The organism is Streptomyces sp. NPDC094143 (assembly GCF_040303825.1).
In the GTDB taxonomy this organism is placed as follows: Bacteria; Actinomycetota; Actinomycetes; order Streptomycetales; family Streptomycetaceae; genus Streptomyces.
In genome coordinates this window covers 108,945-163,631 of sequence record NZ_JBEOTZ010000007.1, presented here as the reverse complement: position 1 = coordinate 163,631, position 54,687 = coordinate 108,945, and the positions used below count along the sequence as shown (strand labels likewise).

Annotated in this window: 55 protein-coding genes, 2 pseudogenes and 1 riboswitch (1 of these 58 cut by a window edge); of the genes and pseudogenes, 31 read left to right on the top strand and 26 right to left on the bottom strand. The window is 71.5% G+C overall.

From position 1 onward, the window contains the following. Positions 1 to 875 carry the 5' portion of a hypothetical protein gene (locus tag ABTZ58_RS12255; RefSeq protein ID WP_351354134.1) on the bottom strand. It extends 121 nt beyond the left edge of the window, so 875 of the gene's 996 nt are visible here — the first part of the coding sequence; its start codon is at positions 873 to 875; the stop codon falls past the left edge of the window. A 152-nt stretch (positions 876 to 1,027) separates the two neighbouring features. Here ABTZ58_RS12255 and ABTZ58_RS12250 point away from each other — a divergent pair, with 152 nt between their 5' ends. The 3 genes from ABTZ58_RS12250 to ABTZ58_RS12240 all read left to right on the top strand — a co-directional run bounded on the left by ABTZ58_RS12250 (position 1,028) and on the right by ABTZ58_RS12240 (position 4,154). Then, entirely contained in the window at positions 1,028 to 3,565 is a 2,538-nt protein-coding gene (locus ABTZ58_RS12250; protein WP_351354131.1) for a helicase-associated domain-containing protein, read from the top strand. 166 nt (positions 3,566 to 3,731) lie between these two features. Further along, on the top strand, positions 3,732 to 3,863 hold the full coding sequence (locus ABTZ58_RS12245; protein WP_257784341.1) for a hypothetical protein: 132 nt from the start codon (positions 3,732 to 3,734) through the stop codon (positions 3,861 to 3,863). A 108-nt stretch (positions 3,864 to 3,971) separates the two neighbouring features. Then, complete coding sequence (locus ABTZ58_RS12240; RefSeq protein ID WP_351354128.1) at positions 3,972 to 4,154, top strand: hypothetical protein; 183 nt, start codon at positions 3,972 to 3,974, stop codon at positions 4,152 to 4,154. Here ABTZ58_RS12240 and istB read toward each other — a convergent pair. Further along, positions 4,132 to 5,364, bottom strand: a complete 1,233-nt coding sequence (istB, locus tag ABTZ58_RS12235) for an IS21-like element helper ATPase IstB (RefSeq protein ID WP_351354125.1) — start codon at positions 5,362 to 5,364, stop codon at positions 4,132 to 4,134. The genes ABTZ58_RS12240 and istB overlap by 23 nt on opposite strands. 163 nt (positions 5,365 to 5,527) lie before the next feature. Here istB and ABTZ58_RS12230 point away from each other — a divergent pair, with 163 nt between their 5' ends. Next, positions 5,528 to 7,171 carry a DNA repair helicase XPB gene (locus tag ABTZ58_RS12230; protein ID WP_351354122.1) on the top strand — a complete coding sequence of 548 codons (1,644 nt, stop codon included), beginning with the start codon at positions 5,528 to 5,530 and terminating at the stop codon, positions 7,169 to 7,171. 16 nt (positions 7,172 to 7,187) lie between these two features. Here ABTZ58_RS12230 and ABTZ58_RS12225 read toward each other — a convergent pair whose 3' ends face one another. Next, entirely contained in the window at positions 7,188 to 7,376 is a 189-nt protein-coding gene (locus ABTZ58_RS12225) for a hypothetical protein (RefSeq protein WP_351354119.1), read from the bottom strand. Positions 7,377 to 7,646: 270 nt separating this feature from the next. On the opposite strand from ABTZ58_RS12225, the gene ABTZ58_RS12220 reads away from it, so the two are divergent. Further along, the gene (locus ABTZ58_RS12220) at positions 7,647 to 9,686 is read left to right on the top strand and encodes a HelD family protein (protein WP_351354116.1); all 2,040 of its coding nucleotides are present in this window, start codon (positions 7,647 to 7,649) and stop codon (positions 9,684 to 9,686) included. Positions 9,687 to 9,700: 14 nt separating this feature from the next. On the opposite strand, the gene ABTZ58_RS12215 is transcribed toward ABTZ58_RS12220, so the two are convergent. Next, a complete protein-coding gene (locus tag ABTZ58_RS12215; RefSeq protein ID WP_351354113.1) occupies positions 9,701 to 10,393 on the bottom strand; it encodes a copper homeostasis protein CutC in 693 nt (230 codons plus the stop codon). 109 nt (positions 10,394 to 10,502) lie between these two features. Further along, the gene (locus ABTZ58_RS12210) at positions 10,503 to 11,183 is read right to left on the bottom strand and encodes a maleylpyruvate isomerase family mycothiol-dependent enzyme (protein WP_351354110.1); all 681 of its coding nucleotides are present in this window, start codon (positions 11,181 to 11,183) and stop codon (positions 10,503 to 10,505) included. A 47-nt stretch (positions 11,184 to 11,230) separates the two neighbouring features. On the opposite strand from ABTZ58_RS12210, the gene ABTZ58_RS12205 reads away from it, so the two are divergent. Both ABTZ58_RS12205 and ABTZ58_RS12200 read left to right on the top strand, forming a co-directional pair. After that, positions 11,231 to 11,893: an HD domain-containing protein gene (locus ABTZ58_RS12205; protein WP_351354107.1), complete on the top strand. Its 663-nt coding sequence runs from the start codon at positions 11,231 to 11,233 to the stop codon at positions 11,891 to 11,893. Positions 11,894 to 11,903: 10 nt separating this feature from the next. After that, positions 11,904 to 12,983 carry a GNAT family N-acetyltransferase gene (locus ABTZ58_RS12200; RefSeq protein ID WP_351354104.1) on the top strand — a complete coding sequence of 360 codons (1,080 nt, stop codon included), beginning with the start codon at positions 11,904 to 11,906 and terminating at the stop codon, positions 12,981 to 12,983. On the opposite strand, the gene ABTZ58_RS12195 is transcribed toward ABTZ58_RS12200, so the two are convergent. Then, entirely contained in the window at positions 12,953 to 13,240 is a 288-nt protein-coding gene (locus ABTZ58_RS12195) for a DUF4031 domain-containing protein (protein WP_351354101.1), read from the bottom strand. The two genes, ABTZ58_RS12200 and ABTZ58_RS12195, sit on opposite strands and share 31 nt — an antisense overlap. A 7-nt stretch (positions 13,241 to 13,247) precedes the next feature. Further along, positions 13,248 to 13,631, bottom strand: coding sequence for a DUF8819 family protein (locus ABTZ58_RS12190; RefSeq protein WP_351354098.1), 384 nt, complete (start codon positions 13,629 to 13,631; stop codon positions 13,248 to 13,250). Between the two features lie 55 nt (positions 13,632 to 13,686). Here ABTZ58_RS12190 and ABTZ58_RS12185 point away from each other — a divergent pair, with 55 nt between their 5' ends. Then, entirely contained in the window at positions 13,687 to 14,622 is a 936-nt protein-coding gene (locus tag ABTZ58_RS12185) for a MurR/RpiR family transcriptional regulator (RefSeq protein ID WP_351354095.1), read from the top strand. A gap of 46 nt (positions 14,623 to 14,668) precedes the next feature. Further along, on the top strand, positions 14,669 to 15,604 hold the full coding sequence (gene murQ, locus ABTZ58_RS12180) for an N-acetylmuramic acid 6-phosphate etherase (protein WP_351354092.1): 936 nt from the start codon (positions 14,669 to 14,671) through the stop codon (positions 15,602 to 15,604). An 8-nt stretch (positions 15,605 to 15,612) separates the two neighbouring features. On the opposite strand, the gene ABTZ58_RS12175 is transcribed toward murQ, so the two are convergent. Together ABTZ58_RS12175 and ABTZ58_RS12170 are read right to left on the bottom strand one after the other, a co-directional pair. Further along, positions 15,613 to 16,122 (bottom strand): DUF6624 domain-containing protein, encoded by a 510-nt coding sequence (locus ABTZ58_RS12175; protein WP_351354089.1) that lies wholly within the window; start codon positions 16,120 to 16,122, stop codon positions 15,613 to 15,615. Positions 16,123 to 16,292: 170 nt separating this feature from the next. Continuing rightward, positions 16,293 to 16,484 (bottom strand): annotated as a pseudogene (locus ABTZ58_RS12170) (hypothetical protein); the annotation flags it as partial. 114 nt (positions 16,485 to 16,598) lie between these two features. Here ABTZ58_RS12170 and ABTZ58_RS12165 point away from each other — a divergent pair. The 4 genes from ABTZ58_RS12165 (at position 16,599) to ABTZ58_RS12150 (ending at position 19,259) form a co-directional block, all read left to right on the top strand. Further along, positions 16,599 to 17,438: a helix-turn-helix domain-containing protein gene (locus ABTZ58_RS12165; RefSeq protein WP_351354086.1), complete on the top strand. Its 840-nt coding sequence runs from the start codon at positions 16,599 to 16,601 to the stop codon at positions 17,436 to 17,438. After that, a complete protein-coding gene (locus tag ABTZ58_RS12160; protein WP_309096062.1) occupies positions 17,422 to 17,619 on the top strand; it encodes a DUF397 domain-containing protein in 198 nt (65 codons plus the stop codon). The genes ABTZ58_RS12165 and ABTZ58_RS12160 overlap by 17 nt, the downstream gene beginning before the upstream one ends. 247 nt (positions 17,620 to 17,866) lie before the next feature. Beyond that, positions 17,867 to 18,742 carry a hypothetical protein gene (locus ABTZ58_RS12155; protein ID WP_351354082.1) on the top strand — a complete coding sequence of 292 codons (876 nt, stop codon included), beginning with the start codon at positions 17,867 to 17,869 and terminating at the stop codon, positions 18,740 to 18,742. Further along, on the top strand, positions 18,690 to 19,259 hold the full coding sequence (locus ABTZ58_RS12150; protein WP_351354079.1) for a hypothetical protein: 570 nt from the start codon (positions 18,690 to 18,692) through the stop codon (positions 19,257 to 19,259). The genes ABTZ58_RS12155 and ABTZ58_RS12150 overlap by 53 nt, the downstream gene beginning before the upstream one ends. Before the next feature lie 4 nt (positions 19,260 to 19,263). Here ABTZ58_RS12150 and ABTZ58_RS12145 read toward each other — a convergent pair whose 3' ends face one another. The 6 genes from ABTZ58_RS12145 to thrC form a co-directional block, all read right to left on the bottom strand. Beyond that, positions 19,264 to 20,820, bottom strand: a complete 1,557-nt coding sequence (locus ABTZ58_RS12145; RefSeq protein WP_351354076.1) for a carboxylesterase/lipase family protein — start codon at positions 20,818 to 20,820, stop codon at positions 19,264 to 19,266. Positions 20,821 to 20,914: 94 nt separating this feature from the next. Then, the gene (locus ABTZ58_RS12140; protein WP_502996054.1) at positions 20,915 to 22,072 is read right to left on the bottom strand and encodes an NADH:flavin oxidoreductase; all 1,158 of its coding nucleotides are present in this window, start codon (positions 22,070 to 22,072) and stop codon (positions 20,915 to 20,917) included. 156 nt (positions 22,073 to 22,228) lie between these two features. Beyond that, positions 22,229 to 23,851, bottom strand: coding sequence for a chaperonin GroEL (gene groL, locus ABTZ58_RS12135; RefSeq protein ID WP_351354070.1), 1,623 nt, complete (start codon positions 23,849 to 23,851; stop codon positions 22,229 to 22,231). Between the two features lie 389 nt (positions 23,852 to 24,240). Beyond that, complete coding sequence (locus ABTZ58_RS12130; RefSeq protein WP_010035953.1) at positions 24,241 to 24,444, bottom strand: cold-shock protein; 204 nt, start codon at positions 24,442 to 24,444, stop codon at positions 24,241 to 24,243. 457 nt (positions 24,445 to 24,901) lie between these two features. Beyond that, positions 24,902 to 25,177 carry a ubiquitin-like small modifier protein 1 gene (locus ABTZ58_RS12125; protein ID WP_010035955.1) on the bottom strand — a complete coding sequence of 92 codons (276 nt, stop codon included), beginning with the start codon at positions 25,175 to 25,177 and terminating at the stop codon, positions 24,902 to 24,904. Positions 25,178 to 25,307: 130 nt separating this feature from the next. Then, a complete protein-coding gene (gene thrC / locus ABTZ58_RS12120; RefSeq protein WP_351354066.1) occupies positions 25,308 to 26,594 on the bottom strand; it encodes a threonine synthase in 1,287 nt (428 codons plus the stop codon). A gap of 18 nt (positions 26,595 to 26,612) precedes the next feature. Continuing rightward, a riboswitch (SAM riboswitch) is annotated at positions 26,613 to 26,768 on the bottom strand. 156 nt (positions 26,769 to 26,924) lie between these two features. Between thrC and ABTZ58_RS12115 the strand changes: the two genes are divergently transcribed. The 3 genes from ABTZ58_RS12115 (at position 26,925) to otsB (ending at position 30,170) form a co-directional block, all read left to right on the top strand. Beyond that, complete coding sequence (locus ABTZ58_RS12115) at positions 26,925 to 27,869, top strand: glucosyl-3-phosphoglycerate synthase (RefSeq protein WP_351354063.1); 945 nt, start codon at positions 26,925 to 26,927, stop codon at positions 27,867 to 27,869. A 73-nt stretch (positions 27,870 to 27,942) separates the two neighbouring features. Then, positions 27,943 to 29,331 carry an alpha,alpha-trehalose-phosphate synthase (UDP-forming) gene (locus tag ABTZ58_RS12110; RefSeq protein WP_351354060.1) on the top strand — a complete coding sequence of 463 codons (1,389 nt, stop codon included), beginning with the start codon at positions 27,943 to 27,945 and terminating at the stop codon, positions 29,329 to 29,331. An 8-nt stretch (positions 29,332 to 29,339) separates the two neighbouring features. After that, positions 29,340 to 30,170 (top strand): trehalose-phosphatase, encoded by an 831-nt coding sequence (otsB, locus tag ABTZ58_RS12105; protein WP_351354057.1) that lies wholly within the window; start codon positions 29,340 to 29,342, stop codon positions 30,168 to 30,170. Between the two features lie 16 nt (positions 30,171 to 30,186). Here the strand turns inward: otsB and ABTZ58_RS12100 are convergent, their stop codons facing one another. Together ABTZ58_RS12100 and ABTZ58_RS12095 are read right to left on the bottom strand one after the other, a co-directional pair. Beyond that, positions 30,187 to 30,432, bottom strand: a complete 246-nt coding sequence (locus ABTZ58_RS12100) for a DUF3263 domain-containing protein (protein ID WP_309097252.1) — start codon at positions 30,430 to 30,432, stop codon at positions 30,187 to 30,189. A 35-nt stretch (positions 30,433 to 30,467) separates the two neighbouring features. Beyond that, on the bottom strand, positions 30,468 to 31,721 hold the full coding sequence (locus ABTZ58_RS12095; RefSeq protein WP_351354053.1) for an ABC transporter substrate-binding protein: 1,254 nt from the start codon (positions 31,719 to 31,721) through the stop codon (positions 30,468 to 30,470). A 154-nt stretch (positions 31,722 to 31,875) separates the two neighbouring features. Between ABTZ58_RS12095 and ABTZ58_RS12090 the strand changes: the two genes are divergently transcribed. The 3 genes and pseudogenes from ABTZ58_RS12090 to ABTZ58_RS12080 all read left to right on the top strand — a co-directional run bounded on the left by ABTZ58_RS12090 (position 31,876) and on the right by ABTZ58_RS12080 (position 35,010). Continuing rightward, positions 31,876 to 32,817 (top strand): ROK family protein, encoded by a 942-nt coding sequence (locus ABTZ58_RS12090; protein WP_351354050.1) that lies wholly within the window; start codon positions 31,876 to 31,878, stop codon positions 32,815 to 32,817. Next, positions 32,817 to 34,028: an N-acetylglucosamine-6-phosphate deacetylase gene (gene nagA, locus ABTZ58_RS12085; RefSeq protein WP_351354047.1), complete on the top strand. Its 1,212-nt coding sequence runs from the start codon at positions 32,817 to 32,819 to the stop codon at positions 34,026 to 34,028. Before ABTZ58_RS12090 ends, nagA begins: the two co-directional genes overlap by 1 nt. 120 nt (positions 34,029 to 34,148) lie before the next feature. Then, positions 34,149 to 35,010, top strand: a pseudogene (locus ABTZ58_RS12080) (1-phosphofructokinase family hexose kinase). A gap of 4 nt (positions 35,011 to 35,014) precedes the next feature. Here the strand turns inward: ABTZ58_RS12080 and ABTZ58_RS12075 are convergent. Both ABTZ58_RS12075 and cdgB read right to left on the bottom strand, forming a co-directional pair. After that, positions 35,015 to 35,965, bottom strand: a complete 951-nt coding sequence (locus ABTZ58_RS12075) for a carbohydrate-binding protein (protein WP_351354044.1) — start codon at positions 35,963 to 35,965, stop codon at positions 35,015 to 35,017. A gap of 118 nt (positions 35,966 to 36,083) precedes the next feature. Further along, the gene (gene cdgB, locus ABTZ58_RS12070; protein ID WP_351354041.1) at positions 36,084 to 37,742 is read right to left on the bottom strand and encodes a diguanylate cyclase CdgB; all 1,659 of its coding nucleotides are present in this window, start codon (positions 37,740 to 37,742) and stop codon (positions 36,084 to 36,086) included. Between the two features lie 333 nt (positions 37,743 to 38,075). Between cdgB and ABTZ58_RS12065 the strand changes: the two genes are divergently transcribed. Beyond that, positions 38,076 to 38,660: a flavin reductase family protein gene (locus ABTZ58_RS12065; protein WP_351354038.1), complete on the top strand. Its 585-nt coding sequence runs from the start codon at positions 38,076 to 38,078 to the stop codon at positions 38,658 to 38,660. A gap of 43 nt (positions 38,661 to 38,703) precedes the next feature. Further along, positions 38,704 to 39,171, top strand: a complete 468-nt coding sequence (locus tag ABTZ58_RS12060) for a GNAT family N-acetyltransferase (RefSeq protein ID WP_351354035.1) — start codon at positions 38,704 to 38,706, stop codon at positions 39,169 to 39,171. Positions 39,172 to 39,183: 12 nt separating this feature from the next. On the opposite strand, the gene arfB is transcribed toward ABTZ58_RS12060, so the two are convergent. Then, complete coding sequence (arfB, locus tag ABTZ58_RS12055; protein ID WP_351354032.1) at positions 39,184 to 39,621, bottom strand: alternative ribosome rescue aminoacyl-tRNA hydrolase ArfB; 438 nt, start codon at positions 39,619 to 39,621, stop codon at positions 39,184 to 39,186. Positions 39,622 to 39,780: 159 nt separating this feature from the next. On the opposite strand from arfB, the gene ABTZ58_RS12050 reads away from it, so the two are divergent. Next, positions 39,781 to 40,356, top strand: coding sequence for a TerD family protein (locus ABTZ58_RS12050; RefSeq protein WP_309097939.1), 576 nt, complete (start codon positions 39,781 to 39,783; stop codon positions 40,354 to 40,356). Between the two features lie 146 nt (positions 40,357 to 40,502). Here ABTZ58_RS12050 and ABTZ58_RS12045 read toward each other — a convergent pair whose 3' ends face one another. Beyond that, positions 40,503 to 41,954, bottom strand: coding sequence for a M1 family metallopeptidase (locus tag ABTZ58_RS12045; protein ID WP_502996053.1), 1,452 nt, complete (start codon positions 41,952 to 41,954; stop codon positions 40,503 to 40,505). Here ABTZ58_RS12045 and ABTZ58_RS12040 point away from each other — a divergent pair. Next, the gene (locus tag ABTZ58_RS12040) at positions 41,944 to 42,444 is read left to right on the top strand and encodes a hypothetical protein (protein ID WP_351354028.1); all 501 of its coding nucleotides are present in this window, start codon (positions 41,944 to 41,946) and stop codon (positions 42,442 to 42,444) included. The two genes, ABTZ58_RS12045 and ABTZ58_RS12040, sit on opposite strands and share 11 nt — an antisense overlap. 30 nt (positions 42,445 to 42,474) lie before the next feature. Here the strand turns inward: ABTZ58_RS12040 and ABTZ58_RS12035 are convergent, their stop codons facing one another. After that, entirely contained in the window at positions 42,475 to 43,152 is a 678-nt protein-coding gene (locus ABTZ58_RS12035) for a pentapeptide repeat-containing protein (protein WP_351354025.1), read from the bottom strand. A gap of 142 nt (positions 43,153 to 43,294) precedes the next feature. On the opposite strand from ABTZ58_RS12035, the gene ABTZ58_RS12030 reads away from it, so the two are divergent. From ABTZ58_RS12030 to ABTZ58_RS12015, 4 genes are all read left to right on the top strand, one after another. Beyond that, on the top strand, positions 43,295 to 44,455 hold the full coding sequence (locus ABTZ58_RS12030; protein WP_351354022.1) for an FAD-dependent oxidoreductase: 1,161 nt from the start codon (positions 43,295 to 43,297) through the stop codon (positions 44,453 to 44,455). Between the two features lie 60 nt (positions 44,456 to 44,515). Beyond that, positions 44,516 to 45,499: a zinc-binding dehydrogenase gene (locus ABTZ58_RS12025; protein WP_351354019.1), complete on the top strand. Its 984-nt coding sequence runs from the start codon at positions 44,516 to 44,518 to the stop codon at positions 45,497 to 45,499. A 76-nt stretch (positions 45,500 to 45,575) separates the two neighbouring features. Continuing rightward, positions 45,576 to 46,496, top strand: coding sequence for an aminoglycoside phosphotransferase family protein (locus tag ABTZ58_RS12020; protein WP_502996052.1), 921 nt, complete (start codon positions 45,576 to 45,578; stop codon positions 46,494 to 46,496). A gap of 679 nt (positions 46,497 to 47,175) precedes the next feature. Continuing rightward, positions 47,176 to 48,678 carry a coiled-coil domain-containing protein gene (locus ABTZ58_RS12015; protein WP_351354012.1) on the top strand — a complete coding sequence of 501 codons (1,503 nt, stop codon included), beginning with the start codon at positions 47,176 to 47,178 and terminating at the stop codon, positions 48,676 to 48,678. A 42-nt stretch (positions 48,679 to 48,720) separates the two neighbouring features. Here the strand turns inward: ABTZ58_RS12015 and ABTZ58_RS12010 are convergent, their stop codons facing one another. Next, entirely contained in the window at positions 48,721 to 49,869 is a 1,149-nt protein-coding gene (locus ABTZ58_RS12010; protein ID WP_351354009.1) for a restriction endonuclease, read from the bottom strand. Between the two features lie 488 nt (positions 49,870 to 50,357). Here ABTZ58_RS12010 and ABTZ58_RS12005 point away from each other — a divergent pair, with 488 nt between their 5' ends. Both ABTZ58_RS12005 and ABTZ58_RS12000 read left to right on the top strand, forming a co-directional pair. Beyond that, positions 50,358 to 50,645 (top strand): hypothetical protein, encoded by a 288-nt coding sequence (locus ABTZ58_RS12005; RefSeq protein ID WP_351354006.1) that lies wholly within the window; start codon positions 50,358 to 50,360, stop codon positions 50,643 to 50,645. Between the two features lie 13 nt (positions 50,646 to 50,658). After that, entirely contained in the window at positions 50,659 to 50,871 is a 213-nt protein-coding gene (locus ABTZ58_RS12000; protein ID WP_351354003.1) for a hypothetical protein, read from the top strand. Positions 50,872 to 51,103: 232 nt separating this feature from the next. Here the strand turns inward: ABTZ58_RS12000 and ABTZ58_RS11995 are convergent, their stop codons facing one another. Beyond that, positions 51,104 to 51,868, bottom strand: coding sequence for a hypothetical protein (locus tag ABTZ58_RS11995; RefSeq protein ID WP_351354000.1), 765 nt, complete (start codon positions 51,866 to 51,868; stop codon positions 51,104 to 51,106). Between the two features lie 95 nt (positions 51,869 to 51,963). Here ABTZ58_RS11995 and ABTZ58_RS11990 point away from each other — a divergent pair, with 95 nt between their 5' ends. Together ABTZ58_RS11990 and ABTZ58_RS11985 are read left to right on the top strand one after the other, a co-directional pair. Then, positions 51,964 to 52,425, top strand: coding sequence for a GntR family transcriptional regulator (locus ABTZ58_RS11990; RefSeq protein WP_351353997.1), 462 nt, complete (start codon positions 51,964 to 51,966; stop codon positions 52,423 to 52,425). A gap of 1 nt (position 52,426) precedes the next feature. Then, positions 52,427 to 52,993, top strand: a complete 567-nt coding sequence (locus tag ABTZ58_RS11985) for an HD domain-containing protein (RefSeq protein WP_351353994.1) — start codon at positions 52,427 to 52,429, stop codon at positions 52,991 to 52,993. Here ABTZ58_RS11985 and ABTZ58_RS11980 read toward each other — a convergent pair. Both ABTZ58_RS11980 and ABTZ58_RS11975 read right to left on the bottom strand, forming a co-directional pair. Further along, positions 52,981 to 53,454 (bottom strand): NUDIX domain-containing protein, encoded by a 474-nt coding sequence (locus ABTZ58_RS11980; RefSeq protein WP_351353991.1) that lies wholly within the window; start codon positions 53,452 to 53,454, stop codon positions 52,981 to 52,983. The genes ABTZ58_RS11985 and ABTZ58_RS11980 overlap by 13 nt on opposite strands. A gap of 2 nt (positions 53,455 to 53,456) precedes the next feature. Then, positions 53,457 to 54,215 (bottom strand): XRE family transcriptional regulator, encoded by a 759-nt coding sequence (locus ABTZ58_RS11975; RefSeq protein ID WP_351353988.1) that lies wholly within the window; start codon positions 54,213 to 54,215, stop codon positions 53,457 to 53,459. Positions 54,216 to 54,687 lie beyond the last annotated feature (472 nt).

Genomic DNA, 54,687 nt, shown 5'->3' with positions numbered 1-54,687 from the left:
CCCCAGCGGCCGTCCATCCTGCCCCAGAGCCACACCAGGCCCGCGGCCACGGCCGTGCTCGGCAGGATCACCACCGCCCACTTCGTCTCCGCCGGGGTCAGGCGGCGCGAGGCGTAGGCGATGAGCCAGCCGAGGAGGAGCACGAACCAGTTGCCGAGGACGGCGCCCGCGACGAGCAGGGCGGCGGCGCCCAGGAGGAGCGGATTGCTCCAGCTTCCGGCGGCGGGCAGGCCCGGGAGCCGACGGCGGCCCTTCCGCCCGGCCTCCGCCACCGGTTCGGCCGCCTCGACTGCGGAGGCGGGCTCCGTCCCCGCCGGCTCCGCCGTCCGCTGCGGCGGCGGTTTCAGCAGGTCGGGCAGCTCCACCCCGCCCACGAAGCCCGGTACCTCGTCCCCCACGCCGAAGGGGCTGCTGTCCACCCGCCACCAGTCCGGCCGGACCGCGCTGTCCCCGAGCTCGTGCCCGGCGGCCAGGTGCGGTGGCGCCGGGCCGTCGGAGCGCGCGGGCCGGGCCTCCTCGACGGGCCCCGCCGGGCGGGGACGCGGCACGACACGCCGTACGACCCCCCTGGGCCGCTCCCGGCCCCGCGGTGCGCGGTCGGGCTGCACGGGAACGGCGGCGGGGGCGGCGGCGCCCTGCGGCTCACGCCCGTCCGCCGCTGCCGCCACCACCTCGTCGGGGCTGCCCAGGCGGGTCAGGATGCGCCGGACGGCGGCCGGCGAGTCGACGGTGGCCCTGGCGCGGCGCCGGTCGATCTCGTTGCGCAGGTCCGCGACCAGGCGCATGCGGGTGGCCGACGACAACTGCCGCTGCTGGGCCACGTCGCCGACGCGGCTCAGATACTCGTAAACGACCTGGTCGCTCTCAATCCCCACGAAGTCCCCTCCGGGGCGGGTGCGTTGCGTGACGCCGTCGCCCGACGGTACCCCGAGGAGCGGTGACGCTTCCAAAAGGCCGTGGGGCGTCCGGGTGCGAGGCGGCGCACAGTCGGCCCGGCCGCCGGAGGCGACCCGCTACCGTGGACCGGATGAGCACCGAGGACAGGCCTGTGGCCCCCCGCTCCCTCGCGGAAGCGCTCCGCGCGCGGGGCGACGCCGCGCTGGCCGCGCTCCTGCGCAGCCGACCGGATCTCATCACGCCGGTGCCCGCCGACCTCACCCAGCTCGCGACCCGGGCCGGCACGCGCGCCTCGGTCGTGCGGGCCCTGGAGCGACTCGACCGGTTCACCCTGCAGACGGCGGAGGCACTGGCCGTGGCGGCGGACCCGGCGACCTACGACGAGCTGCTCGCCCTCATGGCGGGCGACGCGGCCGACCCGGCCGTCGTGGCCGCACTGCCGCGCGCCGTGCACGTGCTGCGCGAGCAGGCCCTGGTGTGGGGCGGCGACGACCGGCTGCGGCTGGTCCGCACCGCCCGTGAGTTGCTGGCGCCCTCGCCGCAGCACCCCTCGCCGACGGGGCTCGGCCCCACCGTGCGGGAAGCCACCGCCGGGATGTCCCCGGGGCGGATCCAGGAGATCGTCACGACGGCCGGGCTGCCCTCCACGCACGACTCCGTCTCCGCGGTGACCGCCCTGACCGGCCTGTTCGGCGACCGCGAACGGATGGCGGCGCTGCTCGCGAAGGCCCCGGCCGACTCCCTGGAGGTACTGGAGCGGCTGGTGTGGGGGCCGCCGTACGGGCACGTCACGGCCGATCCGGCGCCCCGGCTGCGCTGGCTGCTGGACCGCGGGCTGCTGCTGCCGACGGCGCCCGGGACGGTCGTCCTGCCGCGCGAGGTGGCCCTGCATCTGCGCCGGGGCCTGGCGCACCGGACGCCCGAGCCGGTGCCGCCGGTGGTGGAGGCGGCCGCGGCGCACCGTCCACAGGTTGTGGACAGCACGGCGGCCGGGCAGGCGTACACCGCGCTCGCGACCGTCGAGGAGTTGCTGAAGGACTGGGACGAGGGCGGGCCTGCGGTGCTGCGGGCCGGGGGCCTGAGCGTGCGGGACCTGAAGCGGACCGCCGTCGCCCTGGACGTGCCGGAGCCGGTCGCCGCGTTCTGGGTGGAGCTGGCGTACGCGGCGGGCCTGATCGCCTCCGACGGGGAGGCCGACGAGCGGTTCGCGGCGACCCCGGCCTACGACGAGTGGCGCGAGCAGCCCCCCGCCGAGCGCTGGTCCCGCCTGGTCACGGCGTGGCTGGCGGCTACCCGGACGGCCGGCCTGGCCGGCGGGCGGGACGCGAAGGACCGGACGCTGTCCGCGCTCGGCCCGGGCCTCGACCGGTCGGCCGCGCCGGAGGTACGCCACCGGGTGCTGGCGCTGCTGGCCGCGCTGCCGGAGGGTGCCGCGCCGGACCCCGAGTCGGTGCTGGCCCGGCTGCGCTGGGAGCGCCCCCTGCGCGGCGCCCGGCCCGAGGACGACCTGCGCGGCCGGCTCGCCCGCTGGACGCTGTCCGAGGCGGAGCTGCTCGGCGTCACCGGCCGGGGCGCGCTGTCGGCCCACGGCCGGGCCCTGCTGGGGGCGCCCCCGGCTCCCGCGAAGGGCCCGGTGCCGGAGCCCTCGGGCCCGGGCGACAAGCTGCCCGTCCACCACCACCGCACCGCCCCGCTCACGCCCCTGTCCTTCCCCGAGCAGGCCGTCGCCTCGGCCGCGGCGGCCCGGCTGCTCGCGCCCCTGCTGCCCGAGCCGCTGGACCACGTGCTGCTCCAGGCCGACCTCACGGCGGTGGCGCCCGGGCCCCTGGAGCGGCCGCTGGCCGACATGCTGGGCGTGCTGGCGGACGTCGAGTCCAAGGGCGGGGCCACGGTCTACCGGTTCACGCCCGGGTCGGTGCGGCGCGCCCTCGACGCCGGGCAGACCGCTTCCGACCTGCACGCCTTCCTCGCGGCGCACTCCCGTACGCCGGTGCCGCAGCCGCTGTCGTACCTCATCGACGACGTGGCCCGCCGGCACGGGCAGCTGCGCGTGGGCGCGGCCTCGGCGTACGTGCGCTGCGACGACGACGCGATGCTGGGCGAGATCCTCGCCGACAAGCGGGCGGCCGGCCTGGGGCTGCGCCGGCTCGCCCCGACCGTGCTGGCCGCGCGGGCCGACCCGGCGGGGCTCCTGGAGGGGTTGCGGGCGATGGGGTTCGCGCCGGCCGCCGAATCCGCCGAGGGCGACGTGCTGATCACCCGCGCGCTGGCCCGCCGCACCCCGCCGCGCTCCGCGCCCGAGCCGGTCCCGGACGGCCCGCCCGTGCCCGACGACACCCTCCTCGCGGCGGCGCTGCGGGCCATCCGCGCGGGCGACCTCGCCTCCACCACGCCGCGCAAGCCCGGCACGGCCCCGGCCGCCGACGGGGCGCTGCCGCGCACGGACTCCGCCGAGACCCTCGCCACCATGCAGGCCGCCGTGCTCACCGGCGAGGCCCTGTGGATCGGCTACGTCAACGCCGAGGGCACCGCCAGCCAGCGGGTCATCGCCCCGATCCGCGTGGAGGGCGGTTTCGTCACGGCGTACGACCACACCGCGGACGAGGTCCGCACGTATCCGCTGCACCGGATCACCGGGGTCGCGGAGCTGGCGGACGACGCGGGCTGACGGCCCGCCGGGCCTCTCACCCGTTCGGGTGCATGCCGGCGTTCATGCACGCCACGCCGGGGATGTCCCACGCTCGGGCGACGTTGCCGGGCGCGCCGCATCACGCCGGGTGCCCGGGGGCAGCCACAGGGTGTCCCTGTGAGCGCTGTCGAAAGGAACTCCCAGCATGCGCGTTGTTCGTCGAGTCGCCGCCGTCCTGGCCACCGCCGCCCTGATGACGTTCGGGGGGCTGGCCACTCCGGCCTCCGCGGTCAGTATCGATGTCGCCGGCCTCGTCCTGGAGACGCCGCAGATCTGACCGGCTCCCGCGCCCGTCGGGCCGGTCCCCGCGTCCGGGGGCCGGCCCGCGGACGCGGTCTCCTCGGAAGGCCCTGTTCCGTCGTCTCCAGAAAGGCCCTGTCGTCCGATGCGTGAGAAACTGCCCGCCGTCGCCCTCACCGCCTTCGCCCTCGTGGGCGTGCTCGCGCCCTCCGCCGCGGCCGCCGGCGCGTTGCCCCTGCCGCTGCCGGCCGCCGAGCCGCTGGTCACCGAGGGAGTCACCATCGAGGGCCCGCTGGTCCAGAACGTCACTCTTCCCACGCTGCGCTAGCGCGCCGGGTCCGGTAGCTCTCGCCGTCCAGCCGCACGATCTCGGCGTGGTGGGCGAGCCGGTCGGTCATCGCCGGGGCGGACGCGCCGAAGACCTCGTTCCAGCGGCCGAGGGGGCGGTCGCTGGTGACGATCAGGGAGGCGCGCTCGTAGCGGTGGGCGACCAGCCGGAACAACAGCCCGGCGGTGTCCGGGTCGAAGGGCGTGTAGCCGACCTCGTCGACGATCAGGAGGGGGAGTCCGTCGAGCGCGGCCAGCTCCGCGTCGAGCCGGCCCGCGGCCCGGGCGTCGGTCAGCCGGGCGGCCCACTCGGCCGCGGTCGCGAACAGCACCCGGTGCCCGGCCTGGCAGGCCCGCACGCCGAGGGCGACGGCCAGGTGGGTCTTGCCGGTGCCGGGCGGGCCGACGAACACCACGTTGCGCCGGGCCGTGACGAACTCGGCCTTGCCGAGCCGGGCCACGGTCTCCCGGTCGAAGCCCCGCGGGTGCCGCTCGTCGAAGTCCTCGAGGAGCTTGCGGGCCGGGAAGCCGGCGGCGCGGATCCGGGCCTCCGCCTCGCCGTCCGGGTCGGGCTGCCGGGGCACGGACGGCGTGGCCGCCGCGGTCTCGGGCCGGGGCTCGGGGGCGGGCTCGCTCCGGGTGCGTTCCACGGGCGGCCGGTCCGCGTGCCCGCGATCGGCGTGCGCGGCCATCGGCCCGGACATGTAGGCCAGGATCGCCGCCGAGAAGATGAACGCCATGTGGATCACCGTCCCCCACAGCAGGGCGTGCTGCGAGGTGTGGTGGACGTCCACGAACATCTGCAGCAGGTGCACCGAGGAGATGCCCACGATCGCCGTGGCGAGCTTGACCTTCAGCACGTTGGAGTTGACGTGCGAGAGCCACTCGGGCTGGTCGCGGTGGCCCTGGAGACCGATGCGGGAGACGAACGTCTCGTAGCCGCCGACGATGACCATGATCAGCAGGTTGGCGATCATGACGACGTCGACCAGCTTCAGGACGGCGAGCATGACGTACGTCTCGGTGGCGTGCCCGCTCACGCACATGAGGATTAAGGTCCACAGCTCCTTGAAGAACTTGTAGACGTAGACGCCCTGGGCGGCCACGAGCCCGAAGTACAGCGGGGCCTGGAGCCAGCGGGTGGCGAACAGGGCGTATCCGAGCGTGGTGGTCGGCGGATTCTGCACCCCGCCATTCTTCGGGACCGCCATGGAAAAAGTGAATTCACACCACACTTTGGGATGAATAGGCATTCAGTACGACCGGAGCCGTTCCGGGACGCGCACGTCACAGCGCCGGACGCCGACGATCAGGCACACTGGACGTTTGGCCGAGCACTCACGCCAGGGTGCCGCCTCCAGAAAGGGACCCGCGTTGAACGGACCTCTCATCGTCCAGTCCGACAAGACCCTGCTCCTGGAAGTCGACCACGAGCAGGCCGACGACTGCCGTCGGGCCATCGCGCCGTTCGCCGAGCTGGAGCGGGCGCCGGAGCACATCCACACCTACCGCGTGACCCCGTTGGGTCTGTGGAACGCCCGCGCGGCCGGGCACGACGCCGAGCAGGTCGTGGACGCGCTCGTGCAGTACAGCCGCTACCCGGTGCCGCACGCGCTGCTCGTCGACGTCGCCGAGACGATGGACCGCTACGGCCGCCTCACCCTCTCCAAGCACCCGGCGCACGGCCTGGTCCTGACGACGACGGACCGTCCGGTGCTGGAGGAGGTCCTGAAGTCGAAGCGGATCGCGCCGCTGGTCGGCGCCCGGATCGACCCGGACACGGTCGCCGTGCACCCCTCCGAGCGCGGCCAGATCAAACAGACGCTGCTGAAGCTGGGCTGGCCGGCGGAGGACCTCGCCGGGTACGTCGACGGCGAGGCGCACCCGATCGAGCTGGCCGAGGACGGCTGGGCGCTCAGGCCGTACCAGAAGCAGGCGGTGGAGAACTTCTGGCACGGCGGTTCGGGCGTCGTCGTCCTGCCCTGCGGTGCCGGCAAGACGCTGGTGGGCGCCGGGGCGATGGCGCAGGCGAAGTCGACGACCCTGATCCTCGTCACGAACACGGTCTCCGCCCGGCAGTGGAAGCACGAGCTGGTGAAGCGGACCTCGCTCACCGAGGAGGAGATCGGCGAGTACAGCGGGACGCGGAAGGAGATCCGGCCCGTCACGATCGCCACGTACCAGGTGCTGACGACCCGGCGGAAGGGCGTCTACCCGCACCTGGAGCTGTTCGACTCCCGCGACTGGGGGCTGATCCTCTACGACGAGGTGCACCTGCTGCCCGCACCGGTCTTCAAGTTCACCGCCGATCTGCAGGCGCGCCGCCGGCTCGGCCTCACCGCCACCCTGGTCCGGGAGGACGGCCGGGAGTCGGACGTGTTCTCCCTGATCGGGCCCAAGCGGTTCGACGCGCCGTGGAAGGAGATCGAGGCGCAGGGCTACATCGCGCCCGCCGACTGCGTGGAGGTCCGGGTCAATCTGACGGACTCCGAGCGGCTCGCGTACGCCACGGCCGAGGCGGAGGAGAAGTACCGCTTCTGTGCGACGACCGCGACCAAGCGGAAGGTCACGGAGGCGATCGTGCGCCGCTTCGCCGGGCAGCAGATCCTGGTGATCGGCCAGTACATCGACCAGCTCGACGAGCTCGGCGAGCACCTCGGGGCGCCCGTGATCAAGGGTGAGACGTCGAACGCGCAGCGGGAGAAGCTCTTCGGCGCCTTCCGCGAGGGCGAGATCAGCGTGCTGGTGGTGTCCAAGGTCGCGAACTTCTCGATCGACCTGCCGGAGGCGACGGTGGCGATCCAGGTCTCGGGCACCTTCGGCTCACGGCAGGAGGAGGCCCAGCGCCTCGGCCGGGTGCTGCGGCCCAAGTCGGACGGCCACCAGGCGCACTTCTACTCCGTGGTCGCCCGGGACACCATCGACCAGGACTTCGCCGCGCACCGGCAGCGCTTCCTGGCCGAGCAGGGGTACGCGTACCGGATCATGGACGCGGACGAACTGCTCGCGGAGAACTGACCCGGGCCCGGGCCGGTCACCTGCGGCGGACCACGCCGACTTCCTCTCCGTACTCACCGAGGATGACCACGTCGAAGGCGGCGCCCGCGAAGACCCGGACGGCGCGCAGGGCGTCGCCGAGGAGGTGGCGGTGACTGCCCGAGACGGCGGTGGCGCCGGGCGGGCGGCCCGGTGCCGGGGCGGGGTGGACGGTTGCTGCGCTCATGTCTCCATGGTGCGTTTCGCCCCGTAAGACCCGCGTCGGTCTCGGGACCGAACCTGCCGGGGGCCCGCGTACGTCCCCGGGCTGACGCGTGCCCCTCAGGAAGGAGGGCGGCGACCCCTAGGGGACGGGAAAACCGTTCGCGTGCACCGGCCCCGCTCACCTACAATCTCCGCTCTTGCCCGCCTCCCTTCACGGAGTGCCGCCGGCCGGACGGAAACCGGCCGGCATCTCACCGTCCTTCCTTCAGCAGGTCCTTCCGGAGGCACCCCCTTGTCCACGCCCGTCGACGACCCGCTCGCGCGTGAGCGCTCCCACCTCGCCGCGTCCCGTGCCGCCCTGCGCGCCATGCGCGAGGACGTCGAAGCCCTCGACATCAGCGACGTCAGCGCGAACTGGGTCAACGCGCAGGTGCTGGCCCGCCAGATCGAGGAGCGCGTCAAGGCCCTGGCCGACCTCAGCGACACCCCGCTGTTCTTCGGCCGGCTCGACTACCTGCACGCGCCGGGGAGCGACCGGGCCGAGGGGGCGGACGGGGAACGCTTCTACATCGGGCGGCGGCATGTGCACGACCACGACGGCGACCCCATGGTCATCGACTGGCGCGCCCCGGTCTCGCAGCCGTTCTACCGGGCCTCCAAGAAGCACCCGATGGACATCGCGCTGCGCCGCCGCTTCGGCTACACGGGCGGCGACCTCACCGCCTACGAGGACGAGCACCTCTCGGACCCGGGCGAGGCGGCCCGCACCAGCAAGCTGCTCCAGCAGGAGATCGAACGGCCGCGTGTCGGCCCGATGCGGGACATCGTCGCCACGATCCAGCCCGAGCAGGACGAGATCGTGCGGTCCGGCCTCTCCGGCACGGTGTGCGTGCAGGGCGGCCCCGGGACCGGCAAGACCGCCGTCGGCCTGCACCGGGTCGCCTACCTCCTCTACGCACACCGCGAGCGCCTCGCCCGCACCGGCACGCTCGTCATCGGGCCGAACCGGTCCTTCCTCCACTACATCGAGCAGGTCCTCCCGGCCCTGGGCGAGCTGACCGTCCAGCAGGCCACCGTCGAGGACCTGGTCGCCCATGTCGAGATCAAGGGCACCGACGACGCCACGGCCGCGGTCGTCAAGGGCGACGCCCGCATGGCCGAGGTGCTGCGCAGGGCCCTCTACTCCCACGTCACGCTGCCCACGGAGCCGGTCGTGGTGGTGCGCGGCTCGCGCCGCTGGCGGGTCCCGGCCTACGAACTGGAGGCGATCGTCCGCGAGTTGCTGGACCGCGACATCCGCTACGGCGCCGCCCGCGAGGCCCTGCCGCAGCGCATCGCGCACGCCGTGCTGGTCCAGATGGAACGCTCGGGGGAGGCGCCCGACGACCGCGTGCAGGACGCGGTGGCCCGCAACAGCGCGGTGAAGGCGGCGGTCAAGGCGATCTGGCCGGCCGTCGACCCGGCGAAACTGGTGCTGCGGCTGCTGTCGGACGCGGAGTTCCTCGCCGCGCACGCGGACGGCCTCCTCGACGCGGACGAGCAGAAGGCGATCCTCTGGGCGAAGCCGGCGCGCAGCGTGAAGTCGGCCCGGTGGAGCACCGCGGACGCCGTGCTGATCGACGAGGCCACCGACCTGGTCCAGCGCACGCACTCCCTCGGCCACGTCGTCCTCGACGAGGCGCAGGACCTCTCCCCCATGCAGTACCGGGCGGTGGGCCGCCGCTGCACCACGGGCAGCGCGACGGTCCTCGGCGACCTGGCGCAGGGCACCACCCCGTGGGCGACGCGCAGCTGGCAGGAGGCCCTGGCCCACCTGGGCAAGCAGGACGCCGTAATCGAGGAGCTGACGGCCGGTTTCCGTGTCCCCACGGACGTCATCACCTACGCCTCACGCCTGCTCCCGCACATCGCCCCGGGCCTGACGCCGGTGGTGTCGATCCGGGAGAACCCGGGCCACTTCGAGGTCCGGCGGGTCTCCGGGACCGACGACGTGGTCGCCGCGTGCCGCGAGTCGCTGCGCCACGAGGGCTCGACGGGCCTGATCGCGGCCGACGCGCGCGTGCCCGAGCTGGCCGCGGCCCTGACGGCGGCCGGGATCCCGTACCTCGGGCCCGGCGAGGAGACCACCCGGGACACACGGCTGACCCTGGTCCCGGCGTCGCTGGCGAAGGGCCTGGAGTACGACTACGTGGTCCTGGACGAGCCGAGCGCGGTGGTCGACGGCGAACCCGACGAACGCACGGGCCTGCGCCGCCTGTACGTGGCCCTCACGCGAGCGGTCTCGGGCCTGACGGTGACCCATGCGGCCCCCCTGCCGGAGCAACTCGGGTAAGCGCCGGGCACCCTTCAGGAAGCGTCCACCGCGGCCCGCCACTCCGCGACGGCCTCGGCGGAGACCGGCTCGTCCCAGCCCCCGGGGCGAGCCGCCCCGCCGATGTGGAACCCGTCGACCCCGGCCTTGCGCAGCACCGGCACATGGTCGAGCCGCAGCCCGCCTCCGACCAGCAACTGCTGCCCGTAGCCCGGCTCCCCGGCCCGCCCGGCCTCCGCGAGCAGCACCGGCAGCCCGCCGTCGACCCCGTCCGCCGACCCGGCCGTCAGGTACGTGTCGAGTCCCGGCATCCCGTCCAGCTGCTTGCGCAGGGCCTCCCGGTCGGCGGCCCGGTCGATGGCCCGGTGGAACGTCCAGGGGCAGCCGTCCAGCGCCGCGACGACCCGCTCCACGGCCGCCAGGTCCACCGAGCCCCCTTCGTCGAGGAACCCGAGCACGAACTCCTCCGCCCCGGCCTCGCGCAGCTCAGCGGCCGCACCGGCCAGCCGGTCGACGTCCCCGGCCGCGAAACCGTCCGCCAGCCGGATCATCACGCGCAAGGAGATGTCCACGGCACGCCGGATCCCGGCGACGGTCGCGGCCGGCGGGGTGAGCCCGTCGGCCGCCATGTCGGTCACCAGTTCAAGGCGGTCCGCGCCGCCCGCCTGGGCGGCGACCGCGTCCTCGACCCCGAGGGCGATCACCTCCAGGACTGCACGCTTGCTCATGGGGCCCCTTCGTCGGCATGGCGTCGGCGTTCGACGACAGGTCTAGTCCAATCAAAGACTACGCTGCCCACTCCGGCCGGCTCCCAAGCACCCTCGGGGGCCCGGGCCCTCACCCGTAGATGTTCAGCTCGGCCGCCTCCACCCCGGCCAGCTCGAACGCGGGCGCCCCGTCCACCGGCCGCCCGGCGTACAGCCGCACCAGGGTCGGCCCGTCCCCGATGAACCGGCCCGGGGGCCGCTCCCCGCCGGTCTCGCCCAGCCGCAGCGGCTCGTCCAGGTCGTCGAGGTCGGCGTGGAGCGGCACGTGCCCCCGCTCCCGGGTGAGCCGGGCCAGCAGGGCGAGCGCGTCCGGCAGCCCGGCCCCGCCGTAGGCGCCCGGCTCCCCGAGGGCCTCGCGCACGTCACCGGCGTGCACCCACTCCCCCAGGGCGAGGCCGTCCAGCTTCCCGTCCGCCCCGGCGATCACCGGCCCGGCCTCGGTCATCCCGCGCTCCAACTCGTCGACGATCCGCGCGTCGCTCCAGCCGGCCCGTTCGGCGATGTCCCGGTCGTTGGACCCGGGCGAGAACACGCCCGGCTCGAACCGGCCCTGTGCCACCCGCGTCAGGGCGGCCGAGCAGTGCGCCAGCACGTCCCGCACCGTCCAGCCCGGGCACGCGGCGACGGGCCGCGCGAAGTCCTCCTCTGCCCTGCCCCGCAGCAGCGGGATCAGCGCGTCACGCTCGATCGTGAGCAGCCGGCCGGGCTGCTCGGGGTCACGTACGTCGTGCACATCGGCAGGAGTCGTCATGTACCCCACGCTAGGTGCCTTACCCCGGTCGGCGGGAGAATGACCCCATGGCCGATCTCGACACCCTGCGCACCCGCTTCGCCCGCACCCTGGAAGCGGCCCGGGGGCCGGCCGGCGGCCCCGACCCGGCGCCGTACGCCGAGGACCTGCTCGGCCGCTGGCAGGAGCCCCAGCGCCGCTACCACACGGTCGAGCACCTGGCGGCGGTACTGGACCGCGTGGACGTCCTGGAGGAGTACGCACGCGACCCGGAGGCGGTCCGGCTGGCGGCCTGGTTCCACGACGCGGTCTACCTGCCCGACCGCTCCGAGAACGAGGAACGCTCCGCGCGGCTCGCCGAACGGGCCCTCGCGGAAGCCGGTGTTCCCGACGCGAGGACGGCCGAGGTGGCCCGTCTGGTCCGCCTCACCGTCACGCACGACCCCGCGGACGACGACCCCGACGGCCAGGTCCTGTGCGACGCCGACCTGGCGATCCTCGCCTCGCCCCCGTCGGCGTACGCCGCGTACACGACCGCGGTCCGCGCGGAGTACCACTTCGTCCCGAACGACGCCTTCCGCACGGGCCGGGCCGGGATCCTGCGTCAACTCCTCGCCCTGCCCCGGCTGTTCCGGACCCCCTACGGGGCGGAGCGCTGGGAGGCGACGGCCCGCTACAACCTCACCGCCGAGCTGGAAATGCTGTCGCTCCCCGCGCACGATCCCTCGTAGCCTGCCCACCATGTGGACAACGGGCGCGGAACAGGTGGAACAGGCCGTCGCGGAGTGCGTGGGCGTGCTGGGGGAGGTCGCCGGGCGGGACTGGACGGGGGTGCGGGCCGGGCGGCTGGAGTGGAGCTGCCGGGAGACCGCGGTGCACATCGCCGAGGACCTCATCGCGTACGCGGGGCAGCTGGCGGGGCGGGAGCGGGACGGGTACTCGCCGTTCGAGTTGTCGCTGGAGGAGGGGAGCGACAACGCGGGCGCGCTGCGGGTGATCGCGTCGATGGGCGCGCTGCTGGCCGCCGCCGTCCGCACCGCCCCGCGCGAGGTGCGGGCCTTCCACCCGTACCCGTTCCGCAGCGCGAACCGCGAGGGGTTCGCCGCCATGGGTGTGGCCGAGGTGCTGCTGCACACCCACGACATCGCCGAGGGGCTCGGCATCACCTACGAACCCGACCCGGCGCTGTGCGGCTTCGTCCTCACCCGGATCTTCCCGCACGTCCAGCCCGGCCCCACCCCCTGGCGGACCCTGCTGTGGGCCACCGGCCGCGGCGAGCTGCCCGGGCGCACGCCCGTCACCGAGTGGCGGTGGAGCAACAACCTGGTCCTCGACTCCGAGCGCCTCACCCTTCAGGGCGTCACCCCGGCGGCGGCCACCGATCTGTCCACGGTCGGCGACGGCGGCTTCGCCTGGCTGGACGGCGGGCCGGCCGAGGGCACCCGGGTCGGCGCCGGACTGGTGTACAAGCAGTACGAGGACGGCGTCCACCGGCCGGAGTGGGGCATGTACGTGCTGGTCCGCCGGGAGGACGGCCGCGCGCTCGGCGCCATGGGGTTCCACGGCGTCCCGGACGAGGCCGGCCGGGTCGAGGTCGGCTACGACCTCGTCGAGGCGGCCCGCGGCCACGGCTACGCCACCGAGGCCCTGCGCGCGCTGTCGTCCTGGGCGCTGGCCCGGCCGGAGGCGCTGGTCGTCGTCGCGAACGTCGAGCCGGGCAACCTGCCCTCGCAGCACGTCCTGGCCCGGGCCGGGTTCACCCGCGTCGCCGAGGACCCCGAGCACCTGACCTACGAACTGGGCGTGTCCGGCGACCGGTAGCGCCCCTTGCGCCGCCGCAGCCCCGAGCCGTGCAGCAGCCGCACCACCTCGCGGCTGCTGACCTCCACGGCCCCGGCCGCCACCACCTCCGCGTACCGCTGGGCGGGTATGTCGTAGTGGTCGCGTTCGAAGGCGCGGCGGGGCACGCCCAGGCGGGCGGCGAAGGTGTGGAGTTCGTCGTAGGAGACGTCGCTGACCAGGTGCGACCAGAGGCGGCCGTGGCCGGGCCAGGTGGGCGGGTCGATGTAGATCGTCACGCCGGTCTCACGAGGACGCCGGCCCGCCGAGGGCCTCGCCGAGCGCTCCCACGGCCGCGACCTTCACCCCGGCCTCGGTGCACACCCAGTGCGGGTCGGGCCCCAACTCCGGTTCCACGTGCAGCGCGTGCGGCTCGCCCGTGCCGCACACCGGGCACAGCGGCCAGCGGCCGTACCGCTCCAGCAGGGCGTCCTGGACGTCCTGCGCGACCAGGCCGGCGACGAACCGCGCGCCCTCCGGCCACTGCTCGACCCACCATCGCCGCTGCGTGATGGACTGCTCCACCAGCGACACGACGTCGGCGTCGGCGACGCGTCCCGCGACGAGGTCGGCGAGCACGAGGGCGCGGGCGGCGTGCAGCGTCTGCTCCAGAGGGCTGATGGGGTCCATGCCCCCATTGTGCGCACTCTTGACCACGACGCCGAGCCGAAAATATCTTTCAGAGGTGACCCATAGAGTGAAGGAAATTTTCGCCAGTGAGCGCGGTGGCCCGGGCGGCACGGGTGGCACCCCGCCCGCTCCCGCCGCCCTCGCGGCCAAGGTCCGCACACTCGCCCCGTCGATGACGCGTTCCATGCAGCGTGTCGCCGAGGCCGTGGCGGGCGACCCGGCCGGCTGCGCGGCCCTCACGGTCACCGGCCTCGCCGAGCTCACCGGCACCAGCGAGGCGACCGTCGTACGCACCGCCCGGCTGCTGGGCTACCCCGGCTACCGGGACCTGCGCCTGGCCCTCGCCGGGCTCGCCGCCCAGCAGCAGTCCGGCCGCGCCCCGGCCATCACGACGGACATCGCGGTGGACGACCCGATCGCCGACGTGGTCGCCAAACTCGCCTACGACGAGCAGCAGACCCTCGCCGACACCGCGGCCGGGCTCGACACGGTCCAGCTGGGCGCCGCCGTCACCGCCCTGGCCGGCGCCCGCCGCACCGATGTGTACGGGGTCGGGGCGTCCGGGCTGGTCGCCCAGGACCTCACGCAGAAGCTGCTGCGCATAGGGATGGTGGCGCACGCCCACAGCGACCCGCACCTGGCCGTCACCAACGCCGTGCAACTGCGCGCGGGCGACGTGGCGATCGCCATCACGCACTCCGGGTCGACCGGGGACGTCATCGAGCCGCTGCGGGTCGCCTTCGAGCGCGGGGCGACGACGGTGGCGATCACCGGCCGCCCCGACGGCCCGGTCACGCAGTACGCCGACCACGTCCTGACCACGTCCACCGCACGCGAGAGCGAGCTGCGCCCGGCGGCGATGTCGTCCCGGACCGGCCAGCTCCTCGTGGTGGACTGCCTGTTCGTGGGGGTGGCGCAGCGGACGTACGAGACGGCGGCGCCGGCGCTGTCGGCGTCGTACGAGGCGCTGGCCCACCGGCATCGCTCCTGAGGCAGCCGCCCCGCCCAGCACCGGAAAGACACGGAAAGAGCCGTCCATGACCTCCACCTCCAACCCCCGTGACCTCAGAGCAGAGTTGGAGTCCCTGACCACCGAGGCCTTCCGGCCGGACCTCGCGGACATCGACCGGCTGCCCACCCTGGACATCGCGCGGCTGATGAACGGCGAGGACGCGACCGTCGCCGGGGCGGTCGCGGCCCGGCTGCCCGAGATCGCCACCGCGATCGACGCCGTGGCGCGGCGGATGACCCGGGGCGGCCGCCTGGTCTACGCGGGCGCCGGCACGGCGGGCCGGATGGGCGTCCTGGACGCCTCGGAGTGCCCGCCCACCTTCAACACCGATCCCTCCCGGGTCGTCGGCCTGATCGCGGGCGGCCCGGGGGCCGTGGTCACCTCGGCCGAGGGCGCGGAGGACTCCCGGGAGCTGGCCCGGGCCGATCTGGAGCCCTTCGGACTGACCCCCGACGACACGGTGGTCGGCATCTCGGCGTCCGGCCGCACGCCCTACGCCATCGGCGCGGTCGAGTACGCCCGGGACCGCCGCTGCCTCACCGTCGGCCTGTCCTGCAACCCCGGCAGCCCGCTCGCGGCGGCCGCCGAGCACGGCATCGAGATCGTCGTCGGCCCCGAGCTCCTCACCGGCTCCACGCGCCTGAAGGCCGGAACGGCGCAGAAGCTCGTCCTCAACATGCTGTCGACGATCACGATGATCCGGCTGGGCAAGACGTACGGGAACCTGATGGTCGACGTCCGCGCCTCCAACGACAAGCTCCGCGCCCGCTCCCACCGCATCGTCGCCCTCGCCACCGGTGCCGGCGACGAGGAGATCGAGCGGGCCCTGGCCACCACCGACGGCGAGGTGAAGAACGCGATCCTGACGATCCTGGCCGACGTGGACGGCCCGACGGCGGCCCGCCTGCTGGAGGAGTCCGAGGGACACCTGCGCACGGCCCTGGCGGCGGCGACGGACTGACCCCCGGATCAGCGGTACCGGGCCACGTACTCGTCGAACGGCTCGATGCCCACGCCCGCGCGCAGTTCGTCCACGCGCTCGGGCTCGGCACACGGCCAGGGGATGGGCGAGCCGTCCTCCGTGACACCGGCGATCTGGGTGCCGTAGACCTGCTCACGTCCCTCGTTCACATACGTGCGGTCCCGCAGGAAGGCCAGCTCGCGGGCACCGGCCTCCCCCGCCGCCACGGCCTCCTCCATCAGCCGCAGGGCCCGCCGCTGCACGTCCAGTTGCCGGTCGGCGTGCTGGGCGACGAGCCAGGCGGCCCGGGCCGCGTCCGCTCCGACGAGGGCGGCGGTGGGCCAGCCGACCTCGTCCATGATCTCCCTCAGCCGGTCCCCGTGCCGGGCGGTGAGCCGCCGCCACGCCAGCTGTTCGGCCCGGTCCTCGCTGTGCGCGGCCCCGGCCACGGCCATGCCGTGCTCGGCGGCGGCCATCGCGGTCAGCTCGTCCGCCAGGGCCGTCAGATCGCGGGTCATGTCCAACTCCCTTACTGCTAAGTCTGGTCGGCAAGACCCTAAAGCCGCATTCGGCTCGAAAAGATCATTCCGGAGCATGGCGACAGCCACCCCCCGGAGAGGGGATACTGGATCTACGCCCGCTTGCCCGCCTCCCGGTTGACCTGCCGCACACGAGCCCGCAACGCCTCCCCGACCGGCAGCGACCGCAGCACCTCGGTCAGATGCTCGGCCGTCCGTACGTTGCACCGCCCCAGATCGACCAGGGCGAACGGCTCGTCGCTCGCGGCCGTGACGGGGTCGACGCACAGGGACGGCAGCACGACACCGACTGCGGCGAGGGCGTCCCGCAGCGACTCCACGATCTCTTCGGTCGAGCGCACGTTCTCCTACCTCCACGCTGAGTTTCCGATTCGCCACCCAGCGTGTCCGAGCCGCCTCTAACCTGGCCATACACGGCGGTCCAACAACCCGATATGTACGACAGGGAGTTGCCCATGCCCGGACCCAGGGACCTCGACCCGTCCTCCTCCCCACGGGCCCTCCTGGGCGCCGAACTCCGCCACGCCCGCGAGAAGGCCGGCCTCAGCCAGGAGGAACTGGGCCAGCGGTTGTTCGTGAGCGGCTCGTTCATCGGGCAGTTGGAGGCGGGCACGCGCAGGATGCAGCGGGAGTACGCGCGTCTGCTGGACGAGGCGCTGGGGACGGAGGACTTCTTCCAGCGGCACTGCGGGGCGGCGGCGAAGTCGAGGTATCCGGAGCACTTCGCGGAGGCGGCGGAAGCGGAGGCGCAGGCCACCGAGATCCGTGAGTACGCACCCCTCCTGATCCCCGGCCTGCTCCAGACGCCCGACTACGCGCGGGCCGTCTGCCGGGCCTACCAGCCGACGGCGCCCGAGGAGAAGATCGAGGAACTCGTGGCCGCGCGGATCGAGCGCGCCCGCCTGCTCAGCAATCCAACAGAGCCCTTGTTGTGGGCGGTGCTTGACGAATCCGCACTTCGGCGGGTGACGGGGGGACCCGGGGTGATGGCTGAGGCGTTACGCCATCTCGCGGACCTGGGCCGCCGTGGCCGGGCCATCGTCCAGGTGCTGCCGTTCGACGCGGGCGCGCATCCCGCGATGGAGGGCTCGGTCAAGCTGATGGACTTCGAGGACGCCCCACCGCTGGTCTACTTCGAAGGCGTTGGCACCGGACGGCTGGACGACGACCCGGCGGTCATCAAGCACCAGAAGTTCACCTACCAGCTCCTCACGGCCTGCGCGCTCTCCCCAAAGAACTCCCTGGCCGCCATCGAGGCGATGGCGGAGGATTACGCCCATGAGGAGCATCACTGAGGCCCGCTGGCACAAGTCCAGCTACAGCGGCGGCAGCGGCGGCAACTGCCTCGAAGTAGCCGACGGTCACACCACTGTCGTCCCCGTCCGCGACTCCAAGAACCCCCACGGCCCGAAGCTCGTGTTCCGGGCCACCGCCTGGGCCGCTTTCGTCGCGAACCTCAAGGACGAGACGGCCTGAGCTTCGGGACCCGGGCTTCGAGCCCTGTTTTCAAGGAATGGGAGGAGGGCCTCAACCCGCCCTCCCGCCCCGCGATTTGACGCGAAGCGTTCGGCTTGCCACGGACAGTCACGTACCTCTAACGTGCCTGCATAAGCAACGGCCCCCGCCCGGTGCGCCAACACCTGCGGGGGCCTACCTACGAGATCGAAGCGCCGATCCCATGGCTGACGCCCACTTTAGTGCTGCCCTCCCGTCCGCGCACCCCATGGCCAACCCCGGCTACGGCAAGCGCTCCACTCCCGATCAACTCCGCGCCACACCACACGACTTCGCCCACCTCCCACCCCGCGAAGCCGCCATCGCCGCGTACCTCGACCGCCTCCCCGACGGCGCCGACATCTCCGTGAAGACGCTGGCCAAACACCTCCCGTACGGCCAGTGCGCCCTGAGCACCGCCCTCAACCGCATCCAGCAGGCGGGCCATCTGCGCCGGGGTCGGGAGTGCGTCACGGCCGACGACGGCAGTTCCCGCTGGATCACCCGATCGTGGTGGTCCCGCACGGCCCGGGACGACGACTGGTGGGCGGCCTTCACGAGCGGCGACGTGCCGAAGGAACCGCGGCGCCCCACCCGCTCCCGGGCCCACATCCTCCTGGCCGCCCTCGGCCACTCCGCACCCGTGCTGTCGCTCTCCCAGGCCGACTGCGCGGCGCTCGCCCCGCTGGTGACAGAGTGGTTCGAGCGGGGTGCCTCCGAGGACGACGTCCTGCACGCCCTCACCGCCGGCCTGCCGACACCCGTCCACCACCCCGCCGCCCTGGTCCGCACCCGCCTGACCGGCAAGCTCCCGCCCCCACCGGCCCCGCGTCCGCCCCTGCGGGTCCTGGAGTGCGCGAACTGCGGCGCGCCGGGACGCCCGGAGTCCCTGCCGGGGGGTCGTTGCAGCGCCTGCCGGGGCGAAAACACCCCCGCGCAACCCCCCGCACCCCTGCCCGCCCCCTCCGTACACGACCACGCGGCCCGCATCCGCGCCGCGATGGACCTGCGCCGCCGGGAGCGGATTCCGCCGACCGGGGACAATGGACGGCATGAACCACGCCCAGCTGACCGCACTCGGCCGCGCCCTCCGGCTCCTCGGTGAGCACGGGGAGGCCCTCACCGCCGACATCCCGGACGCCAAGCTGCACGAGGTGAGGACGGATCTGCGGCGGGCCCTCGACCTGCTGGAGGAGAGCGTTGCGAACGCCGCGCCCAGCACCCGCTGCCCCGAGCATCCCAACGGCCCGGTCGACGAGGCCGCCCCCGACCTGTGCCTGCTGTGCGAGACCCGGCGCCGGGCGGCCCGCCGCAACGAGTTCAACGGACCCGCTCCCCATCAGCCGCAGACCGAGCCCGTCCAGTCGCGGTACGGCGTGCGCGGCGACCGCCCCCAGCCCCAGCAGCGCTGGCTGCCGGAGCTGTGGAACGGCCAGACCTGGCAGCTGTGCGGCACCCCGCGCCGGGACCGCCGCGAGGCCGAGCTGTACATCGCCGCCCAGCGCCGCGCGCCCCGGGCCGCCATGGCGTACCGGCTGGTGCACGAGTTCACCGACTACGAGGTGCTGCGGGTGTGGGGCACGCCGGTGCGGGTCGACATCGAGCCGATGGGCAACCTGTAGGCGCCTAGAGCAGCGGCAGCGGGGTGAAGTCGTACCCCTCCCACAGGCGCCGCGCCGCCTCCTCCGGGTAGGGCGCGACCACCGGCTCCGCGTCCAGCACCTGCACCAGCCGCCGCTCCTCGTCGTAGGCCGGCCAGCCCGGATCGCCCGTCCTCGCGAACGTCGTCCAGGAGGAGCGGAAGCGGGACGACAGCGCCAGGGCCTCGGGGGACGGCTCGGCGCCCGCGAACAGCAACGCCCCCAGGTCCGCCCCGTACGTGCCGAACAGCAGCGGGATGTCCAGGCCGTGGCAGGCGCCGAGCGCGCCGCCGTCGCCCGGGGCCGGCCAGGTCAGTTCATAGACGTGCGCGCTGCCACCGCCAGCGCGGTGCGCCTCGGCCAGGTGGAGGGAGGGCATGGCGAACAGCCAGTCCGTCTGGACACGTTCGTACAGCTCGCTCGGGGAGGCGTCGGGGAAGGCCGCGCGGTAGGCCGCTTCCCCGTCGGGGCCGGGGGCGAACAGGCGCAGGGCCGCGCCCGCCCGGTCGTCGGTGACCCGGCCGAGCTGCCCGGCCAGGGCGGCGAAGAGGCGGTACTCGTCGCGGTTGTGGCCGACGAGCAGGTCGATGTCCTTCGCCACTCCGGACGCCAGGGCCCGCCACGGCGTCGCCGGCAGGACCTCGCCGTCGACCACCGGGGAGAAGGGGGTCACCGTGGGCGCCGCCCGGCCCCAGCGGTCGAGGTACCGCGGCATCTTCGGGCCCAGCGACTCCCCCGCCGACGTCAGCCGGCGCGGATCCACCGCCGACAGGTCGGCGACCGTGGGGCGCAAGCCCACCTCGGCGGCGAGGGCCGTGCCGATGTCCCGGGCCAGCGCGGCGGAGAAGAACGGCCCCGGCACGCTCTGCGCGATCGCCCGCCGGAACAACCCGGCCGCGCGGTCCATCACCATGAGCGAGGCCACCGACCCCGCGCCCGCCGACTCACCGAAGACCGTCACCTGACCCGGGTCGCCGCCGAACGCCTCGATGTTGTCGCGCACCCACTCCAGCGCGGCCACCTGGTCGAGCAGGCCGCGGTTGGCGGGCGCCCCCTCGATGTGGGCGAACCCCTCCATGCCGACGCGGTAGTTGAGGGTGACGACCACGACGTCGCCGTCGACGGCTATGTGCCGGGCGTCGTAGCCGGGGCTGCCGGCGTGGCCGAGCTTGTAGGCACCGCCGTGGATCCACACCATCACCGGGCGGCGGGCGGCCGGGTCGGGGTCGGGGGTCCAGACGTTGACCGTGAGCCAGTCGTCGCCCTGCGGGACGTCGAACAGTCCCGGGCCGCCCATCAGGCCGAGGTCCTGCGGGGGCGGCGGGCCGAAGGCGTACGCCTCCCGTATGCCGTCCCAGGGCCGGGCGGGGCGCGGCGCCTGGAAGCGGGCCTCGCCCACCGCAGGCGCGGCGAAGGGGACGCCACGGAAGACCGCGAGCCCTTCCTCACGGCGTCCGCGCACCGCGCCGGCGGTGGTGCGCACCACCGGCCCGGGCCGCTCGGAGGGGCCGTCCGCGGGCGGGCGGGCCTCGGTCGTCGTCATCTGGGTCTCCTCACGGGTGCCGGTGATCAGGCGCTCGGCCAGTGTGCTTGACCGGGGCAACCGGATCCAGACACCCGTGGGGCGGACCGAGGGGTCAGCTGAGGGTCTTCAGCGCCGTCGCGTCGTACGGCGCCAGCTCGTCGAAGCGGCCCGACAGGACCTTCCGGGCCCACTCGGGGTCCTGCAGCAGGGCGCGGCCGACGGCGACCATGTCGAACTCGTCGCGCTCGAAGCGGTCCAGGAGATTGCCGAGGTCGCCGACCTCGGAGCCCTGGCCCTGGAAGGACTTGAGGAAGTCGCCGCCGCTCAGGCCGACCGAGCCGACGGTGATGGCGGGCTTGCCGGTGAGCTTCTTGGTCCAGCCGGCGAGGTTCAGGTCGGAGTCGTCGAACTCGGGGACCCAGTAGCGGCGGGTGGAGGCGTGGAAGGCGTCGACACCGGCGGCGGCCAGCGGGGTCAGAATGGACTCCAGCTCCTCCGGGGTCTCGGCGAGCCGGGCGTCGTAGGCGTCCTGCTTCCACTGCGAGTAGCGGAAGATGACGGGGAAGCCGGGGGAGACGGCCTCGCGGACGGCCGCGACGATCTCCGCCGAGAACCTGGCGCGGGCGACGCGGTCACCGCCGTAGGCGTCGGTGCGGCGGTTGGTGCCCTCCCAGAGGAACTGGTCGAGCAGGTAGCCGTGGGCGCCGTGCAGCTCCACGCCGTCGAAGCCGATCCGCTCGGCGGCCGCGGCGGCCTCGGCGAACGCGCCGACGACGGCGTCGATGTCGGCCTGCGTCATGATCTTGCCGGTGCCCTCGGTGCCGTCCGTGCGGATACCGGAGGGGCCGACGGCCGGGGCGTCGGCGACGGGCGGGTCACCCTGCTTGCGGACCATGCCGATGTGCCACAGCTGCGGCACGATCGTGCCGCCCTCGGCGTGCACCGCCTCGGCGACCTTCGCCCAGCCCGCGAGCTGTTCCTCGCCGTGGAACCGCGGCACCCGGTCGCTCTGCCCGGCCGACTCGTGCCCGACGTAGGTGCCCTCGGTGACGATCAGGCCGACCCCGGCGGCGGCGCGGCGCGCGTAGTACGAGACGACGTCGTCGCCGGGCACGCCGCCCGGGGAGAACATGCGCGTCATCGGCGCCATGGCGATCCGGTTGGGGACGGTCAGGCCGCCCAGGGCGACGGGCCGGGACAGGATTTCGGCGGCACGGGAGGTGGCGACGGTCACGTGGGGGCTCCTTCGGATACCGGACAGTATGCGCATACCAGGCAGTATGTGCATGTGCATGGGACCTCAGGGTCAACCACGCGGCCCGCCTCCGCCATCCCGCGCCCCCTGTGATCCCGCACACGCCCGAGGGCGGCACCTCCTGCAGTAGGAGGTGCCGCCCTCGGAAAGGACGTTGACCGACCGGGTCGATCAGAAGTCCATGTCACCGCCCGGCATACCGCCACCGGCGGGCGCGGCGGCCTTCTCCGGCTTGTCGGCGATGACGGCCTCGGTGGTGAGGAACAGTGCGGCGATGGAGGCGGCGTTCTGCAGCGCGGAACGGGTCACCTTCGCCGGGTCGATGATGCCCTCGGCGATCATGTCGACGTACTCACCGGTCGCGGCGTTCAGGCCGTGGCCGACGGGCAGGTTGCGCACCTTCTCGACGATGACGCCACCCTCGAGACCACCGTTGACGGCGATCTGCTTGAGCGGGGCCTCCAGGGCCAGCTTCACGGCGTTGGCGCCGGTCAGCTCGTCGCCCTCCAGGTCCAGCTTCTCGAAGACCGAGGAGGCCTGCAGCAGGGCCACGCCACCACCGGCGACGATGCCCTCCTCGACGGCCGCCTTGGCGTTGCGCACGGCGTCCTCGATGCGGTGCTTGCGCTCCTTGAGCTCCACCTCGGTGGCGGCACCGGCCTTGATGACCGCGACACCGCCGGCGAGCTTCGCCAGGCGCTCCTGCAGCTTCTCGCGGTCGTAGTCCGAGTCGCTGTTCTCGATCTCGGCGCGGATCTGGTTGACCCGGCCCTGGACCTGCTCGGCGGAGCCGGCACCGTCGACGATGGTGGTCTCGTCCTTGGTGATGACGACCTTGCGGGCCTTGCCCAGCAGGTCGAGCGTGGCGTTCTCCAGCTTGAGGCCGACCTCCTCGGAGATCACCTCGCCGCCGGTGAGGATGCCGATGTCCTGCAGCATCGCCTTGCGGCGGTCGCCGAAGCCCGGGGCCTTGACGGCGACGGACTTGAAGGTGCCGCGGATCTTGTTGACGACCAGGGTCGACAGGGCCTCGCCCTCGACGTCCTCGGCGATGATCAGCAGCGGCTTGCCCGACTGCATGACCTTCTCCAGGAGCGGGAGCAGGTCCTTGACGTTGGAGATCTTGGAGTTGGCGATCAGGATGTACGGGTCGTCGAGGACGGCCTCCATACGCTCCATGTCGGTGGCGAAGTACGCCGAGATGTAGCCCTTGTCGAAGCGCATACCCTCGGTGAGCTCCAGCTCCAGACCGAAGGTCTGGGACTCCTCGACGGTGATGACGCCTTCCTTGCCGACCTTGTCCATGGCCTCGGCGATGAGCTCGCCGATCTGGGTGTCGGCGGCGGAGATGGAGGCCGTGGAAGCGATCTGCTCCTTGGTCTCGACGTCCTTCGCCTGCTCCAGCAGGGCCGCGGAGACGGCCTCGACGGCCTTCTCGATACCGCGCTTGAGGGCCATGGGGTTGGCACCGGCGGCCACGTTGCGCAGACCCTCGCGCACCAGGGCCTGGGCGAGAACGGTCGCCGTGGTCGTACCGTCACCGGCGACGTCGTCCGTCTTCTTGGCGACTTCCTTGACCAGCTCGGCGCCGATCTTCTCGTACGGGTCCTCGAGCTCGATCTCCTTGGCGATGGAGACACCATCGTTGGTGATCGTGGGCGCGCCCCACTTCTTCTCGAGGACGACGTTGCGGCCCTTGGGGCCGAGCGTCACCTTCACGGCGTCCGCGAGCTGGTTCATGCCGCGCTCGAGGCCGCGCCGCGCCTCCTCGTCGAACGCGATGATCTTGGCCATGTGAAGTGGTCCCTCCAGGACTGGGGGTGATTACTTCGGACCGCGCCCGCGCCCGCGACGGACGGCCCCCGACCGGTGGTTCCTTGCCCCACCTGGTCCGTGGCCTCACCGACCCGGTCCTTACGTTGTCACTCTCACCTTCAGAGTGCTAACGCAATGATTAGCACTCGGGCATGCAGAGTGCAAGGCGCGCCCGCGTAGCGGGTGCTCATTGAGGGGTGGCGGTCGGGCGACGGGCGGGCGCAAGCGCCTCCCGGGGATCGGGCCGGTCCGTCAGCCCCCGGCGAACACCCCCCGGCACCCCCTGAACAGGCCGAAGGGCCCGCACCCCGAGGGGTGCGGGCCCTTCTGAGAAGACCGGTCGCTTGCGCGTTGGTCGTGGTGCGCGTTCAGGCAGAGACGCGAACCATGTCGGCCTGCGGCCCCTTCTGGCCCTGCGAGATCTCGAACTCGACCCGCTGGCCCTCTTCCAGGGTGCGGTAGCCGTCCATCTGGATCGCGCTGTAGTGGACGAAAACATCCGCACCACCGTCGACCGCGATGAAGCCGTACCCCTTCTCCGCGTTGAACCACTTGACGGTGCCCTGAGCCATGCCTAACTCCCCTATTACTGGCCCTTGCACAGATCCACACTTCGCGGACCCGGGTCAGACCTCACCCCCCACGGTTGGGGGCGTGCGCCGGAACGCGTCGACCGCGGCTGAATGTATCTGTCCAACTGCCGTCTGCAACAGGTCAATCGGACGAGAATTCTGGACGCACAGGGTCCGGAATGTAGGGAGAGTTCGCCCGAATTCAGGGCAATTCGGGCCACACAAAACGCGCAAAAGCCGCGAAAGGCGCGCACACTTTGGCTACATCTTGTCGGGCTCGGAGCGGGAATTCGGGGTGCCGATCAAAGGATCGGGATCGCGTTCCCCAACTGTACCGCGCTCAATCACATGGAATTGCCCCCTCCGCTTCTCTCACGGTGAGGGCAATTCGATGAACTCTCCGTGACCGGCATTACTCCAGGTAACAATCAGGCCGGCCGACCGGTTATGGACGTGCTCAGCCTCCGGCGACGGCCGGGATGATCGACACGCCGGCACCGTCCGGGGTGGCCGTCTCCAGCCCCTGCTCGAACCGCACGTCGTCGTCGTTCACGTACACGTTGACGAACCGGCGCAGCTTGCCCTGGTCGTCCAGCACGCGGGCGGCGATCCCGGTGTGGTTCTTCTCCAGATCGGCGATGACCTCGCCCAGGGTCGCCCCCTCGGCGGCGACCTCGGCCTGCCCGCCGGTGTAGGTACGCAGGATGGTGGGGATGCGAACGGTGACGCTCATCGGAAATGTCCTCCGGTTCTTCTTGGGCAACGGCTGGGGCACGCCCTCGGGGGGCGCGGGGCTGTGCTGACATGCGGCTCCGCCGCGTGGGCGCGGCCGGCCCCCACCGGCCCGCAGCGAACAACGACGCTCAGACGAGCCCGGCCGCCCGGAACGACTCCAGGCTCGGGCGAATGGTCGCGGTCAGCCCCGTGCCCGCCACCGCGTCCAGCGTCTTCAGACCATCCCCGGTGTTGAGCACGACCGTGGTCTTCGTGGGGTCGAGAACCCCGTTCTCGACAAGCTTCTTCGTCACGCCCACCGTCACACCACCGGCGGTCTCCGCGAAGATCCCCTCGGTCCTGGCAAGGACCTTGATCGCGTCGACGACCTGCTCGTCGGTCACGTCCTCCACCGCACCGCCCGTGCGCCGCGCGATGTCCAGCACGTACGGCCCGTCCGCCGGGTTCCCGATCGCCAGCGACTTGGCGATCGTGTCCGGCTTCTGCGGCCGCACCACGTCGTGCCCGGCCTTGAACGCCGTCGACACCGGCGAGCAGCCCTCGGCCTGCGCACCGAAGATCCTGTACGGCCTGTCCTCGACCAGCCCGAGCTTGATCAGCTCCTGCAGACCCTTGTCGATCTTCGTGAGCTGCGAGCCCGAGGCGATGGGCACCACGATCTGGTCCGGCAGCCGCCAGCCGAGCTGCTCGCAGATCTCGTAGGCCAGCGTCTTGGAGCCCTCGGCGTAGTACGGCCGCAGGTTGACGTTGACGAAGCCCCAGCCCTCGCCGGCCGGGTCGCCGATCAGCTCGGAGCAGAAGCGGTTCACGTCGTCGTAGTTGCCCTCGATGCCGACGAGCTCGCCGCCGTAGACCGCGGCCATGACGACCTTGCCCTGCTCCAGGTCGTGCGGGATGAACACGCACGAGCGGAAGCCGGCCCGGGCCGCGGCGGCGCCCACCGCGCCGGCCAGGTTGCCGGTGGAGGAGCAGGAGAGGGTGGTGAAGCCGAAGGCGCGGGCGGCCTCCAGGGCCTGCGCGACGACGCGGTCCTTGAAGGAGTGCGTCGGGTTGCCGGAGTCGTCCTTGACGAAGAGCTTGCCGGCGTCGACGCCCAGCTCGCGCGCGAGGTTGTCGGCCTTGACGAGCTTGGTCCAGCCCGGGTTGATGTTCGGCTTGTCCGCCACGTCGGCCGGGACCGGCAGCAGGGGGGCGTAGCGCCAGATGTTCGCGGGGCCCGCCTCGATCGTCTTCCGCAGCTCCTCGGCGTCGTAGGCCGAGAAGTCGTAGGCGATCTCCAGCGGGCCGAAACACTCCTCGCAGGCGAAGACCGGGCCGAGGGGCACGCGGTGACCGCACTCGCGGCAGCTCAGGGCGGCGGCCGGGCCGAGGTCTACGGTGGAGTTCGTGGTGCTTGCAACAGTCTGCACAGCCATGTGAGGCGAGGCCCTTTCTCCTCATCTTCCTCACGACGCATCTCGCCGTGAGACGGATTTGGCACCTTCCCTAGCCGGGAGCCTCGCGCTGTGGTCGCCAGTGACCTACGAGAACCGACTGGAGGGTTGCCGGGGCTTCATCGGGCCGTTTCCCTCTGCCCCTCTGGATGAGCTGTATGTGGTTGTAGGCGGCGGGTGACCCCCGGACATGCGATGGTCATCCGCGTTGTTCAAGACTGTAACCGACGACCAGGACAGTTGAGATAGTCGTCCGAACCGCGAGACGCGTCACATTCCGTCCCGCCGAGAGAACGCTAAGGAGCCGCCACGGTGCTGGAAGAAGTCGAGCGCTGGCTGAGCACCCGTTCCTGGTCCGCGAACGAACGCCCGCTCCACCGGATCATGGCCGCCAAGCAGCGCACGGGCCGGACGGTCAGTGTGGTGCTGCCCGCGCTGAACGAGGAGGAGACGGTCGGCGACATCGCCGCCGTCATCCGGCACGACCTGATGCTGCAGGTCCCGCTCGTCGACGAACTGGTCGTCGTGGACTCGGGATCGACCGACCGCACCTCCCAGGTGGCCGCCGCCGCGGGCGCGACGGTGGTGCACCGCGACGCGATACTCCCGCGCGTCCCCACCGTGCGCGGCAAGGGCGAGGTGCTGTGGCGCTCGCTGCTCGTCACGCGCGGCGACATCGTCTGCTTCGTCGACGCGGACCTGCGGGAGTTCTCGTCCGACTTCGTCTCGGGGATCGTGGGCCCGCTGCTGACCGATCCGGACGTGGCCCTGGTCAAGGGCATGTACGACCGTCCCCTCGGCGGCGCCGGCGGGCAGGGCGGCCGGGTCACCGAGCTGATGGCCCGCCCGCTGCTGAACATGCACTGGCCGCGGCTGGCCGGGTTCGTGCAGCCGCTGGGCGGGGAGTACGCGGCCCGCCGCTCGCTGCTGGAGCGGCTGCCGTTCCCCGTGGGGTACGGAGTCGAGCTGGGCATGCTGGTGGACGCCCTGCACCTGGTGGGCCTGGACGCCCTCGCCCAGGTGGACGTCGGCGTGCGCAAGCACCGGCACCAGGACGGACAGGCGCTGGGCCGGATGGCCGCCGAGATCTACCGCACCGCCCAGCTGCGGCTGGCCCGGGGGCAACTGATCCGGCCGTCCCTGACGCAGTTCGAGCGGGGCGGGAACGGCTTCGAGCCGCGGACGTACTCGGTCGACACCGAGGAACGCCCGCCGATGGTGGAGATCGCCGAGTACCAGGCGCGGCGGGCCGCCTGACCGGGACCGTTTTCGGCCGGACGCGGCAAGTCCGTACGTTTGAGCGTTTACAGGCCGGGCTAGGTTGAGGCCTATGGGTTCGACGCACGGTTCTGCACGGGTACTGGTGGCCTCCAACCGGGGCCCGGTCTCCTACACGGTCGGTGAGGACGGTTCGCTGAACGCCAAGCGGGGCGGCGGCGGGCTGGTCTCGGGGCTCTCCGCGATCGGCTCGGACGCCGACGCCCTGTGGGTCTGCTCGGCGCTGTCCGACGGCGACCGGGAGGCGGTGCGGCGCGGGGCCGGCGAGGACGGCGTGCGGATGCTGGACATCCCGGCCGACGTGCACGCCGACGCGTACAACGGCATCGCCAACTCGGTGCTGTGGTTCGTCCACCACATGCTCTACCAGACGCCGCTGGAGCCGGTCTTCGACGCGGAGTTCCGGCGCCAGTGGGCGTCCTACGAGACGTACAACCGGGCCTTCGCCGAAGCGCTGGCCGAGGAGGCGGCGCAGGGCGCGGTGGTCGTGGTGCAGGACTACCACCTGACGCTGGTGCCGGGCATGCTCCGCGAGCTGCGCCCGGACCTCAGGATCGGCCACTTCTCGCACACGCCGTGGGCGCCGCCCGAGTACTTCCGGATGCTGCCGGACGACGTGGCCGGGCAGGTGCTGCGCGGCATGCTGGGCGCGGACCGGCTGGGCTTCCTCACCCAGCGCTGGGCGGACGCGTTCACGGCGTGCGCGGAGCGGTTCGCGGGCGGGCTCGGCGGCACGCGGATCGGCGTGCACGGACTGGGCGCCGACGCGGACTTCCTGCGCGAGCGCGCGCACGAGCCGGACGTCGAGGAGCGCATGGCCGCGCTGCGCGAGGAGATCGGCGAGGGCCGCCGCACCATCGTCCGCGTCGACCGCACCGAGCTGTCCAAGAACATCGTGCGCGGCCTGCTGGCCTACCGGCGGCTGCTCCAGGCCCACGGCGAGTGGCGCGAGCGCGTGGTGCACGTCGCCTTCGCCTACCCCTCCCGGCAGGACCTCGCGGTGTACCGGGACTACACGGCCGAGGTGCGGCGGCTCGCGGACGAGATCAACGCCGAGTTCGGCACGCCCGGCTGGACGCCGGTCGTGCTGCACGTCAAGGACGACTTCGCCCGCTCCCTGGCCGCGTACCGGCTGGCCGACGTGGCCCTGGTCAACCCCATCCGCGACGGCATGAACCTGGTCGCCAAGGAGGTCCCGGTGGTCTCCGACGCGGGCTGCGCGCTGGTGCTGTCCCGGGAGGCCGGGGCGCACGAGGAGCTCGGCGAGGACGCGATCACGGTGAACCCGTACGACGTCACCGGCACGGCCGCGGCCCTGCACGAGGCGCTGTCGATGCGCCCGGAGGAGCGGGCCGAGCGCAGCAAGCGCCTCGCGGCGGCGGCCACGGCGCTGCCGCCGGCCCGGTGGTTCGTGGACCAGCTGGAAGCGCTGAAGGGATGAGCGGCCCGATGCCCGCCTCGCAGCCGCTGCCCCCTCCCGTCACGAAGGCGGGCCTGGAGGGCCTGGACGCCCTGCTCGCCCGTCCCGGCAAGGCGCTGATCGGCCTGGACTTCGACGGGACGCTCGCGCCGATCGTCGCCGACCCGGAGCTGGCCCGGGCCCACGAGGACGCCGTGCCCGCGCTGGCCGCGCTCGCGCCGAAGGTCGCCGCCGTGGCGGTGATCACCGGCCGGCCCGCCGCGGTCGCCGTGCGCAACGGCGCCTTCGCGGGCGTGCCCGGCCTGGAGCACCTCGTCGTCCTCGGCCACTACGGCGCCGAGCGGTGGGACGCCCGCAGCGGCGAGGTCGGCACCCCCGCGCCGCACCCGGGCGTGGCGGCCGTCCGCGCCGAGCTGCCCGGGCTGCTCGACGGGACCGGGACCTTCGTGGAGGACAAGGGCCGGGCCGTGGCCGTGCACACCCGCCGGGCCCCCGATCCGCAGGCCGCCTTCGACGCCCTGCGCGCCCCGCTCACCGCCCTGGCGGAGCGGCACGGCCTGATCGTCGAGCCGGGCCGTCTGGTCCTGGAACTGCGTCCGCCCGGCGTGGACAAGGGCGTCGCCCTGCGCGCCTTCGCCCGGGAGATCGGCGCGGAGTCCGTCCTCTTCGCCGGCGACGACCTCGGCGACCTGCCCGCCTACGCGGCCGTCGACGCCCTGCGCGCCGAGGGGACCCCGGGCCTGCTGGTGTGCAGCGGCAGCGACGAGGTGACCGAGCTGCGGGAACGGGCGGACGTGGTGGTGGACGGCCCCGAGGGCGTCGTACGCCTGCTGCGCGAGCTGGCCGGCCGGATCGGCTGAGGCCGGTCCCGCGGGGTCAGCGTTCCGCCCGGCGCCGGTCCCGTACGCGCCGCAGCCGGTTGACCGTGACCGGGTCGTGGGCAAGGGCCCGGGGGTCGTCGAGCAGGGCGTTGAGGAGCTGGTAGTAGCGCACCGGGGCGAGCCCCAGCTCCTCGCGTATGGCCCGCTCCTTCACGCCCGGCCCGGGAAAGCCGCGGCGTTCGAGCGCGAGGATGTCCCGCTCCCTGCGCCCGAGCCGCCGGTCGTCCGTGTCGTCGTCCATGTCCGGCACCGTAACGCCCGCCACCGACAGCGGGACTACTCCGCGCTCTCGGCCCGGACCGCCGCCGCCTGGAGGTGGCCGAGGATGCCCGTAGGGCTGCCCCCGGGGGCGACGGCCTTGCCGATCTGCGTCTTGACCTGGGCGCTGACGTCGGCCCAGGAGGTCTTGCCGACCGGGTACAGCTCCGAGGACGGCAGCTCCTCCAGGAACGGCCTGAGGTGCTTGTCCTCCTCGGCGGCGGTCATGGTCGCGGACGCGGAGGCGGTGACCGGCAGCAGGTCGTACCGGCGGGAGAAGGCCAGCACGTTCTTCTCGCTGTAGACGAAGTCGAGGAAGTCGCCGATCTGGTCGCGGTGGCCGTGCTCGCGGAAGGCCGTCATCCAGTCGGCGACACCGAGCGTGGACTTGCTCGGGCCCTCCTTGCCGGGCGTGGGCACCATGCCGAACTTGACGCCCTTGCTCTCGGCGATCTTCGTCAGGGAGGGGTGGCCGTTGAGCATGCCGACCTGGCCCTTGGCGAAGGCGGCGAACGCGTCGGCCCGGTTGAGCTCGCCCGGCGCGACCGGCCCGGTCAGGTCCTTGCCGACGAGTTCGTCCTTCAGCCAGGAGAAGGTGTCGATGTTCTCCGGGGAGTCGATGCCGTAGCTGTCGACGCTGTCGGTGTAGCCGCCCCCGCCGCTGAGCATCCACTGCATGGTCTCGGCCTGCGCCTCCTCGGGGCCGAGGGGCAGCGCGTAGGGGTACCGCACGCCCTCGGCCTTGAGCGCCTCGGCGGCGCCGGCCAGGTCGTCCCAGCTCTCGGGCGGGGTGAGGCCGGCCTCGGCGAAGAGGGTCTTGTTGTAGAAGAGCACGCGGGTGGAGGAGGCGAACGGCATGCCGTACTGCACGCCCTTGACCTGGCCCGCGGAGGCCAGCTGCCCGACGAAGTCGGCCTGCACGGGTATGGAGAGCAGCTCGTCGGCCTTGTACAGCCGGCCCTGCGCCGCGTAGTCGGCGTACGCGCCGATCTGCGCCATGTCCGGCGGATCACCGGCCGAGACCATCCCCCGGACCTTGCGGTCGACGTCGTTCCAGGAGTAGACGCTGACGTCGATCGTGACGTCCGGGTGGTCGGCCTCGTACTCCTCGACCAGCTTGTCCCAGTACTTCTTCGAGCTGTTAGCCGCGCTGTCGCCGTACTCGGCGGCGACCAGCTTCAGGGTGACGTCACCCGAGCCGCCCGTGACGCCGCAGCCCCCGAGGACCGCCGTCATGCCCAGTGCGGACGCCACCGCGATCGTTCCTGCCATTCGCCGACGCTGCACCGCTGTTCTTCCCCAACCCTGGCGTCCCGCGCCGCACTCGGCACGGGGTGCCACACCCGAAACTTTTCGACATTCGGAATAGGTCTACACCACGTGAGTGGACTAGACCTCTTGCGGGTCCCCGGGTCACACTGTTCCCGTGAGACATGTCATCGCCCTCGACGTGGGCGGCACCGGGATGAAGGCCGCCCTGACCGGGCCGCGGGGCGAGGTCCTGCACCGCGCCCGCCGGGCCACCGGGCGCGCCCAGGGCCCGGACGCCGTCGTCGCGGGCATCCTCGACTTCGCCGCCGAGCTGCACGCCTACGGCACGGAGCGGCTGGGCACACCCGCGTCCGCCGCCGGCGTGGCCGTCCCCGGCATCGTCGACGAAACCGAGGGCGTCGCCGTCTACGCGGCCAACCTCGGCTGGCGCGACGTCCCGCTGCGCGGCCTGCTGGCGGAGCGGCTGGGCGTGCCGGTCGCCCTCGGGCACGACGTGCGCACCGGCGGCCTCGCCGAGGGCCGGGTCGGGGCGGGCCTGGGCGCGGACCGGTTCCTGTTCGTGGCGCTGGGCACCGGCATCGCGGGCGCCATCGGCGTCGACGGCCGGGTGGAGACGGGTGCGCACGGCTTCGCGGGCGAGATCGGCCACATCGTCGTACGCCCCGGCGGTGCCCCCTGCCCCTGCGGCCAGCGCGGCTGCCTGGAGCGCTTCGCCTCGGCGGCGGCCGTGAGCGAGGCCTGGGCGGCGGCCGCCGGCACCCCGGGCGCGGACGCGGCGGACTGCGCCAAGGCGGTGGACTCCGGCGACCCCCGGGCGCTCGCCGTCTGGCAGCAGGCCGTGGACGCCCTGGCCGACGGCCTGGTGACGGCCCTGACCCTGCTGGACCCCCGCGTCCTGATCATCGGCGGTGGCCTGGCGGAGGCGGGAGACACCCTGTTCACGCCCCTGCGGGAAGCGATCCGCAGCCGCATCACCTTCCAGAAGCAGCCGACGATCGTCCCGGCGGCGCTGGGGGACGGTGCCGGTTGTCTGGGGGCGGGCCTGCTGGCCTGGGATCTTCTGGCATCGACCGACCGTATGGAGGTAACGCCCTGATGACCGATGCCCCAGGGGCGCGGGGAACTGCGCGACCAGCCACAACGCATCCGCACCCCGCCGCGGCCGGCCACCCCACGGTCCTGGCCGGCGCGACCGTGGTCCTCCCCACAGGAGCCGTCGACAACGGCCGGTTGGTCATCGACGGCACCCGCATCACCGCCACCGCCCCCGAAAACGCCCACGTCATCGACGCCACCGGCCACTACGTGGTCCCCGGCTTCGTCGACCTGCACAACCACGGCGGCGGCGGAGCCTCCTTCACCTCCGGCTCGGTCGACGACATCCTCAAGGGCATCCACACCCACCGCCTGCACGGCACGACCACCCTGGTCGCCTCCACCGTCACGGGCGACCTGGACTCCCTCGCCCGGCGCGCGGGCCTGCTCAGCGAACTCGCCGAGCAGGGCGAGATCGCCGGCATCCACTTCGAGGGACCGTTCATCTCCCCCTGCCGCAAGGGCGCCCACTCCGAGGATCTGCTGCGCGACCCGGACCCCGCGGAGGTCCGCAAGCTGATCGACGCGGCCCGGGGCCGGGCGAGGATGGTCACGCTGGCCACCGAACTGCCCGGCGGCCTGGACTCCGTACGCCTGCTGGCCGAGCACGGCGTGATCGCGGCCGTCGGCCACACCGACGCCACCTACGAGCAGACGGTCGAGGCCATCGACGCGGGCGCGACGGTCGCCACGCACCTCTTCAACGCGATGCCGCCGCTCGGCCACCGCTCCCCCGGCCCGATCACCGCGCTCCTGGAGGACGAGCGGATCACGGTCGAGCTGATCAACGACGGTACGCACCTGCACCCGGCAGCCCTCCAGCTGGCGTTCCACCACGCGGGCGCCCGCCGGGTCGCGTTCATCACGGACGCGATGGACGCGGCCGGCTTCGGCGACGGGCGCTACTGGCTGGGCCCCCTGGAGGTGGAGGTCGCCGACGGCGTGGCCCGCCTGGTGGCGGACGGCACGATCGCCGGCTCGACCCTCACGCTGGACCGGGCCTTCCAGCGGGCGGTCACCGTCGACGGCCTGTCCGTCGAGGACGCGGTGGCGGCGCTGTCGGCCACCCCGGCCCGCCTGCTCGGCATGGACGACACGATCGGCTCACTGGAGCCCGGGAAATCCGCCGACCTGGTGCTCCTGGACTCCGCGTACGAGCTCAAGGGCGTGATGCGCCGGGGTGAATGGGTGGTCGGTCCCCAACTGGGCTGATCCATCCCGCAGTCGGGAGACGGTGGCCGAGTCCGGGACTGGGCCGACCGGCGTCTCTTTGACATGATCGGACTTCCGGACAGTTCACGTCAGCCAGCGCATCGGGGGAGGTCGGCCCAGGTGATCCTCACGGTCACACTGAACACCGCTCTCGACATCACCTACCGCGTTCGGTCCCTGCGGCCGCACGCCTCCCACCGCGTCTCCGAGGTGACGGAACGCCCCGGCGGCAAGGGCGTCAACGTCGCCCGGGTCCTGGCGGCGCTCGGGCACGAGGTGACGGTGACCGGATTCACGGGCGCGGCGACGGGCCGGGTCGTCCAGGAGAGGCTCGCCGCGGTCCCCGGCCTCGCGGACGCCCTGGTGCCGGTCTCCGGCGCGACCCGCCGCACGATAGCCGTGGTCGACGAGCACACCGGCGACACGACCCAGCTGAACGAGCCGGGTCCGACGATCACCCCCGCCGAGTGGTCGGCCTTCCAGGAGGCCTACGCGGACCTGCTGCACGGCGTCTCGGCCGTGGCCCTGTGCGGCAGCCTGCCGCCGGGTGTGCCGGTGGGCGCGTACGCGGGCCTGGTCCGCACGGCGCGAGCCGCGGGCGTGCCGGTCCTCCTGGACACCGGCGGCGAACCGCTGCGCCGGGGTGTCGCGGCCCGCCCCGACATCATCAAGCCGAACGCGGACGAGCTGGCGGGTCGCGTCCCTCGGCCCGGACGGTCTGCTGGCAGCCACCCGCGAGGGCCGCTGGCGGGCCACCCCACCGGCCCCCCTGCGAGGCAATCCGACCGGGGCCGGAGACGCGGCGGTGGCGGGCCTGCTGTCGGCCCTGGCGGAACACCTCCCCTGGCCGGACCGCCTGACCCGGGCCACGGCCCTGTCGGCGGCGACGGTGCAGGCACCGGTGGCCGGGGAGTTCGACCGGGGGGTGTACGAGGAACTGCTGGCGAGGGTGGCGGTGACGCGGGAGGTCAGCGCGGCCTGAACCGCTAGGAGCCCTGCTCCGTGGTGAGCCACAGCTGGTCGAGGACCGCGTCGCACTGGTTGCCCTCGTTGCAGGCGAGCTCGATGGTGTTGGTGCCCTTGGTCAGGTTGACGTTGGACCACGTCTCCTGCCAGCCCTTTTCCCAGTCTCCCTTGGGCGTCCCGCCGAAGTTCTTCATGTTCACGGGACGGGACTCGGCCTCGCCGTTGACCAGCAGGGTCGCGTTGGCGTCGACACCCGGGATGCCGTAGCGGACGTAGAGCCGGTAGGTGCCCTTCTTGTCGATGCCGTTCACCGTCCAGGTGACCTTGGCGCCGACCTGGTTGAAGCCCGTCACGTAGACGCCGCCGTCGGCCTTCGCGCCCTTGAAGTCCGACGCCGTCGTGACACCGGGGCTCAGCCGCAGCGCCTTCGCGTCGATCTCCGGGAGCTCGGCCTCGGCCGCTCCGCTCTCGCTGGCCGAAGCGGTCGGGGTCGGCTCCTCGGACTGCGTCGGGGCCGTGCCCCCCGCGTTGTCCGACTCGCCCTTGTCCTTGTCGCCGCCGACCATCGCCACGCCGATGCCGATCACGACCGCGGCGACCACCGCGATCGCGCCGATCAGCAGGCCTTTGGTGTTGGGCCCGCGACCGCTCCGGCCACCGTGACCGCCGTGGCCGCCGGACGGCATCGCCGTCTGGGTCGTGGGCGCGCCGCCGGGCAGCGTTTCCGGCGCCGCGTAGTGCGCGCTGGGCTGGCCGTAGGCGGCCTGCTGCTGCGGGACCTGCCCGTGGACCGCCTGCTGCTGCGGCTGACCGTACTGACGCGTGCCGACCGCGCGTACCCGGTTGACCGAGTTCGGGTAGCCGTAGCCACCGGACGGCGGCTGGGCTCCGTTGGCCTGCCCGTCGGCGTAGAGGTAGCCGAACGGGTCGTCGTCCTCGGGCGTGCTCGCGCCGTTGTTGCCGGGCGTCATCCCTTGGTCTCCTCATTCAGGTGCGGTGCATGCGGTACGGGTCGTGAGAACGCGAGCCTACCCGCTCCCAGTGACCCAAACAGGTGACTCAGACCGCATCAACTCGCTGACCTGGGGTTCACCCCGCGCGTCTGTGTTGTTTGGGACGAGATCGTTTCTCGACGTACATCCGCTCGTCAGCGGATTTCAACACCTCGTCCGCCGTCATTCCACAGTGTGCCCATCCGATGCCGAAGCTGGCGCCCACCCGGACGGCCCGCCCCTCGGCGCGGATGGGCTGGATGATCTCGTTGCGCAGGCGGACCGCGAGGTCCTGCGCGTCGGCCCGGCCGAGTCCGTCGGCCAGGATGACGAATTCGTCACCCCCGAGCCGGGCGACCGTGTCACCGTCGCGCACGCCGTTGCTCAGCCGCCGGGCGACCTCGATGAGCACCGCGTCACCCGCGTTGTGCCCGAACCGGTCGTTGATCGACTTGAAGCCGTCGAGGTCGCAGAAGAGCACGGCGAGGCCCTTGGTGCCGTCGTCGTGGTCCCCGTCCGGGGCGACGGTGTGCACATGGTGGTCGTAGGCGTCGTACGGCTCCACGCCCTGCCGGAAGTCGAAGCCGGGCCCCACCACGTCGAAGGCGGGATGGCCGTAGGCCGCGTCGTGGGACTCGGCGACGGCGGGCTGCGGGGTGGCGCGCTGGCACAGGCGGGCGGAGAGCCGGGAGCGCAGCTCCGCGGAGTTCGGCAGACCGGTGAGCGAGTCGTGCGAGGCGCGGTGGGCGAGCTGCAGCTCGCGGCGCTTGCGCTCCTCGATGTCCTCGACGTGGGTGAGCAGGAAGCGCGGGCCGTCGGCGGCGTCCGCGACCACGCTGTTGCGCAGGCTGACCCAGACGTACGTGCCGTCCCGGCGGCCCAGGCGCAGCTCGGCACGGCCCCCCTCGGCGGAGGTCCGCAGCAGCGTGCCTATGTCCTCGGGGTGGACCAGGTCGGAGAAGGAGTAGCGGCGCATCGCGGAGGCGGGGCGGCCCAGCAGCCGGCACAGGGCGTCGTTGGTGCGCAGGATCCGGCCGTGCTGGTCGCCGCCCATCTCGGCGATGGCCATGCCGGAGGGGGCGTACTCGAAGGCCTGCCTGAAGCTCTCCTCGCTCGCCCGCAGCGCCTGCTGCTCGCGCTCCAGGCGGACCAGGGCGCGCTGCATGTTGGCGCGCAGGCGCGCGTTGCTGATCGCGATGGCGGCCTGGAAGGCGTACATCTGCAGGGCCTCGCGACCCCAGGCGCCGGGCCGGCGGCCGTTGCGCGGCCGGTCCACGGAGAGCACGCCGATCAGCTCGCCACAGGCCGCGTTGCCCTGCGGGCCGGGCGCGTACATCGGGGCGAAGAGCCGGTCGGCCGGGTGCCACTCGTCCTCGAAGCGGGGGGCGGGGCCGTCGGTGTACCACTGCGGGACGTCGTCGTCGTCGAGGACCCAGCCCTCGGTGTGCGGTATGAACACCAGGTCGCCCCAGTGCTCACCCATGCCCAGGCGGCGCTCCCAGGAGTCGCGCGAGCCGACGCGGCCGGTGATGAGGGCCTCGGCGGCGGGGTTCCCGGCGAAGGCGGCGACGACGAGGTCGCCGTCGGGCCGTACGAGGTTCACGCACGCCAGCTCGTACCCGAGGGCGGCGACGACGCCCTCCGCGACGGTCTGCAGTGTGTCCGCCAGGCTGCGGGCCGTGTTCATGTCGGCCATGACCTGGTGCAGTTGTCGCAGGGAGGCAAGGCGGACGTAGGGCTCCGACTCGGTCTCCATGCTCGCCCTCCCCCCGAGTACCTCGCAGCGAATCAAGAATCAAGGGTCTTCATCGGCGTACGGCCCTGGCAGCTTCCCCGCCACTGAATCACAGCGCGCTCCCCACTCGGTACACAGGGTCAACAATTCCTGCCCCTTGTGACTCAAGTCACAGGCAAACGTGAACAATTGAGTGGAGTTTCTGCGTTCTCCACGTGCGGCCACCGAACGCAGACTTTGTCGCGTTGCGCACCCTTTCCCCGGCTCGTCCCGGGTGTCCGTCGCTGGTCCTAGGACCGTGATCGGGCGGGAGCCCGATGCGCGGCGCGCGGTAGGGAGACTAGCGTTTCCGCCGTGCCGAACACTCCCGCTGCCACGTCCCCGATCATTCCGTCGCCCGCCTCCGGGCATGCTGAGGGGGTGAGCAACGACGAGTTCCGCGCCGCCATGTCCCGGCTGGCCTCGGGCGTGGTCCTGGTGACCGCGCAGGAGCCGCCGCTCGACCCGGACGACCCCACCGCGCCCGGCGGCGAGGACGTGGGCATGACGGCCACGGCCTTCATGTCGGTGTCCCTGGACCCGCCTCTGGTGCTGGTGAGCCTGCGCAACGGCTCCCGCATGGACGAACTGCTTCAGGAGCGGGATCTGTGGGCGGTCTCGGTGCTGTCCGAGAGCCAGCGGCACATCGCCGGCCGCTTCGCCATGAAGGGCCGGGTCAGCGACCGGCTGCTGTTCGCCGACATCCCGTACACGCGCGGCGAGTACACGGACGCGCCCCTGGTCGGCGGCGCCCTGGCCGTCCTGGAGTGCCGCACCGAACAGCGCGTGATCTCGGGCGACCACACCCTGGTGATCGGCCGGGTTCTCACCGCCCGCGTGCCGAGCGCGGAGGGCGGCCCGCTGACGTACTTCCGGAGCAGGTACCGCCACTTGGCCTGAAGAAACCGTTCGCCGGCGGCGGACCGCCACCTAGGGTGCGCGCATGACGACGACCGGCCCGCGCCTCGAAGAGATCACCCCGGCGAACCTGGACGCCGCCCTCGGCATCCGCGTCCACCCCGCCCAGGAGCACGCGGTCGCCCCGGTCGTGAAGTCGCTGGCGGAGGCGTACGTGCACCCGGGGACCGCCTGGCCGCGGCTGATCCTCGACGGCGACCGGCCGGTCGGGTTCCTGATGGCCTTCCTCGACATCGACTGGCACGGGGACGGCAGCGTCCGCCGCTCGGGCCTGTGGCGGCTGAACATCGCGGCCGGGGAGCAGGGCATGGGGTACGGCCGTTTCGCCGTCGAGTCGGTCGCGCGGGAGCTGCGCCGCCGCGGCCGCACGGAGCTCCACGTCACCTGGCACCCGGGCCCGGACGGACCCGAGGGCTTCTACCGGAGCCTCGGCTTCCGCCCGAACGGCGAGACCAGCGGAGACCAGACGGTCGGGGTGCTGGACCTGGTCTGAGGACGGTCGTGCCTAGTTCCAGTCTTGCGCGGAGCGTCCCCGCTTGGTCTCCGAGCGCTGCTTCTTCTCCCGCAGCCGGCGTTCGTTGATGCCGCGCGGGACGCGGGTCGGCCTGCGGGGCCGGGGCGGGGGCGCGGTGGCCTCGGCCAGCAGCGCGGCGAGGCGTACGGCGGCGGCCTCGCGGTTGCGCCACTGGGAGCGGTGCTCGGAGGAGCGCACGGTGACGACCCCGTCCACCAGCCGCCCGGCCAGCCGCTCCAGCGCCCGCTGCTTCCACACGGCGGGCAGCGCCTCGGTCCGGGCCAGGTCGAAACTCAGTTCCACCTTGGAGTCACTGGTGTTGACGTGCTGCCCGCCCGGCCCCGAGGAACGCGAGAAACGCCACATGAGCTCGGCCTCGGGCAGGAGGACGGAGCCGCGGATGACACGGGGACCGGACATGCCGTCCATGTTCCCGCTCCTGTCCGGTCCACGTCACCCGAATATCCGGGAGTAAAGAAAGTAAAGGACCTGGAACCTCGCGTACCCCTCTCCACGTTGATGGGGGTAGCTGTAGCTTCGGTGCCGCAGCTTCTCTGCCGCACAAAACGAGGGAAGGGACTCCCAACAATGGCTGTAAGCCTGTCCAAGGGTGGCAACGTCTCGCTCACCAAGGAGGCTCCGGGCCTCACCGCCGTCACCGTGGGCCTCGGCTGGGACGTCCGCACCACCACCGGCACGGACTTCGACCTCGACGCCTCCGCGATCGCGGTCAACACGCAGGGCAAGGTCTACTCGGACGCCCACTTCGTCTTCTTCAACAACAAGCAGACGCCGGACAACACGATCGTCCACACCGGTGACAACCGCACGGGTGAGGGCGCCGGCGACGACGAGGCGATCAACGTCGACCTCGCCGCCCTCCCGGCCGACATCGACAAGATCGTCTTCCCGGTCTCGATCTACGACGCCGAGAACCGCTCGCAGAACTTCGGCCAGGTGCGCAACGCCTACATCCGCATCGTCAACCAGGCCGGCGGCGCCGAGATCGCCCGCTACGACCTGTCGGAGGACGCCGCCACGGAGACGGCCATGGTCTTCGGCGAGCTCTACCGCAACGGCGCCGAGTGGAAGTTCCGCGCCGTCGGCCAGGGCTACGCCTCGGGTCTGGTCGGCATCGCCCAGGACTTCGGCGTGAACGTCTGACGGACGCCCGAGCCAGGTGAGGCAAGTCCCCCGGGCCGGACGACCGGCCCGGGGGCTCTCCCCCTCGGGGGCAGGGCACGGGGAACCGCGCGACAAACCACCGCGAGGCCCTTACCGCCGCCCGGGCGCAGCGCGCTCAGGCACTCTCAGGCCCGCTCCGGCCTGCCCTCCCCGTACAGCCAGTCGTCCCAGATCGCCTTGAAGTCCTCCCCGGGCGCCCGCTTCTCCACGTACGCCGTGAAGTCGGCCGTGGCGGCGTTCCCGTGCCGGTACTCGGCCGCCCAGCCCCTGAGGATCCGCCGGAACTCCTCGTCGCCGACGGTCTGGCGGACCTTGTGCAGCACCATCGCGCCCCGCCAGTACACCGGCGGGTCGGAGATCCGCGCGGCGCTCGGCGGGTCCGCCGGGGGGAACGCCCAGACGGCCTCGCCGGCCTCCGCCGTGGCGAAGTAGTCGCCGGAGTACAGCGCGTCGAAGGTCTCCTGCGCGCTGCGCCCGCCGTGCTCCTCCTCCCACAGCCACTCCGCGTACGTGGCGAAGCCCTCGTTGAGCCACATGTCCCGCCAGCTCCCGGGGGAGACGGAGTCGCCGTACCACTGGTGCGCCAGCTCGTGCACGAGGAGCGTGCTGTCGGGGGCGCCCGGGAAGACCGGCCGGGTCTGGGTCTCCAGCGCGTAACCGAGGTCGGGCGCGTGGTCGACGATCGCGCCGGCGGAGGAGAAGGGGTACGGCCCGAACCACCCCTGCGCCCAGCGCAGCACCTCGGGGATCCGCCCGAGCACCGGCCGGCTCGCCGCCGCCTCGGCCGGGTCCACGGCCGTGTACACGGGCAGTACGCCCCCGGCCCGGGAACGGCCGATGTCGAAGCGGCCGATCGCGAGCGTGGCGAGGTAGCTCGCCATCGGCTCGGAGGTCCGCCACACGAACGTCGTCCGGCCCCGCGCGGTCGTCTCGGCCCTCAACTCCCCGTTGGACACGGCCCGCAGCCCCTGCGGCACGGTCACCGTGAGGTCGTACGCCGCCTTGTCGGAGGGGTGGTGGTTGCCGGGGAACCACGTCATCGACCCGGTCGGCTCGCCCAGCGCGAGCACCCCGTCCGCGGTGCGCAGCCAGCCCTCCAGGGAGCCGTCCGGATCGGTGACCGTCCCGGGCGCGCCGGAGTAGCGGACGGTCACCCGGAACGTCTCGTCCCGGTCGACGTCCTCGCGCGGCCGGACCGTGAGCTCCTGCCCCGCTCGGTTGAAACGGGCCGTCTCGTCGCCGACGGTGACCTTCTCGACCTCCAGGCCGAGCAGGTCCAGGTTGAACGCCGAGAGGTCCTGGGTGGCCCGTGCGGTGAGGGTGGCCGTGCCGGTCAGGTGGTGCGCGTCCGGGTCGTAGGCGAGGCGCAGGCCGTAGTGGGAGACGTCGTAACCGCCGTTGCCCGCCTTTGGGAAGAACGGGTCGCGTACGCCGGAGCCGCCCGGGGTGCCGTGCACTCCGCCGCCGCACCCGGTGAGGGTGAGGAGGGAGGCGAGCAGGGCGGGGACAAGTCGCACAGATCGGGCCACGCCCGCGATCCTACGGTCGCGTGACACCATCACCTGCGTGCTCGACATCGGCTACGCCCTCTCCAACCGCTTCCCCGACCCGCCGCAGACCGACTACCGCCGCGCGGACGTCCGCGCCCTGCGGCACGACCTGTTCTGCGGTGACGTCTACCTGGCGGACACCAGGACCGACCACGAGGTGTCCACGGCCTGGGGATGGGTGCCGGTGCTCGACTTCGCGTGGGCGCTGTGCGACATCGTGGAGCGGATCGACCGCGACCCCGCGGGCTCCCGGGCGTCCCGGCCGCAGCGGGCGGAGCTGGACTTCACCGAGTCGACCGACCGGATGCTCTTCGAGCGCCGCTTCGGCTGGGTGGACATCGAGGCCGACTGGATGCGCGCGGAGGAACCCCCGCTCACCGTCTCCCACGCCGAACTGCGCCGCGAGGCCCGGGACTTCCTGCACGACCTGATCGCCGACCTCACCGACCTGCACGACGACCTAGCGGAGAACCCGGCGATCTGGACCCTCCAGGCCCGCTTTCCCCGCCTGCCGTAGCCCGCCCGAAGCCGGCGAACCTTCCCGGGCTCACCCCTCCACCCGGATCCCCCACTGCGCCGCCAGCACCGGTGCCAGATCCAGCAGCTGGGCGGGGCTGATCACCGCCCCGGCGAGCCGGTCCAGACCCCGGCTGATCTCCAGGGACGCGGCCCCGCGCAGGTCGACGTCGACCAGGGTCGCCGCGTGCAGGTCGGCCCCCTTGAGCACGCAGTCGGTGAACTCCACCCGCTCCAGACGCGCCCCGCCGAAGTCCGGCTCGACCAGCACGCAGCCCTCGAAGACGACGTCTCTGAGCCGGGCCGTGCGCAGGTTCAGATAGTCGATCTTGCCGCCGCGGATCAGCACCCGCTCCAGCACCGCCCCGTGCAACTGCGGCCCGCCGAGCCGGGCGTCGGTCAGCTCCACGTCCCGCAGGGTCGCCTCGGCGAGGTCCGTACCGACGCCCCGGACGCCGCTGAGGACCGAGTCCAGGACGCGGGCGTGCCGCAGCCGCGTCTCCTCCAGGACGCACCCCGCCAGGGCGCAGTCCATGAACCGCGCGCCCGAGCCGTCCTGCCCGGTCAGGTCCCGCTCCCGGAACTCCAGTCCGTCGTAGTCCCCGTCCGGCTCCAGTCCGCCCCCCTCGTACGGCTCCAGCGGGGGCAGCCGCACCTCCGGTCGCCGCGCCCCCTTCACACCCGCACCGCCAACCGCTCTCCTCGCCATGCCCCCATGCTGCACCCCGCCACTGACAACACCCCCGACCTGCGCGGACACCGCCCGTGTCACATTCCGTGGCCCCGGCCCGTCGTACGCACGAGAACGGACAGGCGACCCGCGAGGGCCGATCGAGGGGAGACCCCCAGTCATGCACCGCATCACCGTCATCGGCGGCGGCTTCGCCGGACTGACCGCGGCCATCACCGCTGCCGAGGCGGGCGCCAAGGTCACCGTCCACGAGGCCCACCACAGCCTCGGCGGCCGGGCCCGCACCGCCGACGGCCCCTACCGCACCAACGAGGGGCCGCACGCCCTCTACAACGGCGGCCCGCACTGGGCCTGGCTCAGGCAGCGCGACCTCATCGGCCCGCTCGCCCCGCTGCCACCCCTGGAGGCCGCCCGGCTCCGGCTGCGCCACCATGGCGTACTGCGCCGGACCCCGCCCTTCCCGATGCTGAAGCTGCTGCGCCGGACCGCCCGGCAGGCGCCCGTGGACGTCGACTTCCTCACCTGGGCGACCGGCATCGCGGGCGAGGAGGGCGCCCGCGCCGCCGCCCACTACTCCGCGGTCGCCCTCTTCCACCACGACCCCGGATCGCTGTCGGCCGCGTTCGTGCAGGAGCGGCTGCGCCGCGCCACCAAGCTGCCGCCCGAGGCGCACTACCCGCGCGGCGGCTGGGCCTCCCTCATCGACCGGATGGCCGCCCGCGCCTGGAACCTGGGCGTCCGGATGGAGACCATGTCGCGCGTCGACACGCTCCCCACCGACACGCCCGTGGTCGTCGCGACCTCCCTGGACGCCGCCCGGCGCCTGCTCGGCGACGACTCCCTGACCTGGCCGAGCGGCCGTACCGTCCTGGTCGACCTGGCCGTCCGCACCCGCCGCGGGGACGCCTTCGCGGTGTCCGACCTGGACGCGCCCGGCTGGCTGGAACGGTTCACCGCACAGGACCGCACGCTCGCCCCGGCCGGCGAGCAGCTGATCCAGGGCCAGATCCCCATCGCGCCGCACGAGTCGAAGGCCGACGGCACCGCCCGTGCCGAGCAGTTGCTCGACCTGGGCTTCCCGGGCTGGCGCGAGCGGGTCACCTGGCGGCGCGACGGCGTGGCCAACGGCCGTACGGGCGCGGTCGACCTGCCCGGCACCAGCTGGCGCGACCGGCCCGCAGTGGACCGGGGCGACGGTGTCTACCTCGCCGGTGACCAGGTCGCGGCCCCCGGAGTGCTGTCGGAGGTCTCCTTCAACAGCGCCCTGACGGCGGTCTCCCTGGCCCTCGGCCGGCGCGAGCTTGACCTCAAGGAAGCTTGAGGTTGAAGGCTGGGGCCGACGATCACCACGGGCAGACCCCCGACCACACGAGGAGCCTCCATGCGCGCCATCCGCCTGCACGCCTTCGGCCCGGCCGAGAACCTCACCTACGAGGAGGTCGAGGACCCCCGCCCGGGTGCCGGCCAGGTCCGTGTCGCCGTACGGGCGGCGGGCGTCCACCTCCTGGACGCGGCCCTGCGCGAGGGCATGCCGGGCGGCCCGGCGAACGAGCCGACGCCCCTGCCCACCATCCCCGGCCGCGAGGTCGCCGGCGTCGTGGAAGCCCTGGGCGCGGACGTCGACCCGGGCTGGCTCGGCAAGCCGGTCGTGGCCCACGTGGGCTTCGTTCCCGGCGGCTACGCCGAACTGGCCGTCACCGAGGCCGGACGCCTGCACGAGATCCCCGGCGGCCTGGACTTCGCCGAGGCCGTCGCCATGATCGGCACGGGCCGTACGGTGATGGGCATCCTGCAGTTCGCCGACCTCGGCCCCGACTCGGTCGCCGTCGTCCCGGCGGCCGCCGGAGGCATCGGCACCCTCCTCGTGCAGTACGCGAAGAACGCCGGCGCCACCGTCGTCGGACTGGCCGGCGGGCCGGAGAAGACCGCCCGGGTGCGGGCCGGCGGCGCCGACCTCGCCCTCGACTACACGGACCCGGACTGGCCCGGCACGGTCCGCGCCCACCTCGGCGGCCGGACCGCGACCGTCGTCTTCGACGGCGTGGGCGGCGACGTGGCCCGCGAGGCCGTCGCCCTGCTCGGCCCCGGCGGCCGGCACATCGTCTTCGGCTGGTCCGGCGAGGGCATCAAGGAGGGCGGTCCCTACCTGGTCGAAGGGGTGTCGGAGCAGGTCCTCGGCCCCGTGATGCTGCGCAGGGCGGGCGGCCCCGACCCCGTCCGCACCCTCGAACTGCGCGCTCTCGCCGAGGCGGCGGCCGGCCGGCTCACCCCGGCCGTGCAGCGGTTCCCGCTCGCCGAGGCCGCGGCGGCGCACCGCGCGCTGGAGAACCGGGGGACGATCGGCAAGGTGGTCCTGGAGCCCTGACCGAGGCCCGGCCCCGGCCGGAAGTGACCGCGTCCCCCGCTTTGTTCACCTGACGCTCCCGGCGCACCCCACTACCGTGCCGCATGTGATCGAGATTCCCCGCGAACTGGCCGCGTCACAGGAGAAGTACAACGGGGAGGCGGGCCGCGCCTTCATCGCCGCGCTGCCGGACCTGACGGCCCGCTTCCTCGACCACTGGGCACTGACCCCGGACGGGCCGCCCCTGCACGGCGTGTCCGCCCTGGTCCTCCCGGTCCGGGGCCGGGACGGTACGCCCGCGGTCCTCAAGCTCCAGATCCTCGACGAGGAGAGCGAGGGCGAACCGGTCGCCCTGCGCTGCTGGGACGGCGACGGGGCCGTCCGTCTCCTGGACCACGACGAGCCCACCGGCACCATGCTGCTGGAACGCCTCGACGAGACCCGCATGCTCTCCCACGTCGCGGACCCCCGCCAGGCCGTCGTCACCATCGCCGGGCTCCTCGCCCGCCTCACCTCGTTCCCCGCACCGCCGGGGATGCGCCGCCTCGGCGACATCGCCCGGGAGATGCTCGAGCAGACACCGCGGGCCCTGGCCCGCGTCCCCGACCCGGAGGCACGCGGCCTGATCGCGGACTGCGCGGCCGCCGTCCGCGAGGTCGCCGACGAACCGGGCGACCGCCTCCTGCACTGGGACCTGCACGACGAGAACGTCCTGGCCTGCGACCGCGCCCCCTGGCTCGCCATCGACCCCAAGCCCCTGGCGGGCGACCCCGGCTTCGACCTGTGGCCGGCCCTCGCCGGCCGCTACGACCCGGACGACGTCCACTGGCGCTTCGACGCCATGACCGACGTCCTCGCCCTGGACCGCGCCCGAGCCCACGCCTGGACCCTCGGCCGCCTCCTGCAGAACGCCCTGTGGGACATCGAGGACGCCCGCCCCCTCGACCCCGCCCCACTGGACATGGCCCGCCGCCTGAACAAAAAGCCCAGGTCCGGGACGACCCGGCCTGGGCATTGAGGGAGCCCCCTGTCGGATTCGAACCGACGACCTACGCATTACAAGTTGTCCGATCTTGGTCCGAGGGTGTCCGCAGAAATCCGCAGGGCGGCCCCGCCCCCTGATCAGGGGGCCTTCTCGGACGGCAGTGGACCAGGCTGCACAGCCATGGACTGAGCGCTAAGCGAGACCGCAACTGAGACAGGCTGCCCACCGCGGCATGTGATGAGCGGCTGCCCTCAAGGTGTGCGAGCCCGGCCGTGGGCACTCCACGGGCAGCGTCGCAAGCAGGACGACCCAGCAGACTGGGACGGGCACCAGCGGAGCCCGTCCCGGAGTGTGTTTATGAGGCGAGCACTGAAACGATCACCAGGAGGAGTGCAGCGATCGCGAAGGGGCTGTCAGACTGACCTTGCAACCACGTCAGGATCGTGCATACGGACGCCGTGACTTCGAGCGCCCCTTTCTGCTCCGGCTCTTTCTGAAACCACGGACTTGGCACTCTGACACTCCTTAGGATCGTGCTGCGACTGACGCAACTATGAGCCGCCTAGGGGGTGTTGCCTCTACTGGAACGCGTTGCCAACTCGCCGCAACGCTCGCAGTTGCAGGTCAGCGCGCACACGACGGGCAGTGCTGCCGACGGCGCAACACACGTTGCCAGCCTTTGGCAACACGCATGAGTGAATAAGGAGACCGCGTGACGGACAGCCCCTTCGCTCTTCGTCCTCTCAGCGACGACGTTCCGCGGGAGGCGGCACAACTTGCAGAAAGACTCCGCGAAGTCTTTGGGGCGTTGAACGTCTCAGTCCGTAGGTACGCAACGCGCACGAATAGAAACGCAGGTGCAGTCTCTCGATACCTGAACGGAACAAGGGTAGCTCCATGGGATTTCATCACCGAACTTTTAACTGAAGTCGCCCGAGTGAAGTCTAGGCCAGTTCAGACCGAAGTATTTGAGCACATCAGGACAGCTCATCGAGAGGCACTGAAGGCTACCAATAAGAAGCTGTTTGAACTACAGGAAATCCAGGACCAACTAGAGGCAGCAGACTTCCGCTCACAGCAAGCAGAGCTTCGCGAGAGAGTCCTGACCGAGGCTCTTTATACACGCGAGCGCCGCATAGCCGAGCTGGAAACCAAACATCTGGAGATGGCAGCACATTGGGAGAGAGATATTGAATCCCGAGAGGCCGAAATATCGAGACTCTCAGCTAGCCACAACACGAACACTGAGGAGTTGGCGCGGCTGAAGAGCGAGGTTGGGCGCCTGAGAATCGAATTAAACAACGCAAAAGAGGAAAGTCACCGAGCGGAGCAGCGGTGCAGGTTACTCGAAAAACGCCTAGAGAAAGCTGAAGAGTCGGCGCAGGCGGGACAGGAGGCAAAGGATGCAAGCGAATTGGAGGCTGCAAGGAGAGCTGCATCCGAAATTTCGAGCATCCTTGACGCAATGAGGGAGGAACTCGCCGTCCTCCGCAGTGAGCGAGACGCCAAGGTTACACAACGCCAGGACGAGACAGTCCAGACAAATTTCACAATTGATGAAATCGTAACCACCGGCAAGGTCGAGTTGGAGTCCTCAGAGCTCGTGCGCGAACTTATTCGGCTGGACGCACACGATGCCAAGGAGGACATAGTAATTCTCAGCCGTCATCTCGCACGCCAAAGCAGCAAAGAAAGGCTCTTCGAGATTTGCTGGGGGCTTATCGACCGCGGGTACGATGAGGTGGCGGAGAGACTGGCTGCCCACATCGGGGTTGAGCAAGATCTAGACTCCCTTATCCACTTTCTCCAATCGGTCGGCGCGAAAGATGTCAGCCGCTCGGCGAGCAGCCTGGTAGAACACGCTTTGACTGAATTCGCCTGGGCGCGATCCAGCGAGGATGTTCAGCCGTTCATTGAGGCACTGAACGAGGCTGGATGGGTTTCGTGGGCACTTCTCGTCGAGGACGAATGTGCAGTTCGCCGCCCCTCGAATGCATTGATTGACCTGCTGATCCTTTTGGAGGAGCAGCAGGGAAGAGAGATGCTGGAAAGAATCGCCGAGGCCAGGCCCGCAACCGACATCCCTCCGTTGATTATCAATATGAAGCAGCGAGGGCTTGAGAGCTTTGCGGCCCCGCTCTTGAAACTGGTCGCAGAAAAGCGACCACCGACGCATTCTGACGTCCTGCATGCGCTGGAGATTGCTGGCTTTTAGATCTTGACATCGAGGGCACCTTGGTGGGTCGAACGGCCAAGGTCACTGGGTACGCGGGAAGCTCTGCCGTAGCCAGTCACGCACTGCCGCGGGCGTGGTCCTGCCATGCTGCCTTAGCGCGTCCGTGATGTCGCGGCCACACACGATCGCGATCGGATGTCCGTCCTCATGTAGCTCGCTCTGAACCTGCCGGTTGAAGTGCGAAGTAGTCACCAGCACGCCGAAGTTTCGGTGCCGGATGCGGGAGATGAGTCGGGAGACCTCCCGGACACCTACGCTGTTGTCGGGTTCGTAGCACTTGGCTTCCAAGGCGAAGTCGATACTGATCGGGGCCGCTGGAGGCCCCAATACGTATGAGCCGACCGCGTCTCTGCCACCGTCGCGGCTCGGCCGGGTCACATCGACTGTCCCTGTGGCGGGAGCGATCAGCCGCCAGATGGCTACGGCACATGCCTCGAAGTCTGTCTCGCGCCCGCGGAAGTACTCCCGGATTTCCGCCAGAATGGCCTGGCCGACGCGGTCGTCGGGAAGCTGCTGTGCAGCTGAGCGTATGACCGTCGTGGCTGGTGCGAGCAGCGGCCGGTAGACCCGACTTTCAGCCCAGGTCCGCCAGACTTCCGGGCAATCGCCTTCCAGGGGGTTGCCGCCGGCCAGCACGTGCCGGATCCAAGCGCGGGGAACGCGAGCCTGGTCCAGTACGGTGAAGCGGGAGCGATAGTTCTGGAACCGCTGCGCGCCGGTCGTGCGCCAGATCGCCGAGAGTTCGTCGTCGGGTGCCAGTGTCGGTCCGCCTGGGGCGAGCAACCCGCGAAAGCGGACCGCACGGCCGGGTGCTGTCTTCTCGAAGAGCAGGAACGGCGGGACTCCGCTGGCCCGTTCCTGCGCGGACCCGTGAGAGAGGGCGAAGGCGTCGCGCAGCAGCACGTTGCCCTTGCGCGGCGTGTCATGAAGGCCCTTGCCTGGGGTGCGGTTGTCGCCGTAGTAGGTGAAGGTGCCGGTTTCAGTGTCCAGGTGGTCCGGCCAGTCCACCGCTCCGCTGCTGGTGTACAGCACCGCCAGGCGCACCGTCCCCTTCACCGGGGACCCGGCGTAACGGAACCCGCCCTGGTTGCCGGTACCGGGCAGCAGCTTGCCGATGGGGTCATCGCCGGAGTGCCCGAGGCTCCCGCCGGCGTAGACAGCGTCGACCACCAGGTCAGCTCCACCGAGGTCCGCAAAGCGAACGTCCAGTTGGGCCGAGCGAGGGGTAGGGATCATGGGCTACGTCTACCAGACGGCTACGACACTCCAGCAGGGCCCGTCCCGAGCTGGGTCACCGACCGGCAGCTTCACAGCTCCCTCGCGATCACTCGTTCGTCCGCATCTTGACCTGCGGCTTTGCATGTCTCATGAGAAGACTCGCTGGATCGCGTCCACCCGTCGTCCTGATCTTGCAAGTCTCAGAGCTAGACGGAAGGTATGTAGGCATGCTCCCGTACCCGGGCATAACTGACGAGCAGTTAGCTTCGCGTGCGAGTGACGCCATGTTGATGGCATCATGCGGTGTCACGCTCTAGCAGCCGGGGGGACGGGTGGCTTGGCTGATCTCATTGGTGCTCGCGGTCGGGGTGTCGGGAGCACAGACTTGGCTGAAGCTGGTTTCCAGGGAACCGCCACCTGGGAAGAAGCATGCCCTCACCATGGACGACGCGGTCTTCTGGATCGACTGGACAGTCACGGCCGTCGTTGCTTTGTGCGGCTCGCTCATCGCTGCAAGCCTGGAGCACAAACCAATTGCCCTAAGCACGGTTTCCGTAGCACTAGGTGCCATCCTGGTGGGCATGACCATCATGCCGTTCGGGGTTCGCATGATCTGCTATGACGGCTCCGGCGTCATCAAGGGCTGGGTACATGTGATCTGCGCCAATGCCTTCGGGTTGATCGTCCTGATGTCAGCGGTCGCTGCGGGGGTGAAGCTCTATGCGTAGCTTGAGGGCAACGTTGATCGCCATCCTTGCGCTCCTGGTAACGCTGGTCACGACCCTTCTGTCCGTGCTCGTGACGGGCGAAGCTTCCGCTGACACCATCGCGCAAAGCGTCATGACGGCTATTGCCGCTGGTAGCGGCGTCATCGTAGTGGCTGAGAACTTGATCAGCCGCAGGAACGCAGCTGAAGGGGAACGAAACAACGACGGCCCCGAATCAGACTTGTAGACCGACGTCGGCATGAACTACAGCGCAGCCAGCTGCAATGCGCGCTACCAGAAGAGTCCGCCAGGTATCTAGGTATGACGAGTTGTCCGATCTTGGTCCCCGGTATCCGGGAACGTTCGCAAGGCGAGCAACGCCCCTGATCACGGGCGGCTTCAAACACCGATGGACGACGGCATACGGTAGCGGATCCGTCGACATTTGAGACCGGACTCAGCATTTACCCCCTCCGGCCTCAGCCTCCGAGGAAGCCTGCGATCCCCTGTCCAAGTTGGGCCGCCCCTTGCCCGGCGGACAGCATGGTGTCCAGCGTCTGAACGGCATCCTTAATCCTTTGCCACAAACCGACTCGTTCCAGATCCTCCTGCGCGTTCACTCGGCCAGTGGCACCCATCAATGCGAACAGCGCGTCATCAAGCGGTTGAGTTCCAGCAAACCGGACGTTGTGCGCGGCATGCAGCAACGCAAACAGATGGTTCAGCATGGCGCGCTTGACCTGGTCGGGAAGAGTCGCGGCTGCAACCTCCACAATCAGCTCATTGATCAGGTCAATGACCCGCTCAAGGTCCTCATCGGAGATCACGGGCTCGGGTGCATGACGATGAAGCTCATACGAACAGAAGGACAAACTGCTAATAGCCGCCGACTGAGGAACGACGCCGCCAGTGGCGAACGCAGTGAACACCGTCCACAAACTCTGACGAGTCAAGACAGCAGCCATCCCACGTTCGACCCCGTCGAGATGAGTGAGCAACTGTTCTTGACGCTCATCATCCACGGGGAGGGCACGAACAGCTTCGCGGACTTGGGCTGGCAGGCTCACGACAGCTCCCACGACGGCCACCTCTCTGGCCACACTGGTGCCATCGACCTCGGCCAGCTCAAGGATTGCCTCCCAGGCAGGCTTCTGCTTCTGCATTTGGTCGGTGTTGGAGCGCGCGTGCAGGTCCAGCAGCAGCGTGCGCAGACGACCAGCGGGGTTATCCACGTACTCAACCATGTGATCACGGTAGTGCTCGGCTTCAGCCAAAGACGGCCAAACGCCAGCAGTGGGAAGCTAGACCCAGACCACCCGCGAGCGGAGAGGGAGAGCGAGTGTCACAACAGGCCAGCCCTAGGGGCACCTTTCTGAAGATCGCCGACGCGGTGAAGAAGCAGATCGAGGCCAACCCGGAGATGGCGGAGCTTCCCTCGCTCGCTGAAGTTGTTCGGGACCACAACGTCTCGCGCGGTGTCGCACTCCGAGCGTTCGCGGTGCTGCGCCAGGAGGGCCTTGCCGAACCGGTTCCAGGCGGCCGGTGGCGCGTGCTTCGACCAGGATCGCGGCCCGAACGCCGCCCGCTCGAACAGCGAATCGCGGACATCATCGCGGCTGATGGACTCAGAGTGGGGGAAGCGTTCCCGAGTGCCTCCGTGCTCGCCGACCGGTTCGGGGTCTCTCGCCCCACAGTGACCAAGGCTCTGGTCAAGCTCGAAACCGCCGGCGTGCTGTCGGGGGGAGGACAGGGCAAGGTGCGGACGGTCCGCGCCGTGCCGACCCGAGAGGAGCGTTCGTAGAGTGCCGAAGTTGACGGAGTGGGCCTATCCCCTGGCTGAGTCACTGCTCGCCGATCCGCTGCCGCGGCGGTGGAAGCACTGCCTCGGAGTAGCCGAGAGGGCCCGCACGATCGCGCTCGTACTCGACCAGGACGCAGACCTGCTGGAGGCCGCCGCGGTCCTGCACGACATCGGCTACGCGCCGGACCTGGCCAAGACCGGCTTCCACCCGTTGGACGGGGCCCGCTACCTCCGGGACGTGGCCGGCGCCGACAACCGCGTCATCAACCTGGTCGCCCACCACTCCTGCGCCTGGATGGAAGCGGAAGCGCGCGGCATGCGCGAGGAGTTGGAGGGCGAGTTCCCCCGCGAGAGCGCGCACCTGAACGACGCGCTCTGCTACTGCGACATGAACACCACGCCGGACGGCACATTCACGAACCCGATCGACCGGATCAACGAGATCGCCGGCCGGTATGGGCCGGACAGCCTGATCGGGCAGTTCATCCGCCGGGCCGAACCGGAGATCCTCGCCTGCACGTCCCGCGTGCTCGAACGGGTCGCCGCGGCCAAGCGTCAGCCGATGTAGGGAGTCGTGCGCGCCCGGTCCAAGGCGTGCTCGATCCGGAGCCGCATCGTGGGGTGCACGTCCAGCGTCGTCAGGTCCGCTGGGTCAACCCAGCGGACCTGAGTCGTCTCGTTGCTCGTTCGGAGTTCACCGCCGACCGGCCGCGCGCGGAAGCAGATGCTGAACTGCTGGCGTACCTCGCCGTCGTCGTACTGCATCACGTGCCCGGGGTCCGTGTAGATCCCGGACATGTTGACGACTTCCGCCTTGATCCCGGTCTCTTCCCAGACTTCGCGCACAACGGTGTCGCTGATCGACTCACCCACGTCGTGACCACCACCGGGCAGTGCCCAGCGCCCGTTGTCGGAGCGCTGGATCATCAGCACCTGTCCCGCGTCGTTCTGCACGAACGCGACGACGGACGGCACGACCGAGTTAGCCGGCGGGGCGTCCGGATCGTGCAGGTAGTCGATGCGTCCCATGCTCAAGCTCCCGTGAAGTCGCGTTCGGTTACTGGCCTGGCGCCTTCCCAGGTCTGCTGAACGCTATTGGCGAAGGTGTCGAACAGACCAGCTCCGGGGAGTCGCCGCAGGTGGAACACGGGCGCCATGTAGGCCCCGATGCCGTACACGTGCGTGTTGGCCAACATCTCGTCATCAGCGCGGTAGATCGAGTTGTAGAGCACCGTGTCGTGCAGGCGGAAGGCGATCTCGGGGTGGCTGGTGAACAGCGGGCGGTAGTTGACCAGCGCGTTTCGGATCTTGCCATCCATGATGCGGTGCCCTTCGTCGATGCCGCGTCGGATGACGGCTTCGCACTCTGGATCACCCATGAGAACCCGGATGCGGACACCACTCTCAGCCTTCTCCTTCAAGGTCGAGAAGAAGAGCGGGTCCTCTGCCAGGTAGATGCCGGCGTACACGAGGATGTCGATGCGCTCCGTGGCGCGCTCGCACATCTGACGCCAGAGGGCTGACGGCACGACGTGCCGATGGGGGTAGACAGCCACGATTTCTGCTTTGGTCAGGTCCGCTGCGCTCTCAACAGCTCGGCTGTCATCCCACAGCGTCGTGACGTCGACGTTCAGCGCCGCCGCCGTTGCGTACTGGTGACGCCGGTATGGGACCTTGCCCTGCGTGATCCAGCGTTCGACCGTCTTCGGGATGACGCCGATCTCTTCGGCGAGGCTCTGCACGGTCATGCCGCGGGCGAGGAGGGCGGACCGTAAGCGCTCGTTCGACATCTGCACCCCCGTAGGGACTTCTAGGGACTTCTTGACCGTAGCCAGAAGGCCGCTAGCTGTCTAGGTGTGGGGTGCCCAACTCCCCTGACCTGCAGGGATCCTGAATGTGCGCCAGGAAGTCCCGGCGCGAAAACCAAAGGTTCCGTCGATGCGCTTGACGGACCCATATGCAGTACCTGTAAAACAGGTACTGCATCGACCGAACGCAACACCTCGGTCGGGTGGCGGCTTCATGCCGCATGCGCAGAAGGCGGGGACGCTGCAATCCCGCTGAAGGCCAGGCAGAACAGGGCTCCGGCCCGTACTGGCGAGGTGGCCCGGCGACCGCGAGCAACGGCCGGAGGGTGGGGACGTGGTCCCCCTTGCAGTGATTCACCCCTGTTGATCTCGCCTGAGAGGCATTCCAGTGCATCGACTAAGACTCTCGGCGCCCCCGCGATGGACCGGCCGGCGGGCGCCGCTGCTGTATCCC

Coding starts and splice junctions, on each gene's coding strand:
- ABTZ58_RS12025 (WP_351354019.1), top strand. CDS start 44,516: ATGCGCGCCATCCGCCTGCACGCCTTCGGCCCGGCCGAGAACCTCACC.
- ABTZ58_RS12245 (WP_257784341.1), top strand. CDS start 3,732: ATGCGCGTTGTTCGTCGAGTCGCCGCCGTCCTGGCCACCGCCGCCCTG.
- thrC (WP_351354066.1), bottom strand. CDS start 26,594: ATGGCTGTGCAGACTGTTGCAAGCACCACGAACTCCACCGTAGACCTC.
- ABTZ58_RS12005 (WP_351354006.1), top strand. CDS start 50,358: ATGGACGACGCGGTCTTCTGGATCGACTGGACAGTCACGGCCGTCGTT.
- ABTZ58_RS12035 (WP_351354025.1), bottom strand. CDS start 43,152: ATGGCGAGGAGAGCGGTTGGCGGTGCGGGTGTGAAGGGGGCGCGGCGA.
- ABTZ58_RS12155 (WP_351354082.1), top strand. CDS start 17,867: ATGGCCAACCCCGGCTACGGCAAGCGCTCCACTCCCGATCAACTCCGC.
- ABTZ58_RS12250 (WP_351354131.1), top strand. CDS start 1,028: ATGAGCACCGAGGACAGGCCTGTGGCCCCCCGCTCCCTCGCGGAAGCG.
- ABTZ58_RS12045 (WP_502996053.1), bottom strand. CDS start 41,954: ATGTCGAGCACGCAGGTGATGGTGTCACGCGACCGTAGGATCGCGGGC.
- ABTZ58_RS11975 (WP_351353988.1), bottom strand. CDS start 54,215: ATGTCGAACGAGCGCTTACGGTCCGCCCTCCTCGCCCGCGGCATGACC.
- otsB (WP_351354057.1), top strand. CDS start 29,340: ATGCCCGCCTCGCAGCCGCTGCCCCCTCCCGTCACGAAGGCGGGCCTG.
- ABTZ58_RS12175 (WP_351354089.1), bottom strand. CDS start 16,122: ATGACCCGCGATCTGACGGCCCTGGCGGACGAGCTGACCGCGATGGCC.
- ABTZ58_RS12240 (WP_351354128.1), top strand. CDS start 3,972: ATGCGTGAGAAACTGCCCGCCGTCGCCCTCACCGCCTTCGCCCTCGTG.
- ABTZ58_RS12125 (WP_010035955.1), bottom strand. CDS start 25,177: ATGAGCGTCACCGTTCGCATCCCCACCATCCTGCGTACCTACACCGGC.
- cdgB (WP_351354041.1), bottom strand. CDS start 37,742: ATGGAGACCGAGTCGGAGCCCTACGTCCGCCTTGCCTCCCTGCGACAA.
- ABTZ58_RS12075 (WP_351354044.1), bottom strand. CDS start 35,965: ATGACGCCCGGCAACAACGGCGCGAGCACGCCCGAGGACGACGACCCG.
- ABTZ58_RS12215 (WP_351354113.1), bottom strand. CDS start 10,393: ATGAGCAAGCGTGCAGTCCTGGAGGTGATCGCCCTCGGGGTCGAGGAC.
- ABTZ58_RS12200 (WP_351354104.1), top strand. CDS start 11,904: ATGTGGACAACGGGCGCGGAACAGGTGGAACAGGCCGTCGCGGAGTGC.
- ABTZ58_RS12100 (WP_309097252.1), bottom strand. CDS start 30,432: ATGGACGACGACACGGACGACCGGCGGCTCGGGCGCAGGGAGCGGGAC.
- ABTZ58_RS12205 (WP_351354107.1), top strand. CDS start 11,231: ATGGCCGATCTCGACACCCTGCGCACCCGCTTCGCCCGCACCCTGGAA.
- ABTZ58_RS12190 (WP_351354098.1), bottom strand. CDS start 13,631: ATGGACCCCATCAGCCCTCTGGAGCAGACGCTGCACGCCGCCCGCGCC.
- nagA (WP_351354047.1), top strand. CDS start 32,817: ATGACCGATGCCCCAGGGGCGCGGGGAACTGCGCGACCAGCCACAACG.
- murQ (WP_351354092.1), top strand. CDS start 14,669: ATGACCTCCACCTCCAACCCCCGTGACCTCAGAGCAGAGTTGGAGTCC.
- groL (WP_351354070.1), bottom strand. CDS start 23,851: ATGGCCAAGATCATCGCGTTCGACGAGGAGGCGCGGCGCGGCCTCGAG.
- ABTZ58_RS12095 (WP_351354053.1), bottom strand. CDS start 31,721: ATGGCAGGAACGATCGCGGTGGCGTCCGCACTGGGCATGACGGCGGTC.
- ABTZ58_RS12210 (WP_351354110.1), bottom strand. CDS start 11,183: ATGACGACTCCTGCCGATGTGCACGACGTACGTGACCCCGAGCAGCCC.
- arfB (WP_351354032.1), bottom strand. CDS start 39,621: ATGGACGGCATGTCCGGTCCCCGTGTCATCCGCGGCTCCGTCCTCCTG.
- ABTZ58_RS12130 (WP_010035953.1), bottom strand. CDS start 24,444: ATGGCTCAGGGCACCGTCAAGTGGTTCAACGCGGAGAAGGGGTACGGC.
- istB (WP_351354125.1), bottom strand. CDS start 5,364: ATGGCGGTCCCGAAGAATGGCGGGGTGCAGAATCCGCCGACCACCACG.
- ABTZ58_RS11995 (WP_351354000.1), bottom strand. CDS start 51,868: ATGGTTGAGTACGTGGATAACCCCGCTGGTCGTCTGCGCACGCTGCTG.
- ABTZ58_RS12030 (WP_351354022.1), top strand. CDS start 43,295: ATGCACCGCATCACCGTCATCGGCGGCGGCTTCGCCGGACTGACCGCG.
- ABTZ58_RS12060 (WP_351354035.1), top strand. CDS start 38,704: ATGACGACGACCGGCCCGCGCCTCGAAGAGATCACCCCGGCGAACCTG.
- ABTZ58_RS12050 (WP_309097939.1), top strand. CDS start 39,781: ATGGCTGTAAGCCTGTCCAAGGGTGGCAACGTCTCGCTCACCAAGGAG.
- ABTZ58_RS12150 (WP_351354079.1), top strand. CDS start 18,690: ATGAACCACGCCCAGCTGACCGCACTCGGCCGCGCCCTCCGGCTCCTC.
- ABTZ58_RS12225 (WP_351354119.1), bottom strand. CDS start 7,376: ATGAGCGCAGCAACCGTCCACCCCGCCCCGGCACCGGGCCGCCCGCCC.
- ABTZ58_RS12145 (WP_351354076.1), bottom strand. CDS start 20,820: ATGACGACGACCGAGGCCCGCCCGCCCGCGGACGGCCCCTCCGAGCGG.
- ABTZ58_RS12110 (WP_351354060.1), top strand. CDS start 27,943: ATGGGTTCGACGCACGGTTCTGCACGGGTACTGGTGGCCTCCAACCGG.
- ABTZ58_RS11980 (WP_351353991.1), bottom strand. CDS start 53,454: ATGGGACGCATCGACTACCTGCACGATCCGGACGCCCCGCCGGCTAAC.
- ABTZ58_RS12160 (WP_309096062.1), top strand. CDS start 17,422: ATGAGGAGCATCACTGAGGCCCGCTGGCACAAGTCCAGCTACAGCGGC.
- ABTZ58_RS12140 (WP_502996054.1), bottom strand. CDS start 22,072: ATGCGCATACTGTCCGGTATCCGAAGGAGCCCCCACGTGACCGTCGCC.
- ABTZ58_RS12165 (WP_351354086.1), top strand. CDS start 16,599: ATGCCCGGACCCAGGGACCTCGACCCGTCCTCCTCCCCACGGGCCCTC.